Raw genomic sequence first — 56,311 nt, 5'->3', positions numbered from 1 at the left:
CCCGGGACCTGTCGGGCACCGTTGCAGTGCTGGCCGAGCGCCCGCTGCGGCAGCGCGACCGCGTGCTCCTGCGGGTCGGGACGCGCACCGTGCGAGCCCTCGTCGACGACGTGGTCGACCAGCTCGACATCGCCAGCATGGAGCACCGGGCGGCTCCGGACGGCCTGGCGCTCAACGCGATCGGGCGGGTCCGCATCCGCCTTGCCGAGGACGTCGCGATCGATGACTACCGCGTGCTCCGTCGCACGGGCGCCTTCCTGCTCATCGACGAGGCCGACGGCACGACCTTGGCGGCGGGGATGGCCGACGCGCCGGACCGCAGCGCCGGCGAGGGCATCTGATGGGCCAGCCCACCTACCCCCTGTTCCTCGACCTCTCGGGTCGCCGCGTCGTCGTCGTCGGTGGTGGCCCGGTCGCAGCGCGCAGGGCCCGCAGCCTCGTGGAGGCGGGCGCCCGCGTGGAGGTCGTCGCTCCGTGGCTCTGCGAGGACCTCGGCGAAGCCGTCCGTGACGGTGTGGTCTCCTGGCACGAGAGGGACTACGTCTCCGGAGACCTGCTCGAGCCCGAGCCCGCCTGGCTGGTGCACACCGCCACCGGCGACCCCGCGGTGGACGCCCAGGTGGCGCGCGAGGCCGAGGCTGCCCGGGTGTGGTGCGTCCGCGCCGACGACGCGTCGGCGTCACCGGCCTGGACACCCGCCGTGGCCAGGGGTGCCGCCGGCTCACCGAGCGAGGGGATCGCCGTGGCCGTCACGGCCGGCGCCGACCCGCGACGCGCAGCAGCCGTCCGAGACGCCGTGCTCGCCGCCCTCGACAGCGGGACGCTCCCGGTGCGCCGGCACCGGGCCACCGCCGATGCGACTGCCGATGCCACCGGTGGTGGCACCGCACCCGTGGGGCGCGTCGCCCTCGTCGGCGGGGGCCCTGGGGCCGACGACCTCATCACGGTGCGGGGCCGGGCGCTGCTGGCAGCGGCCGACGTCGTCGTCACCGACCGGCTCGGCCCGAGGGGCCTGCTCGCGACCCTCGGTCGCGACGTCGAGGTCGTCGACGTGGGCAAGACCCCCGGCAACCACCCCGTCAGCCAGGAGCGGATCAACGAGCTGCTGGTGCACCATGCCCGCCTCGGCCGGCGAGTGGTCCGCCTCAAGGGCGGAGACCCCTTCGTGCTCGGACGCGGCAGCGAGGAAGCCCTGCACTGCGTGGCGAACGGCGTGCCGGTCGAGGTCGTCCCGGGCGTGACGTCCGCGGTGTCCGTGCCGGCAGCAGCCGGTATCCCCGTCACCCACCGCGGGATCACGGCGTCGTTCGTCGTCGCCTCCGCCCACGAGGGCGCCGGGCACGTGCTGCAGGCAGCCGCGGACGCCGCCCCCGACGCCACGCTCGTCCTGCTCATGGGAGTCACGCGGCTGGCCGAGACCGCGGCGGGCCTCATCGCCGCAGGCCGGTCCGCGAGCACGCCCGTCGCCCTGGTCGAGCGAGGGTGGACCGCCGAGCAGCGCACCACCGTGACCACCCTGGACCGGGCGGCCGCCGATGCCGCAGCCGCCGGGGTCCGCGCCCCCGCCGTCATCGTGGTCGGCGACGTCGTGTCGGTGCGTGAGCAGCTCGGCGACCTCGCGGGCGAGTAGCGTCTGGCGGGTGGGCCCCGCACCTGACATCGTCCTGCTCGCGCACGGATCGCCCGACCCCCGGCACGCCCAGGGCGTCGAGCAGCTGGCCACGCACGTCCGTGACCGGGCGCCGGGGAGAGCCGTGCACACGGCATACCTCGACCACCACCCGCCCAGCCCGACCGAAGCCGCCAGCGGACTCGGTCCCCACGCGGTGGTGGTGCCGATCCTGCTGACGCCCGCCTACCACGCGGCCGTCGACGTGCCCGCGGCCGTCGAGACCATGAGCCGAGAGTCAGGCGCGACCGTCGACCTCGCGGCCCCCCTCGGTCCGCACCCGCTGCTGCTCGAGGCTGCTGTCGAGCTGCTCGCCGCCGAGGGGATCGTCCCCTCGCCCCGCACGGCGGTGATCCTCTTCGCGGCCGGCTCCAGCGACAGCGCCGCTGTCGCGACCGTGGCGGAGACCATCGCCGCGGCCCACCCGGAGGGCTGGGGGCCCTGGGCCGTCTGTGCCCTGGACGGCGGAGCGTCCCTGGAGCAGGCCCTCCGTGGGCTGCCCGACGACGTCGAGCGCACCGTCGGCGTGTCGTTCATGGTCGCCGAGGGGATCTTGCGCGACCGCATGGCCCAGCAGTGTGGACAGCACGGCGTCACCATGGTCGCGGGGGCCCTGGCGAGGACGGCTGCGGTGGCCGACCTGGTCGTGCACCGGGCCGATAACCTGCCGGCGTGACCCCGGACAGCACCCGCCCGCATCCCCACCTGCGCGTCGACCGCGAGGGCGCCGTCGTCACGGTGACCCTGGACAACGCCTCCAAGCGCAACGCCCAGACCCCCTCCCTCTGGGCCGCCCTGGCCCAGGTGGCATCGGGCCTCGACCCGCTCGTGCGCGTCGTGGTCCTCCGCGGCGAGGGTCAGTCGTTCTCGGCTGGTCTCGACCGAGGCATGCTGGCGCCCGGGGGAGTGCCCGGCGAGCCGGACCTGCTCGCCCTCGCGAACGGGGGGCCGGACTCCGCCGCGGAGGCGATCGAGGTGTTCCAGCGGGGGTTCTCGCTCTGGGCAGAGGTCCCGGCCGTCGTGGTCGCGGCGGTCCAGGGGCACGCCATCGGGGCCGGCTGCCAGCTGGCGCTGGCGGCAGACCTGCGGGTGGTCGCGGACGACGCCCAGCTCGCGATGCGCGAGACCTCGCTGGGACTGGTTCCCGACCTGGCCGGCACCGCGGCGCTGGTGGCCCTCGTGGGGCCGGCGCGCGCCCTGGAGATCTGCGCGACGGGCCGGTTCGTGGGCGCCACGGAGGCGGTCGACATCGGCCTGGCGAACGTCGCCGTGCCACGGGCCGACCTCGAGGCGACCACCGCCGACCTCGTCGCGGCGCTCCTCGCGACGCCGGACGCCGCCCTGCGTGAGCTGAAGCCACTCCTGCGCAGCGCTGCCACCGAGCCGCGCGAGACCCAGCTGCGCCGGGAGCGCGAGGCGCAGAGCCGCCTGCTGCACGGCCTGGGGCGTGCGCTCGGCTGAGGGCCAGGCTGGGGCGGGCTCCGACAAATGGTTGATCCGCCGGGCCCGTCGCCCTCCTACCGTCCTGAGCGTGACGGCCCTCGTGGGGTCACTGGATCGTGGATGCTCTGGAGGAAGGACGCCCGATGACCCTTGGCGGAGGACGTCCGTTCCAGAGAGGTCGCCGGCTCCTCGTCGGTGCGCTCACCTTCGGCGTGGTGGCGGCGTCAGCCGCGGTGGCCGTGGCTCCGGCAGCGACCGCCGCGTCCTTCGGCCTGGTCGCCGCCTACTCGTTCAACGAGGGCTCGGGCACTGCGGCGCTCGACGCCTCGGGGCAGGCCAACCACGGCACCACGGCATCGACGGCCTGGACCACGGCCGGCAAGTTCGGCGGGGCCCTCACCTTCAACGGGTCGTCGTCGCGGGTCACCGTCCCGGACGCCCTGTCGCTGCACCTGACCAGCGCGATGACGCTGGAGGCCTGGGTGCGACCGACCGCGGTCTCGTCGGCCTGGCGTGACGTGATCTTCAAGGGCAACGACAACTACTACCTCAACGCCACGTCGACGAACGGCTCGCGGCCCGCGGCGGGCGCGCTCTTCTCGGGAACCCACGGCGAGGTCTACGCGCCGTCCGCGCTGACCGTGAACACGTGGGCGCACCTGGCCTCGACCTACGACGGCAGCAGCCAGAAGCTCTACGTCGACGGGAACCTCGTGGCCAGCCGGGCCCAGAGCGGGCCGATCACGATCTCGAGCAACCCGCTCGAGATCGGCAGCGACCACATCTACGGCCTGTACTTCGCGGGGCAGATCGACGAGGTCCGGGTCTACGACACGGCCCTGAGCCAGGCCCAGGTACAGACCGACATGAACACCGCCATCGGCGGGAACTCGGGGGACACCGAGGCGCCGACGGTGGCGATCACGGCTCCCTCGGGTGGTGCCCAGGTCTCGGACATCACCACGGTCACCGCGTCGGCGTCCGACAACGTTGCAGTAACAGGGGTCCAGTTCTTCGTCGACGGGACGTCCGTGGGCACGGAGGACGCCGAGGCGCCGTACCAGCTGCAGTGGGACACCAGGACCGTGACGAACGGCTCGCACAGCCTCACGGCCCGCGCCCGTGACGGCGCCGGCAACATCAAGCTGTCCACCGCGGTCACCGTCGCCGTGGCCAACAGCAACGGTTTCCACAACGACATCCTCGCGACGGGCTTCACCCTGCCCACGACGATGGAGTTCATGCCGGACAATCGGCTCCTCGTGGCGGAGCTGGGCGGCACGATCAAGGTGCTGTCACCGCCATACACCCAGGCCTCGCCCACACCGTTCCTGACGCTCACGAACGTCGGCACGGCGGGGGTTCAGCAGGGGATCTACGACATCGCCCTCGACCCCGCCTTCGACACGAACCACTACTACTACGTCTTCTACACACTGGGCAGCCCGAACCGCGACCGACTGTCACGCTTCACCGCCAACGCAGCACTGACCGGCACAGTGACGGGCAGCGAGTTCGTGCTGTACCAGGACCCGCAGGACGCCGACACGGAGCACCACGGTGGCGCGATCATGTTCGACAACGCGGGCTTCCTCTACTACACGACCGGCGAGCACTTCATCCCCGAGCTGTCGCAGCAGCTGAACAACCCCCGCGGCAAGCTTCACCGGATCAACAAGGACGGGACGGTGCCGACGGACAACCCGTTCTACGACGGCGCCGGGCCCAACATCGACTCGATCTGGTCGTACGGGCTGCGCAACCCCTTCCGGGCCTTCCACGACGTGACGACCGACCGGATCTATCTCGGCGAGGTCGGCGGCAACGACGCCTCGACGGCCATCGAGGAGCTCAACCTCGCGGCTCGAGGGGCCAACTTCGGCTGGCCGAACAGCGAGGGTGCGTGCGCCGCGCCGTGCGTGAGCCCGGTCTACAGCTACGCCCACAACGGGCGGGACGCGTGCATCGTGGCCGGGTTCATCTACCGCGGCACGCAGTTCCCCCAGGCCTTCCGCGGGTCGCTGTTCATCGCCGACTACACGCAGAACTGGATCCGCAGCCTCACGCTCAACGCCGCCGGTGCAGCCACGGGCGTCACGAACTTCGAGCCGCCCGACGGCAGCGTCGACGGGCCCTACGGCGACATCGTCGACCTCAAGCAGGGTCCCGAGGGCTCGCTCTACTACATGGACCTCGGCTACTCCGACGAGGGCGGCACGTTCGGCGTGAGCAGGCTGCGCCGGATCAGCTACTCGAGCTCGAACCAGGCCCCGGTCGCGGTGGCCTCCGCGACGCCCACGTCGGGCACCGCCCCGCTCGCCGTGCAGTTCTCCAGCACCGGGTCGAACGACCCCGAGGGCGTTGCCCTGACGTACTCCTGGACCTTCGGCGACGGGACCACATCGACGGCGGCCAACCCGTCCCACACCTACTCCTCGGGCTCGTACACGGCTCGGCTGACCGTGTCCGACGGCACCAGCCAGACGACGTCCTCTCCCATCACGATCACCGTGGGCAGCCCGCCGACGGCGACCGTGACGGCGCCCACGGACGGTGCGACCTTCGCTGCCGGTGACGTCATCACGTACACCGGAACGGGCACCGACCCTGACGACGGGACCCTGCCCGCGAGCGCCTTCACGTGGAACATCGACTTCCTCCACGACGGGCACGTCCACCCGGGCACCCCGATCACGGGGGTCAAGAGCGGGACCTTCACGGTGCCGACGTCGGGCCACGACTTCAGCGGCAACACCAGGTACCGGATCACGTTGACGGTCAAGGACTCCAGCGGGTTGTCGTCGACCTCGCAGGTGACCGTCTTCCCGCGCAAGGTCAACCTGTCCTTCGCCACCGCGCCCGCCGGTCTCACGCTGTACCTCGACGGCATCGCCAAGGCGACCCCGTTCGTCTTCGACACGCTCGTGGGCTACCAGCACTCGGTGGAGGCCCGGACGCAGACGTCAGGTGGTACGACCTACACGTTCTCGTCGTGGTCGGACGGAGGGGCTGCGACGCACACCATCACCGTGCCGACGTCGAACGCCTCGTTCACCGCGACGTTCGCGGCACCGTCGCGGCCCCTGCCGGTGGCGGCCTACAGCTTCAACCAGGGCAGTGGCACCCAGGTCCCGGACTCGTCCGGACAGGCCAACCACGGCCAGCTCGGCACCGCGACGTGGAGCACCGCCGGAAAGAACGGCGGGGCGCTGGCCTTCAACGGGACGACGTCCCGCGTGACCGTCCCCGACTCGGCGTCCCTGCATCTGACCACCGGGATGACGCTCGAGGCGTGGGTCTTCCCCACGAACACGACCAGCACGTGGAAGGACATCGTCTACAAGGGTGACGACACGTTCTACATCACCTCGAGCTCGCCCAACTTCCGGCCCGCCGTGGGCGTCCGGACCACCGGTGCGCCGGTCGACACCTTCGGGACGGCGCAGCTGCCGGTGAACACGTGGTCCCACGTGGCCGCGACGTATGACGCGACGACGGTCCGCCTGTACGTCAACGGGGTCGAGGTGGCCACCCGCGCCAAGACGGGCAGCCTCATGGCCTCGACCCAGCCGCTCGAGATCGGCGGAGACCACATCTACGGTTCGTACTTCACCGGGCGCCTCGACGACGTCCGGGTCTACTCCTCGGCGCTCACCGCGGCACAGATCCAGCAGGACATGGCGGCGGCGGTGGGGTGAGTCCAGGGGTGTCGGTGCCCTCTGCCACGATCAGGCGGTGGGAATGCGTGATGACGCCCTGGACGTTCTCCCGCGTGACGCACCGAGGAGGACCACGTGAGCATGCACGGCTGGATGGCCATGCGGTCGTTGACCCAGGACGGCACGGTCAAGGACCGCAAGCTCGCCCCCGGCACTGCTCGCCGGGTGGCTGGCTACGCGCGCCCGTTCCGCCGCGAGATCGCCGTGTTCCTCGTCCTGGTGGTCATCGACGCGGCCATGGTCGTGGCGACGCCGCTGCTCCTCAAGGAGCTCATCGACCACGGCATCACGCCGCGCAACCGGGGCCTCGTGGTCAGGCTGTCCCTGCTGGTCGCGGGCATCGCGGTGGCCAACGCGCTGCTCGGTCTCGTCCAGCGGTGGTACTCCGCGCGCATCGGTGAGGGGCTCATCTACTCGTTGCGCGCCGAGGTGTTCTCGCACGTGCTGCGGCAGCCCATCGCCTTCTTCACCCGCGCCCAGACCGGCGCCCTCGTCAGCCGGCTCAACAGCGACGTCATCGGGGCCCAGCAGGCGTTCACGTCGGTCCTGTCGTCGGTGGTGAGCAACGTCGTCTCGCTCGCCCTCATCATCGGGACGATGGCGACCCTGTCGTGGCAGCTCACGCTCGCGTCGCTCGCCCTGGTCCCGTTCTTCCTGCTTCCTGCCCGGTGGATGGGCCGCCGCCTCGCCGGGCTGACGCACGCCCAGATGGGGCTCAACGCCGACCTCGGGTCGCGCATGACCGAGCGGTTCAACGTCGCCGGTGCGCTGCTCGTCAAGGTCTTCGGCGACCCCCGTCGTGAGGACGCCGAGTATGCCGAGCGGGCCGCCGGAGTGCGCGACATGGGCGTCCGCATCGCGATGAACCGCAGCATCTTCTTCGTGGCGCTCACGCTGGTCGCGTCCCTCGCCACCGCCATGGTCTACGGGTTCGGCGGCCTGATGGCCGTGGACGGCACCCTCACCGTCGGCACGTTGCTCGCCCTCACCGCCCTGCTGGCCCGGCTCTACGGGCCGCTCACCTCGCTGTCCAACGTGCGCGTCGACATCATGACGGCGCTGGTGTCCTTCGAGCGCGTCTTCGAGGTGCTCGACCTGCAGCCGCTGATCACCGAGCGCCCCGGTGCCCGGCCCCTGCCCGCCGGACCCATCTCCGTCCAGCTCGACGGGGTGGCCTTCCGCTACCCCTCGGCCGACGAGGTCTCCCTCGCCTCGCTCGAGAGCACTGCAGCCGGCGACCGCAAGGGCGGCGGCGTGGTGCTCCGCGACATCTCCTTCGAGGTCGAGCCCGGGCACCTCGTGGCGCTCGTCGGCCCCAGCGGCGCGGGCAAGACCACCATCACCAACCTCGTCGCCCGGCTCTACGACCCGTCCGCCGGGTCGGTGCGGGTCAACGGAGTCGACCTGCGCGACGCCACCCTCGCGTCAGTCCACGAGCGCGTGGGGGTCGTCACCCAGGAGGCCCACCTCTTCCACGACACGATCCGCGCCAACCTCGCCTATGCCGACCCTGACGCGTCCGAGCAGCAGATGGTCGAGGCGCTCAAGGCCGCCCAGGTCTGGCCGCTCATCCGGGCCCTGCCCGAGGGGCTCGACACGGTCGTCGGCGACCGCGGCCACCGGTTGTCCGGTGGTGAGAAGCAGCGGCTCGCCCTGGCCCGCCTGCTGCTCAAGGGTCCGGGTCTCGTCGTGCTGGACGAGGCGACGGCCCACCTGGACAGCGAGTCCGAGGCGGCCGTGCAGCGGGCCCTCGACGGGGCCCTCGAGGGCCGCACCGCGCTCGTCATCGCCCACCGGCTGTCCACCGTGCGCGGCGCTGACCAGATCCTCGTCGTCGACGACGGGCGGATCGTCGAGCGGGGCACCCACCGCCAGCTGATGGAGCTCGGCGGGTTGTACGCCGACCTCTACACGACGCAGTTCGCGGACCAGGAGAGCCAGGCCACCGACGTCCCCGCGTGAGCGGTCAGCCGTCCTCCTCGTCCCAGATCCGGACCTTGGCGGGTCTGCGGTCGCGCCCGGGGGAGCCGGCAGCGTCCTGCCCGTCGAGGTGCTCGCGGCGAGCACCGAAGAAGACCAGCACGAACCCGAGCACCATCGCGCCCCACCACTGGAAGGCGTACGCCTGGTGGGGGCCGAGTCCGGTGTCCGGCGCTTCGAGCGCTGCCGGCCGGGCCGGTGCCGTGCCGTCCGGCAGCCGCTCCACCTGCAGCACGACGTACCCGCCCACGAGGGGCTGGCCGACCTGGCGGGCGGCCTCGTCGGTGTTGACGCTGGCGAGCTGTCCCGCCGGCAGGTCCCGGCCGAGCGACGCCTCACTGCGTCGGGCCCACCCGGTCAGTGTCACCGGCTGGGGAGGCGCGGCAGGGAAGCGCGGCAGGGTCTCGGCAGTGGCGGCGTTCGGCACCCAGCCGCGATCCACCAGGACCGTCTGCCCCGTGTCGGTCGTGAAGGGTACGAGGACCTCGTAGCCGTACGTCCCGTCGAACGGCCGGTTCCGGACGAGGAGCGTCTCGTCCACGGCATACGACCCGTGGGCGGTGACCCGCGTCCAGTCCTCGGCGAGCGGCAGGGGGCCAGGGCCCATCACGTCCCCCAGCGGACGCGGGGTCGCGTCGTAGTGCGCGGTGATGCGGTCGGCCCGCTGGGACTTGGCCTCGTAGCGGTGCCACTGCCACTGGCCCAGGAAGAACGCGAGCACGGCGAACGCCGCTGCACCCGCGAGAGCGCCCAGCCATCGCCGCGATATGAGCACTCTGAGCACCGGATCACGGTACCCGGCTTAGGCTGGGTCCCATGACCGGCCTTCCCTTCCCCAGCGTGCGCGGCACCGCCCGCCCGCCCGAGGGCCTGCCCGGTATGCCGGACCAGCTCGGGCGGGTCGCCCGTGACCTGCGTGTTTCGGTGACCGACCGGTGCAACCTGCGGTGCCGCTACTGCATGCCGGCGGAAGGACTGCCGTGGCTGGCCAAGCCCGAGATGCTCAGTGACGACGAGCTGGTCCGGGTGATCGGGGTCTTCGTCGGGCTCGGGATCACCCAGATCAGGCTCACCGGCGGAGAGCCCCTGCTGCGCCGGTCGCTGGTCGACGTCGTGCGGCGCATCGCCGCCCTCGAGCCGCGGCCACGGATCGCCATGACCACCAACGGAATCGGCCTCGACCGGCTGGCCCAGCCGCTGGCCGACGCAGGACTCGACCGGGTCAACGTCAGCCTCGACACGATCGACCCGGCCGAGTTCGCCGACCTCACCCGCCGCGACCGCCTCCACGACGTCGAGGCCGGTCTCAAGGCGGCTGCCTCCTCGGGGTTGGCCCCCGTCAAGGTCAACGCCGTGGCGATGCGGGGGATCAACGACCACTCGGTCGCCGACCTGCTCCAGTGGTGTCTCGACCGGGGTTACGAGCTGCGCTTCATCGAGCAGATGCCGCTCGACGCACAGCACGGCTGGGACGCCTCGACGATGATCAGCGCCGCCGAGGTCCGCGACCGGCTGGGGGAGCGGTTCACCCTCACCCCGATGCCGGAGGGTGACCGGGGCAGCGCGCCCGCCGAGCGGTTCCAGGTCGACGGCGGCCCCCACACCGTGGGCATCATCGCCAGCGTCTCGGCCCCCTTCTGTGCGGCCTGTGACCGCACGCGGCTGACCGCCGACGGGCAGGTGCGCAACTGCCTGTTCTCGCAGCGTGAGACCGACCTGCGCGGACCGTTGCGGGCCGGTGCGAGCGACGCGGACCTCGCCGACCTGATCCGCGGGGAGATGTGGCGCAAGGCGCCCGGCCACGGCATCGGCACTGCCGACTTCGTCCAGCCGGACCGCCCGATGTCCGCCATCGGCGGCTGAGACCCCGCCTCGGCAGCGGGGCTCAGCGAGTCGGGGCTCAGCCAGCCGTCGGGGGGATGGCTTCCGCGGTGACGGTCTCCTTGAGGAAGCCGCGCACGGACAGGAAGCCGCCGAGTGACTCGCGGTGGTCGTCGCAGGCGAGCCAGACCTTGCGCCGATCAGCGGTGTGCAGCGACGGGTTGTTCCACAGGTGCGCCCATGTGGCGGCGCTGCGGCACCCCTTGGCGCTGCAGACCAGGTGCTCAGGCACCGGGCGGCCGGTCGATCTCGTGGGGAGGCTGCTGCTCCGGCGTCACCGGGGCGGCGACGCCCGAGGGGCGCGGGCGGACCGCGTTGGCCAGCACGACGGCGACGTAGGGCAGCACGATGGCGGCCAGGGCCAGCGACCCCCAGACCCACCACGGGGCGCCTTGGCTCGCGGCCACGACGGCGCCGATGAAGCTCACGGTGCGGATGCCCATCGTGACCAGGTAGCGCCGGATGCGAGCAGCCTGTTCGTCGGCCAGCGACTCGGGGGCCGAGGTCACCGACTGCACCGCGGGGGCCTGCTCGCGGTGGTGACGGTGGTGTCTCGGCATGTGTCCACGATAGGCCGCTGCGGATGCGGTGTACCCATGGGTAGTCGATAGGGTCCGGAACACGAGCTCCCGGGGATCCGACCGGGACCGACCGAGCACCCGACAAGGGACCCGACCGACCACGGAGGAGTGCATGGCAGGCCGCAACGTGCTGGTGACCGGAGGCAACCGGGGGATCGGCCTGAGCATCGCCAGGGCCCTCAGCGAGGCGGGGGACCACGTCGTGGTCACGCACCGCTCGGGTGAGCCGCCCGAGGGCTTGCGCGGGGTCAGGTGCGAGGTGACGGACTCCGCGTCCGTCGACCAGGCGTTCACCGAGGCCGAGGAGATCCTCGGTGGTCCGATCGAGGTCCTGGTGGCCAACGCCGGCGTCACCCGCGACACCCTGCTGATGCGGATGAGCGACGAGGACTTCGACACCGTCATCGACACCAACCTCGCGGGCGCGTTCCGGTGTGCCCGGCGGGCCGTCAAGGGCATGATCCGGCTCCGCAAGGGGCGGATCATCTTCATCTCCAGCGTCGTCGGCCTGTACGGCTCACCCGGCCAGACCAACTACTCGGCCAGCAAGGCGGGCCTGGTCGGCCTTGCCCGCTCGATCTCCCGCGAGCTCGGCGGCCGCGGCATCACGGCCAACGTCGTGGCACCGGGGTTCATCGAGACCGACATGACCGCCGAGCTGCCCGAGGACCGCAAGAAGGCCTACCAGGCCACGATCCCGGCCGGACGGTTCGCCCAGCCCGAGGAGGTCGCCGCAGCGGTGCGCTTCCTCGCCGGCGACGACGCCGCATACATCACCGGCGCGGTGATCCCCGTCGACGGCGGCCTCGGCATGGGGCACTGACCCCACCCCCTCCCTGCACCCGAGCGAAAGAGACACCCACCATGCTGCTTGAGGGCAAGAAGCTCCTGATCACCGGCGTCCTCATGGACTCCTCGATCGCATTCCACGTCGCCAAGATCGCCCAGGAGCAAGGCGCAGAGGTGGTGCTGACGAGCTTCGGGCGGACGTTCAAGATCACCCAGACGATCGCCAAGCGGCTGCCCACGACGCCGCCCGTGATCGAGCTCGACGTGACCAGCCAGGACGACCTCGACAGCCTTGCCGACCGGCTGGGAGAGCACGTCGACCGGCTCGACGGGGTGCTGCACTCGATCGGGTTCGCGCCACAGGGCGCCTTCAACTTCCTGGAGGGCACCTTCGAGGACGTGTCGACGGCGATGCACGCCTCGGCCTACTCGCTCAAGTCCCTCGGCGTCGCGGCGCTGCCTCTCATGCACCAGGGCGGGTCGATCGTCGGTCTCACCTTCGACGCGAAGTTCGCCTGGCCGGTCTACGACTGGATGGGCGTCGCCAAGGCAGCCTTCGAGTCGACCAACCGCTACCTGGCCCGCGACCTCGGCCCCAAGGGCATCCGCTGCAACCTCGTGGCGGCCGGCCCGATCCGCACCACGGCGGCCAAGTCCATCCCCGGCTTCCAGACCTTCGAGGACACCTGGAACGAGCGCGCGCCGCTCGGCTGGGACGTCAACAACGCGGTCCCGGCGGCGCAGGCCTGTGCGGCCCTGCTGTCGGACTGGTTCCCCGCCACGACGGGCGAGATCCTGCACGTCGACGGCGGCGTGCACGCGATGGGCCAGTAGGTCGGTTTCGGCGACGCTGCCCAGCCGCGGCTAGGCTCGCCGCATGACGTCCGAGACCGCCACCGACCCCGTCGTGTCGCCCGCAGTCACCGTCTCCGAGGTGCGTGTCCTCGAGGGCCCCAACCTCTACTTCGCCAAGCCGGCGATCAAGGTGAGCCTCGAGCTGCCCGGCTACCTGGACATCGACGAGGCCACCCTCACGTCCTTGGCCAAGAAGCTCGGGATGCGGTCGGCGCGGCCCGGGGCGCCGGGCACCGAGCAGCGACAGCGGTTCGTCATGCGGCTGGTCGAGCGGGCCGTCCGCGGGGTCGCCACCGCCAGCGGGACCACCCGGCTGGGCGTGCGGGTCCGGCCGGCCAGCGCCCCTGAGGGCGTCGTCGTCGCCTTCGTCTGGCGTCGCCGCACCAGGGCGCGGGCCCTCGGCCACGCGATCGGCCCGGTGCTCCAGTCCTGGCTCGACGGTGAGGACGCGACTGCCGAGCAGGGCGTCGTCGTGAGCCAGACCGAGCCGGGCGACAAGCCGTCCATCCTGCGACCGACGATCCCCGTCGCCTCCATCACGGGCACCAACGGCAAGACGACCACGACCCGGTTGCTCGGGCACATCGGCATGACGGCCGGGCTCAAGACCGCGTGGTCCTCGACCGACGGCGTCGTCGTCCAGGGCGAGATGGTCGAGCCGGGGGACTACTCCGGCCCGGCGGGGGCCCGGGCGGTGCTGACCACCCCGGGCGTCCAGCTCGGCATCCTTGAGACGGCCCGCGGCGGGATGCTCCTCAAGGGCATGGGCGTCACCCACAACGACGTCAGCGTCGTCACCAACGTCTCTGCCGACCACCTCGGGCTCCAGGGCATCGACACCGTCGACCAGCTCGCCGAGGTCAAGGCCATCGTCACCAAGGCCACCCGGCCCCGCGGCTGGGTAGTGCTCAACGGCGAGGACCCGCGCGTCTGGGCGATGCGCTCGGGCATCAAGGCCCGTCCGTGGGTCTTCGCGCTCCGGTCCGACGCTCCGGCGATCCGCGAGTCGCTCGACCAGGGTGGCCGGGCGATCACCGTCCTCGACGGGTTCGTCACCGTCCTCGAGAACGGCCAGGACCCTGACCGGCTGGTCAGCATCGACGACGTCCCGGCGACGCTCTCGGGGTTGAGCCAGCACAACATCGCCAACGCCCTGGCCGGCGCCGCCGCCGCGATCGGCCTCGGGCTGCCGCGGTCGGCCGTGGTCGAGGGCCTGAAGACGTTCGCGCCCGACGCGACCCAGAACCCGGGTCGGATGAACACCTACACGCTGCGCCGCGAGGACGGCTCCGCGATCACGGTGATCGTCGACCTCGCGCACAACGAGGCCGGCCTCGATGCCCTCATGGACGTCGCGCACGGGCTCAAGGCCCCGGGTGGCCAGGTGCACCTCGGCCTGGGGCTGGCCGGCGACCGTACCGACGACCTGCTCGAGGTGATCGGCGAGGTGGCCGGTCTCCGCGCGGACCGGGTCGTGGCGGCCCACAAGGAGCACTACCTGCGAGGCCGCACCATGGATGAGCTCGAGGGCCACCTGCGTGCCGGGCTGGCCCGCGTCGGCGTGGCGGACATCGAGTCCTACGAGACCGAGCTGGCCGGCCTGCAGGCACTCGTGCCCGGTGCCGTGGACGGTGACGTCGTGGCGCTCATGTGCCACGCCGAGCGGCGCCAGGTGGCGAGCTGGCTCGCCGAGCAGGGCGCCACCGCCGACACGGCCCAGGACATCCGCGCCAAGGTGGTCGCCGCCAGGGGCGAGCACGAGTTCGAGTCGCAGATCTCGGCCCTGTGGCTGCTCGAGGACGACGAGGCCCGGATCGCCGCGGCGACCAGCCTGCGCAGCCAGCGCCCGCAGGACCCGCGACTCACCTACGAGCTGGCGAGCACACTCGACGCCGCCGGCAAGGAGGCCGACGCGATCACGCTCTACCGAGACGCCCTCGCAGCAGGACTGCGGGAGCCGCACCGGCACCGTGCCCGCATCCAGCTCGCCTCCAGCCTGCGGGTCACGGGACAGGCCGACACGGCATACTCGCTGCTCACCGACCTGGCCACCGAACGTCCGGGCAGCGCGGCCGTGGCCGCGTTCCGCGCCCTCGCCGCGGTCGACAGCGGCCGGGCCGGCGAGGCCGTCGCCGACCTGGTCGACGCGCTGCTGCACCACTCCGGTGACGAGGACTCCCAGTCCTACCGCCGTGCGCTGCACGCGTATGCCGCGGAGCTGCGCGAGCGCTGAGTCGCCCCGTCAGGCGGGGGTGGGCTCCTCCGCGGGCGCCTCGACGACCTCGGCCACTTCGGCGGCCGCCTCGTCGCCGGACACCTGGGCCTCCGACTGCAGCTCGGTCGGGTCGAGGTCGGGGTCGCCGAGGCCCTCGCCGCTGTGTGACCCGGCCTGGGCCGAGTGGGTCATCTGCTCGAGCTCGGCGAGCACCTGGGCGTGGTTGTCGACGCAGAGCACGACGACGTCACCCGGGTTGGCCCGCGCCATGCAGTGACGGACCGCGTCGACCTCGTCGAGCACGAGCTCGATCTGACGGCAGCGGACGCCCTCCTTGCCGATCTCGCCCTGCGCGCCCTCGACGACGAGGGCCGCGGTCTCACCGGCCGGTCGGCCGCGCAGCCGCTGGTCCTCGCGGACCACGACGACGTCGAAGTGACGGGCTGCGATGGCCCCGAGCTCGCGCATGTCGTCGTCGCGCCGGTCGCCCGCCGTCGCGATCATGCCGATGCGCGAGATCTTGCCGAGCTCGGACTGGCCGGCCTTCTGGGCGGCGTAGCCGTCGACGAACTCGCCGAGCACCCGCATGCCGGGGGCGTTGTGGCAGTAGTCGACGAAGACGTCGACGTTGTGCACGTTGACGAGGTTCATGCGTCCGGGGGAGAGGTAGTAGCTGGTCGTGAAGGTGCGCAGGCCCTGGCGGATCTCGTGCAGGCCGGCCCCGGAGGCGAAGGCCGCGCCGGCTGCTGCCATGGCGTTGGCCACGTTGAACTTCGCGGTGCCGCCGAAGGTCGAGGGCAGCAGGTGGGTCCACGCGAGCTGCATCGAGCGGCGGCCGTGCTTGATGACGATCATGTCGCCGCGGTCGGTCGGCTCGAGGACCACGGCGCGACCGCCACGACGGCAGTGGTCCTCGACGAACTCGCGGACGCGCGAGCCGGGCGGCTGCAGGGAGAACCAGACGATGCCGCCGGAGCACCGTCGCCGCATCTTGCGGACGAGGTCGTCGTCGGCGTTGAGGACCGCAAAACCGTTGCGGGGCACGGCTTCCACGACGACAGCCTTGACGTCGGCGAGCTGTTCGAGGGTGTCGATGCCCTTCATGCCGAGGTGGTCCGGGGCGACGTTGGTGACGACGGCGACGTCGTTGCGGTCGTAGCCCAGGCCCTCGCGCAGGATGCCGCCACGGGCGACCTCCATCACCGCGAAGTCGACGCGCGGGTTCTGCAGGACCATCCGCGCTGAGCGCGGGCCGGAGGCGTCGGCCTTGTAGACGAGCCGCTCGTCGATGACGATGCCGTCGGTTGAGGTCATGCCGACCTTGCGGCCGATCCCCTTGAAGATGTGGGCGATCATGCGCGACGTCGTCGTCTTGCCGTTGGTGCCCGTGACCGCGACGATCGGCACGCGTGACGGCGAGCCCGGCGGGTACAGCAGGTCGACGACCGGCTTGGCGATGTACTGGGGCTCGCCGACCGTGGGATGCGTGTGCATGCGGAACCCGGGGGCGGCGTTGACCTCGCAGATCGCGCCGCCGGTCTCACGGACGGGCGAGGCAATGTCCGGGCAGATGAAGTCGATGCCGGCGACGTCGAGCCCGATCATCCGGGCGGCCTCCTCGGCGATCTCGATGTTGTCCGGGTGCGCGTCGAACGTGCGGTCGACCGAGATCCCGCCCGTCGACATGTTGCCCGTGAGCGCGAGCTTGACCATCTGGTCCTGCGGAGGAACCTGGTCCATCTCGTAACCCTGGTCGCGGACCAGCCCGATGGCGGTGTCGTCGACCTTGATGCGGGTGAGGACCTTCTCGTGGCCGACACCACGGCGCGGGTCGGAGTTCGTGATGTCCACCAGCTCGGCCACCGTGTGGGTGCCGTCGCCGACCACGTGGGCCGGGACGCGCTCGGCGATGGCCTGCATCTTGCCGCCGACGATCAGGCAGCGGTAGTCGCGCCCGGTCACGAACGACTCGACGATGACGTAGCCGCGGCGCGACTCACCCTCCGCGATGTGGAACGCGGCGCGCACGTCGTCGTCGGACTGCAGGTCGAGGCAGACGCCGCGACCGTGGTTGCCGTCGAGCGGCTTGACCACGACAGGGAAGCCGATCCGCCTCGCAGCGGCCGCGGCGCCGTCGGCGTTGCGCACGGTCTCCTGCTTGGGGACCGGGAGGCCGGCCGAGCCGAGCAGCCGGGTCGTCATGTCCTTGTCGCTGGCGATGTCGACCGCCAGGGCGCCGGTCTTGGACGTCATCGTGGCCCGGATGCGCTGGGCGTGGACGCCCTGGCCGAGCTGGACGAGCGAGGCGCCGTTGAGGCGGATGTAGGGGATGTCGCGCGAGACGGCCTCCTCGAGGATGGCCGCCGTCGACGGGCCGAAGGCGGCCCGCTGGGCCCGACGCAGGAACAGGTCGAGCTCCTCGGCGAAGTCGAAGCCCTCCTCGGCCCGGACGAGGTGGTTGACGAGCCGGACCGCCAGGGTGCCCGCCGCCATACCCACGGTCTCGTCGTTGTAGTCGTAGATGACGTTGTAGCGGCCGGGCTGACCCTTGACCGCACGGGTCTTGCCCCGCCGCAGGTCGTGGCCGGCCTCCTGCTGCAGCTGGAGGGCCACGTGCTCCGAGACGTGGCCCAGCCAGGTGCCCTCGTGCATCCGCTCGACGAAGCCGCCCTTCACGCCCCGTGAGCAGGTGTGGTTGGCGAGCCCGGGCAGCAGCTCGACGAGCTGGTCCGTGAAGCCGTCGAGGGTGTCCGTGGGATAGCCCTCGAGGACCCCGAGGTCCACGACGAGGTGGATCGCGGGGTTGTAGGACCAGATGTTGCCACCGCGGTAGATCCTCGACTCGACGATGCGCAGCTCCGGGGCTGCGGGTCCGGTCGGGGTGGGGCGCTCTGCCATGCGGATCTCCTCGCGGTGGGCCGTGCGGGGGTGTGGACCTGCCGACCGGGGGCCCGGGGGGCCGGTGGTGCCTTCGTGCCGGTCGTCGGTGTCGGGTCAGGCCTTGGCGGTGGCGAGGGCCACAGCCACGTCCGGGTGCTTCTCGACGAAGTCGACGAGTCGTACCTCGGAGAGATCGAACGTAGCGCCTGCGGGCAGCGAATGCACGACCGCTCCGGACACCATGAGCGGGGCACCTCGCCGCGCGTCGGGTGCGTCGGACGCTGCGGATCGGCAGTCGAGGACGAAGACGGCACCAGATCCGTGGACGGTGAACACGCGGCTGTCGCGCACCTCGATCGCGGTGTCCTCGTCGATGCCGATGCCGAGCAGGTTGGGGGACGCCGCCACCATCGACATGAGTCGCCCGTAGCGCGACCGCTGAGCGAAGTGCTGGTCGATGATGACGCCCTCGAGCAGCCCCAGGCCGGCACTCAGCTGGCTGTTCCGCTGGCGTGGGGTGATGCCCTCGTCGCCCATCGAGATCATGAACTGGCTCATGATCGACGCACCCGCGGACGTGCCGCCGATGACGGCTCCGCGGGCATGGGCCCGGTGCAGGGCGTCGCCGAGCGGGGTGCCCGGGAAGCGCTGGCTGAGCTTGAGCTGGCTGCCACCGCTCATGAAGATGCCGGTCGCACCGTCGAGCAGGGCCACCGACTGGTCGTCGTGGGCGTCGAGCCGGTTCTGCGGGTTGACCACCTCGGGCTCGGGCGCGCCGAGCCGGGTGAACACGTCCGTGTAAGCCGCCACCACCTCGTCCTGGAAGGACGACGCCGTAGGGATCAGGACGATCCGCGATCGCTTGCCGCCCGCCAACCTGACGAACCGGCGCAGGACCGTGGCCTTGCCGACTCGGTCCTCTGCCCCGCCGATGATGAGCAGGGTGGGCGTCCTGCGACGCGGGGAGGGTGCCATCTGTACAGCCTAGGAGTCAGGACGCGGGGATCGGCGGAGCGGGGGTCGGCGTGCCGTCGAGCTCGTCGGCCTCCTCGATCTCCTCACGGGTGATGCCGAGCAGGTAGAGGACGGCGTCGAGGTAGGGGACGTTGACCGCGGTGTCGGCCTGCTCGCGCACGACCGGCTTGGCGTTGAAGGCGACACCGAGCCCTGCGGCCTCGAGCATGTCGAGGTCGTTGGCGCCGTCGCCGATGGCGACCGTCCGCGACAGCGGCAGCCCTGCCTCGGCCGCGAACCTGCGCAGCGCGTCCGCCTTGCCCGCCCGGTCCACGACGTCCCCGACCAGCCGCCCGGTGAGTATGCCGTCGCGCACCTCGAGCCGGTTGGCGTGCGCGTGGTCGATGTCGAGCTCTCGGGCGAGCTCCTGGACGATCTCGATGAACCCGCCGGAGACGACGGCCACGGTGAAGCCGAGCCGCTTCAGGGTGCGGACCAGCGTGCGGGCGCCCGGCGTGAACTGCACGGCGGCCCGGACCTCGTCGAGCACCGATACGGGCAGTCCCTCGAGGGCGGCCACCCGGTGTCGCAGGCTCTCGGTGAAGTCGAGCTCACCGCGCATCGCCGCCTCGGTGACCGCGGCGACCTCGGCCTCACGCCCCGCGTGCCGCGCCAGCAGCTCGATCACCTCGTCCTGGATGAGCGTGGAGTCGACGTCCATGACGACCAGCCGTCGGCCACGCCGAGCCAGCCCACCGGCGGCTACAGAGATGTCGAGGCCGTGGATGCTGGACTCGATGGCCATCTCGCGCCGCAGCCGCTCGAGGTCTGCGCCCGAGAGGTCGAACTCGACCGTCGTCACGGGGTAGCGGGAGAGCCTGCGGATGCGGTCGATGTTGGCGCCGTGAGCGGCGATCCGCGCGGTGATCGCCGCGACGCCGCTGGCGCGCAAGGGGGAGCCCAGCACGACGACGGCGGCCCGGCCGCCACGTCGGCGGCGGCTGTCGCCCGTGCCGCCCTTGACCTTCACCTTGAGGTCGAGACCCTTGCCGACGGTCGAGACGACCTCGCGCAGGCGCTCGTCCGCATCGCCCGGGGCGAGCAGCATCGCCAGGGTGAGCTGGCCGCGCACGACGACCTGCTCGAGGTCGAGCACCTCGGCGCCGACGTCGGCGATGGCGTCGAAGAAGGCGCTGGTCACACCCGGTCGGTCCTCGCCGCTGATCGTGACCAGCAGCGTGCGCGGGTCGGTGACGCTCAGTTCGGGCACGGCGTCACGATATCGGCGCCACCGGCCCGACCCGCGCCAGTCTCGCCATCCGACCAACAGACCGCCAAGCGAGACGGCGCCGCCCACGGGGGCACGTCCGGGCTCGCTGGCGAGTAAAGACTGTGTATAGATCTAGCCAGTCACAAACAGTCACTCGCCTAGGTATTGGCTGGTTCCTATGGTGTTCGCTTGGCGCTCGCGCGTCGGCGCCCTGACGCAGGGTCGGGACGCATCAGGGGAGGGACACCATGACACGAAAGAAGCTCATCCACGTGCTCACAGGGGGAGTGGCCGCGCTGGCGATGGCGACCACGGTCGCCACGCCCAGCGCCTGGGCAGCAGGAACGGAGGCCCGAGCCGCGGTTCAGTAAAACGTCGCGAGCGACGACGCCGCCGAGCGAGCGGACCCCGCGCTCAGCCCTGGTGGGCGTCTCGCCAGGCGACGAGGTCGCGGATAGGGCCCAGGTCGTAGCTGGGCCCACCGATGCCCACGGTGAACAGGCGGGTGCCCACGTCATACAGGGACTGGGCGCCGGCGGCGTAGTCCTTGACGTCCTCGGGGAGGCGACCGGGTTTGGGGGACACCCCTGCCGAGCGCTCGATCGAGGCGGGGTCGCGCCCGACCTTCGCGCACCACTCGTCGAGGACCGCGTGCTTGTGCGCGATGGTCTCGGCCCTGCCGAAGCCGTGCCAGATGTCTGCGTGCTCCGCGACGATCTTGAGCGTCTTGCGCTCCCCTCCGCCGCCGATCAGCACCGGGATGGCGCGCGTCGGTGGGGGATTCAGCTTTTCCCACCGCGACTTGATGAGGGGCAGGTCATGGGCCAGGTTGTTGAGGCGGCCCCCAGCGGTGCCGAACTCGTAGCCGTACTCGTCGTAGTCGTGCTCGAACCAGCCGGACCCGATCCCCAGGATCAGTCGCCCGTCGCTGATGTGGTCGACGGTGCGGGCCATGTCGGCGAGCAGCTGCGGGTTGCGATAGCTGTTGCACGTGACGAGCGCGCCGATCTCGACGCGCGAGGTCGCCTCGGCCCAGGCGCCCAGCATCGTCCAGCACTCGAAGTGAGCCCCGTCCGGGGCACCGTACAGGGGGAAGAAGTGGTCCCAGTTGAACACCACGTCGACCCCGATCTCCTCGGCCTCCGCGGCGGCGCGACGGATCGCCGAGTACTCCGCGTGCTGGGGCTGGAGCTGGACGCCGATCCGGATCGGGCGGTCGACTGCCGTCACGCGGTGACTTCCTGGAACTTGGCGATCACCGTGAGCCCGGACTCGGTGACCATGAAGCCGCGCTCCTTGTCCTTGACGGGATCGACGCCGATGGTGGTGTCCTCGGGCACGATGACGCCCTTGTCGATGATGGCCCGCTTGATGACGCAGCCTCGGCCGACCTCGACGCCGTCGAGCAGGACGCTGTCGTCGATCGTGGTGCCGCTGTGGATGTGGCAGCGCGGCGACAGCACCGAGTTGGTCACGGTGGCGCCGGAAATGACCACACCGGGGGAGACCGCCGAGTTGTGCGCCTCGCCGAACTTGCCGCCCGCGCCCTGGACCAGCTTTGCCGGGGCGAGCGGGCCGTAGTCGGTGTAGATCGGCCAGTCGTAGTTGTAGAGGTTGAAGACCGGGTGGATCGAGACGAGGTCCATGTGGGCCTCCCAGTAGGAGTCCATCGACCCGACGTCGCGCCAGTAGGCCTGGTCGCGCTCGGTGGCGCCAGGGATCACGTTGTCCTTGAAGTCGTAGACGTAACCCTCGCCCTTGTCGACGAAGTCCGGGACGATGTCGCCGCCCATGTCGTGCTTGCTGCCCTCGCGGTCGTTGTCGCGGGTGACCGCATCGACGAGGACGTCGGCGTCGAAGACGTAGTTGCCCATCGACGCCAGCACCTCGTCGGGAGAGTCCGGCAGTCCCTTGGCGTCCTTGGGCTTCTCCTTGAACGCCGCGATCTTGCGCCGGTCGCCGTCGTCGACCTCGATGACGCCGAACTGGTCGGCGAGCGAGATGGGCTGGCGGATGGCAGCCACCGTGACGCCGGCACCGGTCTCGACGTGCTGGGCGACCATCTGCGAGAAGTCCATCCGGTACACGTGGTCGGCCCCGACGACCACGACGATGTCGGGCTTCTCGTCGGTGATGAGGTTGAGGCTCTGGAAGATCGCGTTGGCCGAGCCGAGGTACCAGTTCTTGTCGACCCGCTGCTGGGCGGGCACCGGGGCGACGTAGTTGCCGAGCATCGTGGACATGCGCCACGTCTTGGTGACGTGGCGGTCCAGGCTGTGCGACTTGTACTGCGTCAGCACGACGATCTTGAGGTAGCCGCTGTTGACGACGTTGCTCAGCGCGAAGTCGATGAGCCGGTAGATGCCCCCGAACGGCACCGCTGGTTTGGCCCGGTCGGCGGTGAGGGGCATCAGTCGCTTGCCCTCACCCCCGGCGAGGACGATGGCCAGGACCTTGGGAACCCCGCGTCGGTACGGCATGGTCCGACCCTAGGCAATGCGCGCCCTCGCGGCGACCCCAGTCCGGGACTAATCTCGCGAGCGTGAGAGTCGACATCCTGACCAAGGAGTACCCGCCCAACATCTATGGCGGCGCGGGGGTGCACGTCGCCGAGCTGGTGCGTGCCCTGAGGTCGCGTGGCGACATCGACGCCCGGGTGCGCGCGTTCGGTGAGCCCCTGGCCGAGGAGGGCACGAGCGGGTATGCCGACCTGCCGGACCTCGGTGGCGCGAACGCGGCCGTGAGGACGATGGGCGTCGACCTGTCCATGGCGGGGGACTGCGTCGGCGCGGACCTGGTCCACTCCCACACGTGGTACGCCAACTTCGGCGGGCACGTCGCCTCCTTGCTTGGCGGGATGCCGCACGTGGTCACGGCACACAGCCTCGAGCCGATGCGGCCCTGGAAGGCCGAGCAGCTCGGCGGTGGCTACGCGCTGTCGTCCTTCATGGAGCGCACCGCCTACGAGGGCGCCGATGCCGTCGTGGCCGTCAGCGAGGGGATGCGCCAGGACGTCCTGCGCAGCTATCCCGACATCGACCCCGAGCGGGTCAAGGTGGTGCACAACGGCATCGACTCCCAGCTGTGGCAGCGTCACCGCGACCCCGACACGGTCCGTCGCCACGGCGTCGACCCGGACGGCAAGTCGGTCATCTTCGTCGGCCGGATCACGCGCCAGAAGGGTCTGCCGTACCTCCTGCGCGCCGCGGCGCAGCTGCCGCCCGACGTCCAGCTCGTGCTGTGCGCCGGCTCCCCTGACACCCCCGAGATCATGGCCGAGGTCGAGGGCCTCATGCAGGACCTGCGGGCCACCCGCGAAGGCGTCGTCTGGATCCCGGAGATGCTGCCTCGGGGTGAGGTCATCGCGCTGCTGTCGGCCGCCACGGTCTTCGCGTGCCCGTCGATCTACGAACCCCTGGGCATCGTCAACCTCGAGGCGATGGCCTGCGAGCTCCCCGTCGTCGCCACCGCCACGGGCGGCATCCCCGAGGTGGTCGTCCACGGAGAGACCGGCTGGCTCGTGCCCATCGACCAGAAGCAGGACGGCAGCGGCATCCCTCTCGACCCGGACCGGTTCGTCGCGGACCTCGCGGCGGCGCTCACGGACGCCGTCAGCGACACGGCTCGGGCGGACCGCATGGGGCTGGCGGGCCGCAAGCGCGCCGTCGACGCCTTCTCGTGGTCCTCGATCGGCGAGCAGACGAACCAGGTCTACCTGGACGTCCTGCGCCGCCGCCTGCTCACGAAGATGTCCTGACCCGCACCGGGCGAAGGGGCCGCGGCTAGGCCGGTCGCCAGCCGGCCAGCACGGCACAGGCGGCATTCGTCGCGTCGGCCAGGGCGTGGTCGGCATCGCGCTGCAGGCGGCGCAGGATCGTCTGGCGCCGGGCGGACTCCAGGGCCGTCAGCGCACCGTCACCGGCCTCCAGGGCGACGTCGACCACCCGTGCGACGGTGCCCGCCATGGTGATCACCCTCGTGGCTCGCCCGGGCAGCCCGTCGGGCAGGCCCCACGTCCCGCCCAGCGCGGCATCGGCGAGGTCTCGAGCCGCCGCGGCCCCGAACGGCTGGCCCCCGAGGGCGTCGAGCTGCGCCGTGGCCGCTCGGAGCTGGTCGCGCAGGTGCCGTTCGAGCTGGCTGCCGTCGAGTGCCTCCACCCGGTGCCGGGGCACCGGGTCCGCCGGGTACGCCGTCCAGTCCACCCGGGTGCCCACGTCCGGTCCCACCCTGTCGCTGTCGCCTGACCCGAACCAGGACACGGTCGGCACGAGCAGGCCCCCCAGTCCCGGCACGTACACGCACTCTCCAGCAGCGGCAGCCGCGGCGTGCGCCTCGGGCGACGCACCCGGCATACGGCTCAGGTCGCCGGGGGACGGGAGGGCCACGAGCACGGCCTGCTCGCCGAGGTCGCGCCACAGGCCCAGCTGGCCCAGCTCACCGGCGACGTGGTCGATGTCGGGCATCGCCAGCCGGACGGCCTTCTCCAGGGACGCTCCAGTGGCCCACGCCCTGGTGACCCAGAGCGAAAGGCGCACGGACGCAGGCAGTTCGGCCATCCGTTCATGCTAAGCCGATAGGGTCCGGTGCCATGAGTGACGTCCTGGAGTTCGCGGGGGTGAGCGTGGTCCGCGGGGCCAACACGCTCCTCGATGACATCACCTGGGAGGTCGAGGAGGGCCAACGCTGGGTGGTGCTCGGACCCAACGGCGCAGGCAAGACCACCCTGCTCCAGCTCGCCTCGGGACGGATGCACCCCACCAGTGGGGTCGCCGGCGTGCTCAGCGAGGTCCTGGGTGCCGTCGACGTGTTCGAGCTGCGGCCGCGCATCGGCCTCGCGTCGGCGTCGCTCGCTGAGCGCATCCCGGGCGACGAGGTCGTGCACAACGTGGTGGTCACGGCGTCGTACGGCGTGGTGGGCCGCTGGCGCGAGAGCTATGAGACGTTCGACCACGCGCGGGCTGCCGAGCTGCTCAAGGCGCTCGGCGCCGACCACCTCGCCGACCGCACGTACGGCACCCTCTCCGAGGGCGAGCGCAAGCGCGTCCAGATCGCCCGTGCGCTGATGACCGACCCCGAGCTCATGTTGCTCGACGAGCCCGCAGCCGGTCTCGACCTCGGGGGGCGAGAGGACCTCGTCCGGCGGCTCGGCGAGCTCGCGGCCGACGTCGACGCCCCGGCGCTGGTGCTCGTCACGCACCACGTCGAGGAGATCCCGCCGTCGTTCACCGACGTCCTGCTCCTGCGCGAGGGCCGGGTCGTGGCCCAGGGCCCGCTCGAGATCACGCTCACCGAGGAGAACCTCTCCGCGACCTTCGGCATGCCCCTGGAGCTCGAGCAACGAGGCGACCGGTGGACAGCGCGGGCCAGGCGCGAGCCGGGAACGTTGCCGGTCATCCCGTCGTCCTAGAGTTACCTGACCGACGAGAGGGGATGGCGAGGTGGACTGGTTCGGGGACAACCCGTGGCTGGCCTGGTTGGGGGTCGCGTTGATCCTGTTGGCCGTCGAGGTGGCCACCGTGGACTTCGTCTTCCTGATGGTCGCCGGCGGCGCCCTGGCCGCTGCCGTCGCGTCCGCGCTGGGGGCGAGCGTGCCCGTGCAGGTCGTCGTGGCCGTGGTCGTCGCGGGGCTGCTGTTGCTGCTCGTGCGGCCGCTGGTCAAGCGCCACTTCATGGTGGCCGACGTCAGCCACACCATCGGGGCGCCCAGCCTCGTGGGACGGTCGGCGCGGGTGCTCCAGACGGTGACCGAGAACGACGGCCGCATCAAGCTGGCCGGTGAGACGTGGTCGGCGCGCACCGGGGCCGGTGCCGCGCAGTGTGAGCCCGGACAGGAAGTCCGGGTCGTATCCATCGAGGGGGCCACCGTGATCGTCTCTGGCGACACGGCGGGTCGGGAAACGGAGTAGTCGTGGACATTGGTGCAGGTGCAGTCGTCCTGCTGATCCTGGTGGCCTTTGCGCTCATCGTGCTCTTTCGCACGGTGCGCATCGTGCCCCAGCAGACAGCGCTGATCATCGAACGGCTCGGCCGGTACTCACGCACGCTCGAGGGTGGCATCCACTTCCTCGTCCCGTTCGTCGACAAGGTGCGTGCCAACATCGACCTGCGCGAGCAGGTGGTGTCGTTCCCGCCGCAGCCCGTCATCACCAGCGACAACCTCGTCGTCAACATCGACACGGTCATCTACTACTCGGTGATCGACGCCAAGTCGGCCGTCTACGAGATCGCCAACTTCATCCAGGGCATCGAGCAGCTCACGGTGACCACGCTGCGCAACGTCATCGGCTCGCTCGACCTCGAGCAGACGCTGACCAGCCGCGACCAGATCAACGCCCAGCTGCGAGGTGTCCTCGACGAGGCGACCGGCAAGTGGGGCATCCGCGTCAACCGCGTCGAGCTCAAGGCGATCGACCCGCCGCACTCCGTCCAGGAGTCGATGGAGAAGCAGATGAAGGCCGAGCGCGAGCGGCGCGCCCAGATCCTCTATGCCGAGGGCACCAAGCAGTCCGCGATCCTGACCGCCGAGGGCGAGAAGCAGAGCCAGATCCTGCGCGCCGAGGGTTCGGCGCAGGCGAGGATCCTCGAGGCGCAGGGCCAGGCCCGCGCGATCCAGCAGGTGTTCGACGCCATCCACCGCGGCAAGCCCACCCAGAAGCTGCTGGCCTACCAGTACCTCCAGGTGCTGCCGCAGATCGCCCGGGGTGACTCCAACAAGATGTGGATCATTCCCAGCGAGCTGACCGACGCCCTCCGCGGCATCGGCGGCGCCCTCGGTGCCACCGACAAGGGCAACGGCCCCGACGGCGACGACGACGAGGCGTGGGTCGACCCCGGCCAGCTCCAGGACGCCTTCGACGAGACCGTGCTCGAGGACCCGATGCAGGCCCTCGCCGAGGCCCGGGGCATGGCCGGCCGGGCCAGCCAGGAGGCGGTCGAGCACGCCGCACCGGCAAAGCGGGTCCCGCCTCCCATCGCCCCGCCGGCCGACGCAGTCCCGGCCTACGAGCCGCCCGCGCCTCCTGCGTCGGCCCCGCCGGCCTCGGAGCCGCCCGCCGCGCCGCCGGCCGAGGGCACCGAAGGCACCGAGGGCACCCAGCCCCCGCGTCCCTGACCCACCCCGCACCACCCGGTATGCCGCCCGCTCACCTCGAGCGGGCGGCATACCCGCGTCGGGGGGCGGGGCGGGCGTGGCTAGGGTGACGTGGTGTCCGTTCTCGAAGCCGTCGCGATCCTGCTCGCGGGGATGGCGGCCGGCACGATCAACACGGTCGTCGGCTCCGGCACCCTGATCACCTTCCCGACGCTGCTGTTCCTGGGCTACCCGCCGGTCGTCGCCAACGTGTCCAACACCGTGGGCCTCGTCGCGGGCGGCGTCACCGCGGTGCACGGGTACCGCGCCGAGCTCGAAGGGGCCCGGCGGACGCTGACCCGCCTCGCACCCGCGTCGCTGGTCGGCGGCGTGATCGGCGCACTGCTGCTGCTCGTGCTGCCTCCTGAGGCGTTCCAGGCAATCGTGCCGGTGCTCATCGCGATCGGGCTGCTGCTCGTGCTCCTGGGTCCGCGGCTGCAGCGCCGGGCCGCCCAGCGGCACGAGGCCGGCATCCCGGCCGCCCCGTGGCACGCCGCGGCACTGTTGGTGGGCGTCCTGGTGGCGGGTATCTACGGCGGCTACTTCGGAGCGGCGCAGGGTGTCATCCTCATGGGCGTCATGAGTGCCCTGTCGAGCGAGCCGATCCAGCGGCTCAACGGCTACAAGAACGTCCTGGCCACCATCGTCAACGCCGTGGCCGCGCTGACCTTCATGCTGGTCGCGTGGGGTGAGATCGACTGGCTCGTCGCGCTGCTCATCGGCATCGGCGCCCTGGTCGGCGGGGTCATCGGCTCCCGCGTGGGGCGGCGGCTGCCGCCCGCGGTGCTGCGCGGCGTGATCATCGCGGTGGGTCTCGTGGGGATCGTCAAGATCGTCTGGTTCAGCTGAGTGGACTGGACCACCGTCCTGCTGCTGGGGTTCGCGCTGATGGCGGGTGCCTTCGTGCAGTCGTCGATCAGCTTCGGGATGGCCGTGGTCGCGGCACCCTTCATCATCGTCGCGGCCCCCGACCTGATGCCGGGTTCGCTGCTGGTCACGAGCTTCTCGCTGCCCGTGGTCCAGCTGGTGCACGGTGCGAGGGACATCGCCTGGCGACCGCTGTCGTGGGCGCTGGCGGCGCGGCTCCTGGTGATGCCACTGGGGGTGGCCGCCGTGGCGCTGTTGTCGGTTCGCGCGATCTCGGTGGTCGTGGGGGTGCTCATCCTGCTGACGGTGGCCGCGTCCCTGAGCACGCTGGACCTGCGCCCGACCCCTCGCAACTCGGCGGGGGCCGGGGCGATCGCCGGGTTCTCGGGGACCGCGGCCTCGATCGGTGGTCCGTTCCTCGCCCTCGTCCTGCAGCACGAGAGGCCGCAGCGACTGCGCGCCACGATGGCCCTGTTCTTCCTCGTGGGCGCGACGATGGCGGTTGCTGGGCTGCTGGTGGCTGGCGAGTTCACTCTCGACCAGCTGTGGGCCGGACTGGCCTGGATCCCCTTCATGGCTGCGGGGTATGCCGTGGCCGCGCCATTGCGCGCGCGCCTGGACCCGCTGCGGCTGAGGCGAGCCGTCCTCGCCTTCTGCGTGGTCGCCGGGATCAGCGTCATCGTGCGGGCCTTGGTGTTCTGAGCGGTCAGTGTCCTAGCCTGYTCGCCGTGCCCATCGCCATCACCGACCCGTCTGCCCCCGAGCTGTCGGACTTCGTCGCCCTCACCGACGTGGCGCTGCGCCGGCGCACCGAGCCCGAACGCGGGCTCTACATCGCGGAGTCCGAGAAAGTCATCCGTCGTGCGCTCGCCGCGGGTCACGAGCCGCGTAGCTACCTCATGGCCGAGCGATGGCTGACCGACCTCGCGGACGTGGTCGCGGACGCCGAGGCGCACGACGTGCCGGTGTTCGTGGGGGAGCACGCCGTGATCGAGCAGCTGACCGGGTTCCACCTGCACCGGGGTGCGCTGGCTGCGATGCAGCGACCCGACCTGCCCTCCGTGGCCGACCTCGTCGCGGGCGCGCGCCGGGTGCTGGTGCTGGAGGACATCGTCGACCACACCAACGTCGGTGCTGTCTTCCGGTCGGCCGCGGCCCTGGGCATCGACGCCGTGCTGGTCACCCCGCGGTGCGCCGACCCGTTGTACCGCAGGTCGATCCGGGTCTCCATGGGCACGGTGTTCCAGGTCCCGTGGACGCGCATCGACCCGTGGCCGGGGGGCATCGCCGACCTCAAGGCCGCAGGTTTCACCGTCGCCACGCTGGCCCTGGCCGACGACGCGGTGTCGCTCGACGACCTCGCGGCGTCACCGCCTGACCGGCTCGCCCTGGTACTCGGCACCGAAGGGGACGGGTTGTCACACCACACCCTCGCGGCAGCAGACCTGACGGTCACGATCCCCATGGGCGGGGGAGTGGACTCGCTCAATGTGGCGGCGGCCGGAGCCGTGGCCGCCTGGGCCCTGCGACCCAAGCTCAGCTGACCAGCCGCTCCAGCAGGGTGCGCAACTCGGCGGCCGGGTCGTCGGTCAGGCCTCCGTGCACCGGACCCGGCTGCACGACCGTGCTCCGGGGCGCACTGATCCAGCCGAAGCGGCGTCCCAGCCCGCCGAGGGTCGGCAACCCCCCACCGGTGACCCCACGGCATACCTGGCACACGGTCTCGAGCGCGGCGGAGACGTCGGCGACGTCGGCGTCGGGTGCGAACGCGCGCAGCCGCTCCTCGTCGACGCGATAGGCCGCCTCGAGGAAGTCGGCGCCCTGCGAGTAGAGCACCACGCCGACGTTGAGGAACTCCTCGCGCTCGACACGGGGGACGCAGCGCAGGACGACGTACTGGTAGCCGTGGCGGGTCATCGCGCCATCTCCGGGAGCCAGGCCTGGGGCTGTGCCACCCGGGCCAGCAGGTGCTCGACGTATGCGGTCCGCACGGTCTCGGGGGAGTCGAGCCCGGGTGCCGGCTCCAGCCAGTCGTCGGGGATGTGGCCCACGACGGTCTGCAGGGTGTCCTCGGTGAGCATCGGTGCGAGTCGTTCGTGGCTCGCAGGCACGTCTCCCGCGACGTCCCGCAGCACGTGCGTGCTGGCGTCGAAGGGCTGCGCGGCGAACCGTTCAGGGTGGAGCCCACGGCTCGGCCAGGAGTGGTGGAAGTACAGCGAGGCGCCGTGGTCGATGAGCCACGGGTCGCGGTGCCAGACGAGCAGGTTGGGGTTGCTCCACGTGCGGTCGACGTTGGCGGTGAGGGCGTCGAGCCACACGATGTCGGCCGCGGTCTCCGGTGCGGGGGGCCGCGAGCCGTCGTAGCCGAACGAGCCGGGCAGGAAGTCCATGCCGAGGTTGCTGCCCAGGGACGCCGTGAGGAGGTCCTGGACCTCCTCGTCCGCCTCGTACTTGGCGATGGGGGCCTGGAGGTCGACGACGGCCATGCGGGGGACGTTGAGCCCGAGCACGCGCGCCAGCTCGCCCACCACCACCTCGGCCACGAGGACCTTCAGCCCCTGGCCGGCTCCGCGGAACTTGAGGACGTAGGTGCCGAGGTCGTCGGCCTCGACGATGCCGGGCAGCGAGCCACCTTCCTTGAGGGGAGTGACGTACCGGGTCGCGGTGATCTGCTCGAGCACGCCGCCCAGCCTAGAGGTCGGCCACCACGCGCAGCGGCGCGCCGGTGTTGGCGACCCGCGCTCGGCCTGCCTCGACCGGCACCTGCTCACCACTGACTTCGACATGCGCCGGGGTGGTGCCGTGGAAGACGAGCTCGAAGGCCGTGCGGCGGAACTCCGGGTAGCCGTCGCCCTCCACGGACGTCGACAGCTCGAGCTGAGAACCGTTGCGCGACAACGTGATGGTGGTGAGATAGCGCGCTCCGTCGCGAGCTGCGAACGTGATGCCGTCGTCCTCGGCGAGGGTCGAGTCGATCTCGCCGTCCTGGGCCGGGACGTAGACGTGGAGCTCGACCACCTCGGGCTGGTAGCCGTCGGTCGTCTGTGGCGCCTCAGGCCACATCGGGATCACGGCGCCTGCGCGCGCGTAGAGCGGAATGCGGTCCATCGGGGTCGTGGCGATGACGTGCGCGCCGCCGGCCAGCAGCTCTTCGGTGTGCAGGTCGTACCAGTGACCCTCCGGGAGGTAGACCTGCCGTGCGGTGCAGCCGGACTCGACCACCGGCGCCACGAGCAGGTCGCGCCCGAGGAGGAACTGGTCGTCGGCGTCGCGGGCCACCGGGTCGTCCTGGTGGTCGAAGACCAAGGGCCGCTGGACCGGGGCGCCGGTCCGGCCGGACTCGAGGAACGTGGAGTAGAGGTAGGGCATCAACCGGTAGCGCTGTTCGATGGCGGCCCGGGCGAGGTCGAGCACGTGGGTGCCGAACGCCCAGGCGTACTGGTCGATGTTGCCGGCCATGGAGTGGTTGCGGCAGAACGGCGTGAGCGTGCCGAGCTGCATCCAGCGGACGAACAGCTCGGCGTTCGAGTCGCCGGCGAAGCCGCCGATGTCTGCGCCGACGAAGGGCTGGCCCGAGACGCCGAAGCCCGATCCCATGGTGATCGCGGACCGCAGGTGGTCCCATCGGGCGAGGTTGTCTCCCATCCAGTTGGCGGCGACCCGCTGGATGCCGGCGAAGCCCGCCCGCGAGAGCACGAAGGTGCGCAGGTTCGGCATGGCCTCCAGCAGCCCCGCCGTGGTGCCCATCGCCATGAGCAGGGCGTACTGGTTGTGGTAGCGCTCGTGCGAGCTGCGACCTCGGTCGAAGAGCATCCGCAGCGGCGAGATGTCGCCAGTCGCGGGCTCGTTCATGTCGTTCCAGATGCCGGCCAGGCCGTAGCGCACGTGGGCGGCGTTGAGCTGGCCCCACCAGTCCCGTGCCTCCGCGGTCGCGAAGTCGGGGAAGACGGTGTTGCCGGGCCACACCTGGCCCACGTAGGTGTCACCGCCCTCGGTGAGGCAGAAGACCCCTCGCTCGAGGCCGTCCTCGTAGACGGGGTAGCCGGGGTCGTGCTTGACGCCAGGGTCGACGATGGTGATGACCCGCAGACCCTGCTCGCGAAGACGCCCGAGCATGGCCTTCGGGTCGGGGAACTGCTCGCCGTCCCACGTGAAGACGCGGTAGCCGTCCATGTAGTCGATGTCGAGCCAGAGCGCATCGCACGGCACCCGCTCCTCGCGGTGCCGTCTGCCGAGGGCCTCGACGGCTTCCTGGGAGTAGTTGAACCAGCGGCACTGGTGGTAGCCGAGTGCCCAGATCGGCGGTGGCATCATCCGGCCCGTGAGCCACGTGTAGTCGCGCAGGATGTCGGGCATCCGCGGTCCGGCGAAGACGTACTCGGTGTACTGGCCGCCCAGGAACGTGAAGCGGTAGTCGGACCCCGACGAGAACTCGTACTCCGCGCGGTAGCCGTTGTCGACGAACGACCCTGCCATCGCGCCGCCCAGGAACGACTGGTGGTAGAAGAACGGGATCGACACGTAGAACGGGTCGAACTCAGGGTCTTCGTGGTCGCTGCGCGGGTCGTCGGGCGCGCGTCCGCGGGTGAACTCGCCGGAAGCCGTGGGGTTGAGCACGTCGGTGTTCCACAGGGTGTAGTCCCGGCCCTTGCGGTTGGACGGTCCGCCCTTCTCGCCGAGGCCGAAGAAGCCGTCCTCGCCGCGGCACACGCGACGCACGGTGAAGCCGTCATTGAGGGTGGCATAGGCCCAGTAGCGGCCCTGGTCGTCGGCAGCGGTCTCGAGGACCGTGGTGCCGTCGGCCCGGTGCACGTCGAGGCGGAACGGGTCGAGCCAGACCGAGACGGTCAGGGCTGCCGTGACCAGACGGACCCGGTCGCTGTCCCGCTCGACCTCGAAGGGGACGTCGTCGGCCAGCGGGTCGACGCAGACCGCGAACGTCGGCTCCTCGTCGAAGCGCCCGCCCCGGCTGATCTTGAGCCGAACCACGTCGGGCCGCACGACGTCGACGCGCAGCTGCTCACCGTGGAGGTCGGCCAGGAGCCCGCGCGAGGTCTGGGTCACCTCGTCGACCCGTTCGAAACGGATGAAGTGGTCAGTCTGCAGCACAGCGGCCTCCGAGACCGGGCACGAGGCCCGTGGTCGATGGGGTGGACATGCCACCACGCTAGGGGTGCAGTGCCCTGACCGCCTCGATGGTGTCGGCTTCGTCGGCGGTCTTGTCGTCGCGGTAGCGCAGTACCCGGGCGAACCGCAGCGCCATGCCCCCGGGGTAGCGCGACGAGGTCTGGATGCCATCGAAGGCGATCTCGACAACCTGCTCGGGGCGCACCGGCACGACGTACCCCTCGGTGCCCTCGGTGGCCAGCTCGGTGAAGCGCGCTGTCTGCCAGGCGAGCATCTCGTCTGTCATGCCCTTGAACGTCTTGCCGAGCATCACGAAACCACCCGACTCGGGGTCGCGGGCGCCGAGGTGGATGTTGGACAGCCAGCCCCGCCGCCGGCCGCTGCCCCACTCGACCGCCAGCACGACCAGGTCGAGCGTGTGCCGCGGCTTCACCTTGACCCAGCCGGCGCCGCGACGGCCTGCCGCGTAGGGGCTCGAGGGTGCCTTGACGACCACGCCCTCGTGGCCGTCGGCGACGAGCCGGTCGAAGAAGGCCTGGGCCTGCGCTGCGGAGCTCACCCGCTCGCGCGGGACCAGGGCGCTCTCGGGCACGAGGGCGGCGAGCCGTTCGAAGCGCTCGGACGTGGGTGCGTCGAGCAGGTCGACGCCGTCGAGGTGGAGCAGGTCGAAGAAGTAGGGAGTCACCGGCACCTGGGCGCGCAGGGCGTCGACGCCGCTGCTGCTCATCGTGCGGGAGGCGGTCTCCTGGAAGGGACGCGGCCGGCCGGACGGGTCGAGGGCGATCGCCTCGCCGTCGACGACCAGCTCTCGGGCAGGCAGGGCCAGCACCGCCTCGACGACCTCGGGCAGCCGGTCGGTGATGTCGTCGAGGGAGCGCGTGAACAGCCGCACGTCGGTGCCGTCGCGGTGGGCCTGCAGCCGGATGCCGTCGAGCTTGCCGTCGACGTAGGCCCCGCCGTCGCCGCCGACCTGCTCCCAGGCGCTGGTGACGTCCGGCGCGGAGGCCGCGAGCATCGGGCGGAGCGGGCGACCGACCTCGAGCCCGATCTGCGCGAGCGCCTGCTCGCCGCCGCGCAACGCGGCCTCGGCGACGGGCCCGGCATACCCCGCGAGCATGACGGCACGCCGCACGGCGGGCTCGGGCACCTCGGCAGCCGAGGCGATGGCCGCGAGCATCACCCCGTCGAGGGCGCCCTGGCGCACCTGACCCGTGATGAGGTTGCGCAGGTAGTCCTGCTCGTCAGCCGTCAGCTGGGCGAACAGGTCTGCCACCGCCTGCTGCCGGACCGCGGTGGATCCGCTGCCGCCCACGGCCGCGAGTGCCGTCAGCGCGTCGTCGACCTCGGCGACCGTGGCGGTCGCGGAGGGGGCGGGGTGGGGGAGCGAGGTGAGCCCGCGCCAGCTCACGCCGACCCGGCGCTGCGGGAGCACCCCCGAGAGGTATGCCGCGACCGTCGCCGCCTGCTCCGGGCCCGCCGCCCGCAGGGCGCCGGCGACAGCAGCGGTCTTGGCGAGACGGGAACGGGTTGCAGTCGCCGCCCGGGAGGCGGCCACGACGTCGGCGAGGAGCACGACCCCACGCTAGCCGGGCGCGCTGACAGTGCAGCGCGTCGATCCGGTCGGCCGGGACCGAACCTTCGGGTCCGGCGGCAGGGTTCGGTCCCAAGGCGGCCGTCAGCCGGCGAGCACCGTCGCGACGTCGACGGACTCGAACCCGTGCGCCTCGGCGACCGGCGCGTAGGTGACGTGGCCGTCGTGGGTGTTGAGCCCCAGGCTGAGCGGCTTCGACCCGGCGAGGGCACCACGCCAGCCCTGGTCGGCGAGGGCAACGGCATACGGCAGGGTGACGTTGGTCAGGGCATAGGTGCTGGTGTGCGGCACCGCGCCGGGCATGTTCGCGACGCAGTAGAAGACCGAGTTGTGGACCTGGTACGTCGGGTCGGCATGGGTCGTGGGACGCGAGTCCTCGAAGCAGCCACCCTGGTCGATGGAGATGTCGACGAGCACCGAGCCCGGCCGCATCCTCGAGACCTGCTCGTTCGTCACCAGCTTGGGGGCCTTGGCGCCCGGGACGAGGACTGCTCCGATGACCAGGTCGGCGTCCTCGATCGCCCGCTCGATCTCGTAGGTGTTGGACGCAACGGTCTGGCAGTGGCCCTGGTAGATGGCGTCCGCGTGCCGCAGCTTGGCGATGTCGCGGTCGAGCAGGAGCACCTCGGCCTGCATGCCCAGCGCGATCGCCGCTGCGTTCATGCCGGAGACGCCTGCCCCGATGACGACGACCTTGGCGGCGTAGACCCCGCTCACCCCGCCCATGAGCACGCCGCGACCGCCCTGCGCGCGCATCAGCGTCTGGGCGCCGACCTGGGGCGCGAGCCGGCCGGCGACCTCGGACATCGGGGCCAGCAGGGGCAGGGAACGGTCGGGCAGCTCGACCGTCTCGTAGGCGATGCCCGTGACCTTGCGCTTCACGAGCTCCTCGGTGAGCGGCTTGTCGGCCGCCAGGTGCAGGTAGGTGAAGAGCGTCTGGCCCTCGCGCATGCGGTGGTACTCCGGCTCGATGGGCTCCTTCACCTTGAGGATGAGGTCGCCGGTGCCCCAGACGTCGTCGGCGGTGTCCAGGATGGTGGCGCCGGCCGCCGTGTAGTCCTCGTCGAGGATCGAGGAGCCGACTCCGGCGTCCTTCTCGACGAACACCTCGTGGCCGTGGACGACGAGCTCGTGAACGCCGGACGGGGTGATGGCCACCCGGTACTCGTGGTTCTTGACCTCGCGCGGGATGCCGACCTTCATCAATGCCTCCAGGGTTCAGTGGTCCTCGAACAATGTCGGACTTGGTGCCACCTGCCAACCACCCGTTTCGAGGAATCTGCCTCGAAGCAGGAGATTTTGGCCCGAAGCGCGGTGCCCGGGCGTAACGTTGCTGGCGTCCGGGGCGGCTGTACCCCGGCTGGGTGTTTCCGGAGACCGTGTGCGATGACCACCACCAGCCCTTCCACGAGGTCGGTCGAGCGCGCCCCCGAGCACTACCGCCACGACGTCATGTTGTGGTCGGACGTCGACGACTTCGTCGAGCGGACGGTCCAGTTCGTCCGCGACGGCCTGGACAGTGGCCAGCCGGTCATGGTGGCCGTGCCGAAGGCCCGGCTGGCCCGGGTCGCGCAGGCGCTGGGTCCCGACGCGGACGCGGTCGTCCTGGCGGACATGGAGGCGGTGGGGTCGAACCCCGCACGCATCATCGCCGCGTGGGCCGAGTTCCTGAACGCCGCCGCTGGTCGCCCAGCCCGCGGCGTCGGGGAACCGCTGTGGGCCGGCCGCCGCGACGCCGAGGTGGAGGAGTGCCAGCTCCACGAGTCGCTGCTCAACGCGGCGGTACCGGCCGACACGCCCTTCTGGCTTCGCTGCCCGTACGAGGTCGGCGCGCTGCCGGCGGCCGTCATCGAGGAGTCCATCCGCACCCACCCGTGGGTCGCGGACGACCACGGGTCGTCGGAGGCGAACCCGGCCTTCGTCGACGAGGGCGCGGGTCACGCCTTCGCCGCGCTCCTGTCCGAGCCGCCCGGGTCCCACGTCGTTCGGACGATCACCAGCGCCTCGCTCCGGTCGGTCCGCGACCTCGCCCTCCACGTCGCCCGCGTGTGCGGCGTCGACGAGAGCCGCGCCGTCGACCTCGGGCTGGCCCTGCACGAGCTGGGGGTCAACACCCTCGTGCACGGCGGCGGGGGTGGCACGCTGCGGCTGTGGCGCACCACCGACGCGCTGGTCTGCGAGGTGGTCGACGAAGGCGTCGTCACCGACCCGCTCACCGGGCGCTTCGCACCGGACATGGAGGAGTCCGACGGCCGCGGCCTGTGGATGGTCAACCAGCTGTGCGACCTCGTGCAGTTGCGGTCCTCGGAGACGGGGACGACCGTCCGCGTGCACACCTGGCTGTAGCCGAAGCGCCTCACGCCGCGGCGCCCGCGGTCCGGTGGGTCGCGGGCGGGGCAGGGGGTGTCAGGGGGCGATGGTTCCCGAGTGCAGCAGCGCGCCGATCAGGGCCATGCGCCACGGCAGCGGAGGCTGCGCGGGGGTCCGGCACGAGGCGCCGCCGCACTGGCACACCCAGATCCAGCCACGCGCCCCGCGCAGGACGCGGGGGTGGTGGCTGGTGGTGTGGTGGTATGCCGTGGCTGTGCTCACGAGTCGAAGGTAGGTCCGCATGGTGGACAGCCGCCGGGAGACGCGCCGGGGGTCGTCCGACCTCGGGTCGGGTTTGGCCCGAACGGGTGACCCCTCGCTCAGGAGGACGACCCGCGGACGGGACCAAGGACCCCGCGACGAACGCCGGCATCGGGAGGACGCTGGGGGGGTGAGGTCGCGCCGCAGGTGACGCCCCGGCCGCGCGCAGGCGTCCAGGGTCGCTGGGAGCGGCTGGCTCCCGGTTGGTTCGTGCTGCGCCGCTACCAGCGTGGTTGGCTGCGCGGGGACGTGGTCGCGGGGGTCACCGTCACGGCCTACCTCGTCCCGCAGGTCATGGCGTATGCCGAGGTGGCGAGGCTCCCGGCCGTCGTCGGCCTCTGGGCCTGCGTCGGCGCGCTGCTCGTCTACTCCGTCCTCGGGTCCTCGCCGCAGCTGTCGGTGGGGCCGGAGTCCACCACCGCCCTCATGACGGCCACCGCACTGGGGGGCATCGCGTCGACGCAGCCCGAGCGCCACGCGACGCTGGCCGCGGTCCTCGCGGGAGTGGTCGGTCTGGTGTGCCTGGTCGGGTGGCTCGTCAGGCTCGGCTTCCTCGCGGAGCTGCTGTCCCGACCGGTCCTGGTGGGCTACATGAGTGGCGTGGCGCTCCTCATGGTGGTGAGCCAGCTCGGGAAGCTCACCGGCCTGTCCGTCGAGGGCGAGACGTCTGTGGACGATGTCGTCTTCGTGGCACGGCACCTGGGGGAGCTTGAGCCGGCCACGGTGGTCGTCGGCATGACCGTCCTGACCTTCCTGCTCGTCGCCAGCAGGTTCTACCCCCGGGCGCCCGTGCCGCTCCTGGGCATGCTGCTCGCGGCGGCCGCAGTCGCCCTGCTGGACCTGCAGCGCCGCGGCGTGACGGTCGTGGGGCCCATCCCGCGCGAGCTCCCGCCGCTGCAGTTCGCGGGCGTTTCGCCCTCGGACCTGCGCGAGCTCCTCCCGGCAGCCCTGGGCATCGCCATCGTCGCCTTCTCCGACAACGTGCTCACGGCGCGCGCCTTCGAGGCCAGGCACACCAGCGTGCTGGACAACAACCAGGAGCTGCTGGCACTGGGCGTGGCCAACCTCGCGTCCGGTGCGGTGCACGGCTTCCCCGTGAGCAGCAGTGGGAGCCGGACGGCCATCGGCGATGCCATGGGCAGCCGCACCCAGTTGTACTCGCTCGTCGCGCTGGGCACCGTGGTCGTCTCGATCCTGTTCCTCGGACCCGTGCTCGCGGCGTTCCCCAGTGCTGCCCTCGGCGCCGTCGTCGTGTATGCCGCCCTCCGGCTCATCGACGTCCCCGAGCTCAGGCGGATCGGCGCCTTCCGGCGCACCGAGCTGGCCCTGGCGCTGGGCACGACCGTGGCCGTCCTCGCCCTGGGTGCCCTCCAGGGCGTCCTCATCGCCGTGGCCCTGTCGGTGCTGGACCTGCTCCACCGGGTCACCCGACCACACGACGGCATCCTCGGGTACGTCCACGGGCTGGCGGGCATGCACGACGTGGACGACTACCCGCAGGCCGAGCAGGTCCCGGGGCTGGTGGTCTACCGGTACGACTCACCGTTGTTCTTCGCCAACTCCGAGGACTTCATCCAGCGCGCCCTCGGGGCCATCGACTCGTCACCGACGCCCGCGAAGTGGTTCCTGCTCAACGCCGAGGCGAACGTCGGGGTCGACCTCACGGCCGCCGACACCCTCGAGTCACTGCGGCAGGAGGTGGAGCGGCGCGGCATCGTCTTCGCGATGGCTCGGGTCAAGCAGGACCTGCGGGACGACCTCCAGCGCGTGGGGTTCGTGGAACAGGTGGGGGAGTCACGCATCTTCATGACGTTGCCGACCGCGGTGGAGGCCTTCCGTGCCTGGACCGCCCAGGATGGATGACCGTCGCGGGCCCACGGCTGAGCCTTGCGGAACCAGTCCTGGTCACGGGTAGGACCACGATGAGCGGGAGCAGGACGCTCAATCAGGTAGCCGACGGCTTCAGTCCGTCAGCTCGCTCGGCAGGACCACTGCGTCGACCAGTGCTCCGTTGCGGATGACCGTCACCTCCATCCGCTGGCCGATCGCCTCGGAGAACAGCCGCTTCTGCAGCGACTGCGCGTCACCGAGTGGGGCGCCGTCGATCGCCAGCACCAGGTCGCCGGCCAGCAAGCCGCCTTGGGCGGCCGGGCTCCGCTCGACGACCTCGACCACCCGCAACGCTCCGCGTTGGCCGTACCGGTCGGCCTGGGCCGGCGTCAGTCGTGCCGGGGTGCTCACGAGACCGAGGTACGCCCGCCGCACCCGCCCGTCGTGCATCAGCGCGTAGATGATCCGGTGGGTCGTCGCGTTGATGGGGACCGCCAGCCCCAGGCCCACCCCTGCGACCGCCGTGTTGATCCCGACGACGCGACCGCGGCTGTCGGCCAGGGCGCCGCCGGAGTTGCCCGGGTTGAGCGCCGCGTCCGTCTGGATCACGTCCTCGATGAGGCGCGCCGTCGTCCTGGTGCGAACCGGCATGCTGCGTCCGAGCGCGCTCACGACGCCGGCCGTCACCGTGCCCGAGAGGCCCAGCGGGTTGCCGACGGCCACCACGAGCGACCCGACGAGCAGCGAGCTGGCGTCGCCGTATTCGGGCGGCGCCGGGACCTGGCCGTGGGCGCGGATGACGGCGATGTCGGACAACGGATCACGGCCGACGACGTCGAAACGGGCGACGGTGCCGTCGGCGAACTCCGCGGTGCCACCGTCCGCACTGCCGACGACGTGGGCATTGGTGACGAGGTGCGACTCACCGGTCAGGACCACCGCCGACCCCGTGGACTCGCCGCGGCGCGACCTGGTCCGAAGCGCGGCGACCTTCGGCGTCAGGTGTGCCGCGACGGACGTGACTATGGCCGAATAGGCATCCAGGGCGGCCCGCTCGGCTGCCGGGTCAGTGCTCACGGTGGTGTCAACGAGTGGTGGGCACGGTCGGATTCCGGGGTTCACCGTGGGCGCAACGACACGGACACGAGAAGGACCCTCCGACCAACCTGGAGGGTCCTTCTTCGCGTGGTGTCCGGAGGGGGACTTGAACCCCCACGCCCGATAAAGGGCACTAGCACCTCAAGCTAGCGCGTCTGCCATTCCGCCACCCGGACAAGGTGTGTCGCAGGCCCTCTGGGAAGCGCCTGCTGCGACCCGGAACGATAGCACGCAGGGTGGCTCAACTCCCAAACGGCCCAGCCCCCAACGGAACCCGCCAGCGGGCGAGCCACACGGCATACGGGGGCGCGCCTAGTCTGGGGAACATGACCTCCGCCACGCCCGCCCCAACCACCCCCGCCGACGAGGTCGTCCGGATCTGCCAGGAGCTGATCCGGATCGACTCGACGAACTTCGGTGACGGCAGCGGGCCGGGGGAGCGCGCTGCGGCCGACTACGTCGTCGCCCAGCTGCGCGAGGTGGGCCTCGAGCCCACCGTCGTGGAGTCCGACCCGGGTCGGACCAGCGTCGTCGTCAGGGTCGAGGGGGAGGACCGCGACCGTCCGGCCCTGTGCATCCACGGACACCTCGACGTCGTGCCGGCGAACGCCGCCGACTGGCAGGTGGACCCGTTCTCCGGCCTCGAGCAGGACGGCTGCATCTGGGGTCGCGGGGCCGTGGACATGAAGGACATGGACGCGATGATCCTGGCCTGCGTCCGCGACCTCGCCCGCACGGGCACCAAGCCCCCTCGCGACGTCGTGTTCGCCTTCTTCGCGGACGAGGAGGCCGGAGGCGTCAAGGGGAGCCACTACGTCGTCGACCACCACCCGGAGCTGTTCGAGGGGGTCACCGAGGCGGTCAGCGAGGTCGGAGGCTACTCCGTCACCGTCCCCACCAAGGAGGGCGGCCAGACCCGCGCCTACCTCGTCCAGACCGCCGAGAAGGGGATCCTCTGGCTGCGGCTGGTGGCCACCGGCCGGGCCGGTCACGGCTCGGTGCCCAACGACGAGAACGCACTGGTGCGACTGGCGGAGGCGATCAGCCGGATCGACGCCCACAAGTGGCCGCGGGAGTACCTCGCCTCGGTTCGCGAGCTCCTTGACGGGTTGAGCGACCTCACGGGCACGAGCTGGTCGGACGAGGACCTCGAGGACCTGCTGGACCACCTCGGTGGGGCCCAGGGGTTCGTGCGCGGCACCCTGCAGGACACCGCCAACTTCACGATGGCCGAGGCGGGCTACAAGCACAACGTGATCCCGCAGACCGCCTGTGCCTCCCTCGACGCCCGCTTCCTGCCGGGCCACGACGAGGACTTGCTGGCCACCATCCGGGAGCTGGCCGGTGAGCACGTCCGCGTCGAGGTCGTCCACCAGGACATCGCCCTCGACGCGCCCTTCGAGGGCCCTCTGGTGGACGCGATGAAGGCCGCGCTGCTCGCCGAGGACCCCGACGCCGAGGTGCTGCCGTACTGCCTGTCCGGCGGGACCGACAACAAGGCGCTGAGCCGACTCGGCATCACGGGATACGGCTTCGCACCGCTGAAGCTGCCGGCCGACCTCGACTTCGCGCCGATGTTCCACGGCATCGACGAGCGCGTGCCGGTGTCGTCGCTGCGCTTCGGCGCCACGGTGCTGGCCCGGTTCATCGCCACCTGCTGAGGCCGGCGACAACCCAGCCGTAGCCCCGTGGGGTCGCGCCTCGTTGTCAGGGGGAAGTGGTCGACGTGGTCACCACCCTGCGCCGAGGAGACATCGATGTCCGCTCTTTCCACCCACCCCACAGCCAGGGTCGCGGCCCGCGCGGCGGCGGTCATCCTGATCGGGATGGGAGTCGTGGTCGCCGCAGGCGCCCAGTCCGACGCCCTGGGCCTGCCGGACCCCGGAACGCCCCTGGTGGGGGTGACGACCCCGGTCACCGACACGCTGGACGCGGTCACCCGGCCCCTCACCGGCAGTCCAGCGCCAGCTCCAGCGCCCGTTCCTGCGCCGGCGCCCGCTCAGGCCCCCAACTCGTCGTCGCGAGGGAACGCCGCTCCCGCCCGCTCGGGTCCGGCGCCGACGGGCAGCCCCGCCGCTGAGCAGCAGTCGCCCTCGGCTCGGGCGAGCGCAGGGGGCGACGACCTGGTCGCCGCCGACGCCGACATCGACGGGCTCCTCGGCCTGTGCGTCCGCCTGCCGAGCGACGGCACGCGCCCCAAGGCGGACCTGGTCGTCCTCGACCGCGACGTCCTCGCAGCCCTCGCGATGGCCGGTGTCCCCGTTCGCGAGGCCGTCGAGCCGTGCCCGGCCGGTCTGGGTTCACCGAGCGGGACGAACCCCGGTGCCACCGGCGCGTCGTCGACGACCCAGGCCGCCCGTGCTGCAGCCCCGAACGCAGACCCGGGCGCGGACACCTTCAACGGCCGGCTGGCGTTCACCGGCGCCGAGGTGGTGCAGACGTCGGTCCTGGCCGCCGGGTTGCTGTGGCTCGGTGGGGTGCTGATGCTCACGTCACGCCGCCTGGCCCTGGTCGAGCGCGCGCTCTGAGCTGCCGTCAGCTGGCCCGTGGGACCCGGATGATCTTGCGCCGCAACCAGGTCCGTTGGCTGCCCCCGAGGTAGATCCGGGTGCGGTGCAGCTCCCAGTGTCCGTACTCGGCATGATCAGCCAGCGTCCGGCGGATGTCCGAACGCGAAACGTCTCGCGCGAAGCTCAGCACGCGGTACTCGTACTCAACCATCCACGCCATTTTGACGCAGAACCCGCTACGGTCGGCACATGACCGCTGACCCGCGTGGCGCGCTGGCCAACCTCATGAGCGCGTTCGAGCGCCACCTGGAGGCTTCGTCGTCCAAGCGTGGGGAGGACGACCCGACCGTGATCGCGGCCTATGACGACCTCGCTGACGCGTTCGCCGAGTACGACGACGCCCTCCTGCAGGCCTACGGCGAGATGACCCCGCTGGACATCTACGACGGCGAGGGTGACGAGGACGACGACGAGGACGACGACGAGCTCGACGACCACTCCGACGAGGACCGCGACGGCAGTGGCGTCTACTCGGGCCTGGACGACGACTACGAAGAGGACGACGACGACACCTGAGCGGGCCGCACCCCCGGCACCCCCGAGGGGTCGGGCAGTCCGGTCAGGCAGAGACCTCGTCGAGGGCCGCGACCAGCTCGTCAGGCAGCTCCAGCGACTCGCTGGCGAGTGAGGTGCGCAGCTGAGCGGTCGTGCGGGCCCCCACCACGGGCGCGACGACGCCGGGCCGGTCGCGCACCCAGGCCAGCGCCACCTCGGACGGCGTGACGTCCAGGCCCTTGGCCGCGATGGCGAGCGCCTCGACGATGTTGGTGCTGCGGTCGTCGAGGTAGCGAGCCGTGAACCGCGGGAAGTCGCGGGAGGCGGCCCGGGAGTCCGCGGGCACGCCGTGGCGGTACTTCCCCGTCAGGACACCCCGGCCCAGCGGCGACCACGGGAGCAACCCGAAGCCGAGCGCCTGGGCGGCCGCGAGCAGGTCAGGTTCAGCGGTCCGGTTGACCAGCGAGTACTCGATCTCGTTGGCCACCAACGGAACTCGCGCCTGCTCGAGCAGCGAGAGGGCCCGGGTCGTCTGCCAGCCGCTGAAGTTCGAGACGCCGACGTAGCGCGCCCTCCCCGTGGCGACGGCCCACTCCAGGGCCGACAGCGTCTCGGTGAGCGGCGCCTCGTCGGACCACGTGTGCACCAGCCACAGGTCGACGTGATCGGACCCGAGGCGCTCGAGCGAGGTGTCGAGCTGGCTGAGCAGGCTGTGCCGGGAGGTGTCCACCACTCGCTGTCCCGAACGCCGCGAGATCCCCGACTTCGTGCAGATCACGATGTCCTCGCGCGACACCTCCGAGTCGATGAGCCGGCCGATGATCTCCTCGGCGGCACCGTCGGAGTAGCCGTGTGCCGTGTCGACGAGGGTGCCGCCGGCGTCGACGAAGGTGCGCAGCTGCTCGCGCGCGCCCTCCTCGTCGGTGCTGCGACCCCAGGTCATCGTGCCAAGGGCGAGTCGGGAGACGGACAGCCCTGAGGTCCCCATTCTTCTGCGGCGCATGCCTCCGTACCGTAGTCGTCCCGCCCGGGTCCACGTGGGCGGGATAGCCTGCGGCGCATGGAACTGGGCGTGAACCTCGGCTACTTCGGCATGGGCGTCGACCGTGACAACGTCGCGGTGGCGCAGGAGGCAGACCGCCTGGGGTATGCGGTGGCGTGGGCGGCGGAGGCCTACGGCTCGGACGTGCCGACGGTGCTGTCGTGGATCGGCGCGCTGACCGAGCGGATCGGGCTGGGAGCCGCGGTCATGCAGATCCCGGGTCGCACGCCCGCGATGACCGCCATGACTGCGGCAACGCTCGACACCCTTTCTGGCGGGCGGTTCCGTCTCGGCCTCGGGGTGAGTGGCCCCCAGGTGAGCGAGGGGTGGCACGGGGTGCGGTTCGCGTCGCCCCTGGGCCGCACCCGCGAGTACGTCGACATCGTCCGGATGGCGATGCACCGGGAGACCGTGGCGTATGCCGGCAAGCACTTCACGCTGCCCCTCCCGGACGGTCCGGGCAAGGCCCTCAAGCTCACCGTCCACCCGCCGCGCCAGGACGTCCCGATCTACCTTGCAGCCGTGGGCCCGAAGAACCTCGAGCTGGCCGGCGAGATCGCCGACGGCTGGCACGCGATCTTCTTCAGCCCGGAGCACTCGACAGGGTTGGTCGAGTCGGTCGTTGCAGGACGCCGCCGCGGCGGCCACGGGACGCCCGACGACCCGCTGGCGGGTTTCGACATCGCACCGTCCGTGCCGGTCGTCATCGCCGACGACGTCGAGGCCGCGGCCGACCTGATCCGTCCCTACGCCGCCCTCTACATCGGTGGCATGGGGTCGCGCGAGCAGAACTTCTACAACCAGCTCGCGATCCGCATGGGGTTCGAGGAGGCCGCCGCCGAGGTGCAGGACCTCTTCCTCGCCAGGAAGCACCGTGACGCCGCCGCGGCCGTGCCGTTCCAGTTCATCGACGACACCGCGCTGATCGGTCCGCGGGACCGGATCCGCGACCGCCTGCAGCGCTATGCCGAGGCGGGGGTCGGCACGCTGTCCGTCGCGCCCTTCGCGGGCGGCCTCGAGGACCGCCTGCAGGTCGTGCGCACGATGGCGGAGGTCATGGGGGAGACTGGCCCCTGACCCGGACCGCCCGCACCGCATCCTCCCTCCCGAACCGAAAGCGCCCCTCGCCTTGAGCCTGAGCTACCTCGACGCACTGATCCTCGGCATCGTGGAGGGACTCACCGAGTTCCTGCCCGTGTCCTCCACCGGTCACCTGACCATCACGGAGAAGATGCTCGGCCTCAAGGTCGACGACCCCGGCGTCACGGCCTACACGGCCGTCATCCAGCTGGGGGCCATCCTGGCCACGCTGATCTACTTCCGGTCCGACATCCTGCGGCTGCTCAAGGCCTGGTTCGCCGGTCTCGCCAGCGCCGAGCAGCGCGGCCACCACGACTACCAGCTGGCGTGGGCGGTCATCGTCGGCTCCCTCCCGGTGGGAGTCGTCGGCTTCGCGGCCCGTGACCTGATCAGCGGGCCGCTGCGCAGCCTGTGGGTCGTGGCGGGCGCGCTCGTGCTGTGGAGCGTCGTGATGTGGCTCGCCGAGAGCCGGCACTCCGCACTGGCCGCCCGCGGCGAGGAGCGCGGCGAGGGTCAGGTCACGCTGCGCGACGGCCTCGTCATCGGCCTCGTGCAGTGCCTCAGCCTCGTGCCCGGTGTCTCCCGGTCCGGAGCCACCATCTCGGCCGGGCTCTTCCGCGGCATCGACCGCGTCACCGCGACGAGGCTCAGCTTCTTCATGGCGATCCCCGCCCTCACCGCAGCCGGCTTCTTCGAGATGGCCAGCGAGTCCAGCCACCTCGAGCTGCTCGGGGTGGGTCCGATCATCGTCGGTGTCATCGTCTCGTTCGTCGTGGCCTACGCCTCGATCGCGTGGTTGCTGAAGTTCGTCAGCAGCAACAAGATCACGGCCTTCGTCTGGTACCGGGTCGCACTGGGCCTGGTGCTCTTCGGCCTGCTGGGCGCAGGGGTCATGACGGCCACCTGACGCCGACACCGTCACCGTGCGGGCAGCTCAGTCGTCGCGGTCTCCGAGGAGCTGCTGCGTGGCAGTCGACAGAACCCACTCGTGGTACCGCCGCTGGCTCCAGCGACGCATCCGCCGCATCGTGCGGAAGACGCCCGGGGACGTGAGGGTGTACATGATGTCGGCCGCGTCCGCGACGGTCATGCCCGTTCGCAGCTCACCCCGCTCGTGGAAGCGTTGTGCCAGCCTGACGTTCAGCTCGTAGGCAGCCTGGTTGCCCCGGGTGACCATGCGCTCCAGGCCGGGGTCGACACCGGGCACCGAGTCGCCCATGAGGATCAGGTCACCGGCCCGGTTCATGAGGTCGGTGGCCCCCTTGAGGTGCGCGGCCAGCGCCTCCCGAGGGTCGGCCAGCTCACGAGCGGCTACCGCCTCGGGGCGGTCCGCGGCGCGCACCCGGGACTCGTCGCCCATCGTGAGCATCGCGATCGTGTGCCGCAGCAGGCCGAGCTTGCTGCCGAAGCTGTCGTAGAGGGTCCGCTCGCCGACCCCTGCGAGGTCGGCCACGTCCTTGAGGGTCGTGCCCTGGAACCCACGCTGGACGAAGAGCTCGAGCGCTGCCGCCCGGATGCGCGCCCGCGTCTCGTCGGCCGCCGCCGTGCGGGCGGGCGAGCGATATTGCCTCTTGACACGTTCCTCCACGAGGGTCACTCTAGCGGTAATTGATCGCAGTGCAACTGCGGTGAAATGGAGAAGGACCCATGAGGGACGCAGTGATCCGGGCATTCAGCCCGGGAGGACACCGCAGGATCGGTGTCGAGCTCGAGATGCACGTCGCGGGGACGCCCCGCCTGGGGAGCGAGCTCTGCGAGCGGGGGCACCCGACATACGAGCCGGGCGGGCAGCTCGAGCTGAGCCTGCCGCCGCAGGCGTCGGTCCGGGCCCTGCTCCGCGAGGTGGACTGGTGTCTCGCCGCCGTCGCCGAGACCAGCTCGCTCGCCCTGACCGGCGTCGACCCCTGGCGTTCCCTGGCGCAGGTGCCTCTCGCCCTCGCGACGCCGCGCTACCTGGCGATGCAGGAGCTCTTCGACCGGGACGGCGACTCCGGGCGGCGGATGATGCGCCTCACCGCGTCGTTGCAGGTCTGCGTCGACCTCCTGCCCGGCCGCGCAGGGCGCGAGCAGTGGCTGGTCGCGAACCTGGCGGGACCTCCCCTGGTCGCGGCCTTCGGGGGCTCCCGGGAGCGCACCCGCATCTGGCAGGGGATCGACCCGGCCAGGACCGGCTACGACGGCCGCCACCTCGACGTGCAGGACCCCATCGGTGCGTATGCCGCATTCGCCGGCGCCGCGGAGCGGCTTGCGATCCCGGAGGCGCAGGACGACCGGTACCACCTCGGCACGATCTTCCCGCCGGTCCGGCCGCGAGGTGGCTACCTCGAGCTGCGCTACCTGGACTCCCAGCGGCCGACGGCCGAGCTGCTGGGCAGCATCTGGGCACTGCTGTACGACGAGCGGCTGCGACGCGCCGCCCTCGAGCTGCTGCTGCCCACCCTCCCGACGTACGGGGACCAGTGGCAGTCCGCGGACCCGGCCGCACTGCTGGGACTGCTCGACGCCCGGGAGGTGGCGGCATGAGGACCGTCTTCGTCGTCGACCCCCTCGACGGGCTGGACGCATCCCTGGACACCAGCATCGGGCTCATGCACGCGGCGCAGGACCTCGGAGCCGAGGTGTGGGCCACGGAGGCGAGGAACCTCGAGATCGTCGGTGGTCGAGCAGTCGCGCGGGCGCGGGCCCTGAAGCTGGCGCCCTCCACGCCGGCGGCGGGGTGCCGTTGGACGGTGCCGGACCCTTGGTACGACGCGGGACCCGAGGAGCAGCTGCGGCTGGAGGACGTCGACGCGGTCTTCATGCGCCTCGAGCCCCCTGTCGACCTGGACTTCCTGGCGGCGACGTACGTGCTCGACCACGTCGACGCCAGTGGGACGGCGATGGTCAACGCGCCCGGTGGGCTGCGGGCCTGCAGCGAGCACCTGCTCGGGCTGTCGTTCCCCGACCTGGTGCCGGCGACCGTGGTGACGGCCCACGCCGAGACGCTCTGCTCGTTCCTGGCCGAGCACGAGCGGGTCGTCGTCAAGCCGGTGGACGGCTTCAGCGGACGAGGCGTCCTCATCCTGACCCAGGGTGACCCCAACCTCGCCTCGATCATCGAGATGTCGACCGTCGGCGGCACCCGGACGGTGGTCGCCCAGCCCTACCTCCCGCAGGTGGAGGCCGGCAACAAGCGGATCTACGTGCTGGACGGCGTCGCCGTCGGCGCGAGCATCCGGCACCCGGTGCCGGGGGACTTCCGCATCGTCAGCCCTGACGGGCCCGCCGACCTCACGGACCGTGACCTGCAGATCGTCGACCGGCTCGCTCCCACCCTGCGCGCCCACGGCTTGCGGTGCGTCGGGCTCGACGTCATCGGCGACCGCCTCATCGAGGTCAACGTGACCTCGCCCGGGGCGCTGCGCAAGGCCGACGCCCTGTTGGGCACGACCTACTGCGCCGACCTGGTCTCGCACGTCCTCACCCACACCACCTGGAAGGCACCGACATGACCACAGCCATCGTCTGCTCCAGCATCCTGGCCGCGTCGATCTTCGTCCTCGGCTTCAACGTCTCGCTCAACCGCGGTTACGCGGCCAAGCGGGGCGGGAGCCAGATGCCCACGGACCCCGCGGATCCGCTCCTCATCGCGCAACGCGCACACGGCAACGCGACGGAGTACGTACCCACCCTCATTGCCCTGTTCCTCCTCGTCGGGTGGCTGGCGCCGGGACCCTGGACCGCTGGGCTGGTCGTCGCCGCGACGGCGTCCCGCCTGCTGCATGCCGCCTCGATGCTCCGGTCCACGACGCTCGCCGCGGAGTCCTCGCCGCGGATGACCGGCGCCATGGGGACCTACGCGTTCGGGCTCGCACTGGCCGTGACGGCGGGGGTGGCGGCGTTCTAGCGGAGGTCCGCCGGCAGCTCGGCTGATCCGCCGGATTGGGGAGGTCGTGGTCGGCCACGGGGGGCATGCTGACCGCATGGGACCGATCACCAGCGTGTCCGTCTGATGCGCACTGTCGACGCCGACTACCTCGTGGTGGGTGCGGGGGCGATGGGCATGGCGTTCACCGACGCGCTCACCGACCACGCCGACGTCCGGGTGGCCCTCGTGGACCGACGCCACGGCGTCAGCGGTCACTGGCTCGAGGCCTACCCCTTCGTTCGCCTGCACCAGGCGTCCGCGTTCTACGGGGTGGCCTCGACGCTGCTCGGGGGCGGTCAGCTGCAACAGCGGGGGCCGGAGCAGGGCCTGCAGGAGAGGGCCACGCAGTCGGAGGTCTGTGCCTACTACGCCCGGGTCCTCGACCGGATGGTGGAGTCGGGCAAGGGCGAGTTCTTCCCCAACAGTGAGTACCTCGGCGACCGGACCGTCGTCTCGCGCATCTCGGGAGAGCGGTTCGAGGTGCCCGAGAGGTGCCGCATCGTCGACGCGCACTACCTGGCCCCCAGCATCCCTGCCGAGAAGCCGCCCCCCTTCGACGTCTCCGACGACGCCACGGTGCTGCCCGTCAACGCCCTGGCCCGCCTCGACCAGGCGCCGAGCCAGTACGTCGTCGTCGGGGCTGGGAAGACCGCGACCGATGCCTGCATCTGGCTGCTCTCGCGCGGTGTCGACCCGGGTGCGATCTGCTGGGTCAGGGCCCGCGACCCGTGGATGATCAACCGCGCGGTGGTGCAACCGAACCCCGCGGTCTTCCTGGGCATGGCAGCCGACACGATGAAGGCAGCGCAGGACGCCACCTCCGTCGAGGACCTGTTCCTGCGTCTCGAGGAGCTCGGCATCATGCTGCGCGTCGACCGCACCGTCATGCCGACGATGGCCAAGGCGCCCACCCTGGCCACGTGGGAGCTCGAGCAGCTCCGCACCCTGGAGAACGTCGTCCGACGGGGACACATCGAGTCAGTGAGCCGGGGAAAGCTCACGTTCGAGGACGGGTCGGTCGCCGTGGCGGACGATGCGGTGGTCGTGCACTGCGCGGCGGATGGCCTGAAGTACCCGCCGCTGGTCCCCGTGTGGCGTCCGGAGGCGATCACCCTGCAGGCGATCAGGGCGGGGTTCCCGTGCTTCGGGGCGGCGCTGGTCGGTTACGTCGAGGCAACCCGCGACGACGACGAGTACAAGAACCGGCTCTGCCCGCCGTCGAACTACGGCAACTCGATGGCGCAGTGGGCGGGGATGAACGTCCTTGGCACCCGGGCCGCCATGTCGTTCATGTCCGAGAGCGACATCAGGGACTGGTCCAGCCAGGTGGCCCTCAACCCGGCGCGGATCCCGCCCGGGCACCCCGAGTCCGCGGCACTGGACGACGCCCGCCAACGGCTGGCAACCCACACCGGCCCCGGGGTCGCGGCGCTGGCCCGGCTCGCCGGCATGGGGTGAGGGGACGCCCACTCCCGCTGCCGGTCTCACCCCAAAGACGGATGCTCGACGGTCAGCCGGACAGCTAGGTTCGCGTGAGCGGGCGTCGTCGCCTGGGCAGGGGCACCTCTCCTTCCTCAGGAGGTTGTCTTGAAGTCCGTTTCTCGCAAGGCACTCGCGGCATCGGCAGGCGTGGCCGTCGGTGTCGCCATCGGGCTCGGCGGCCTGGTCCCCGCCACCGCCGGAGCCACCGGGTCGGCCACCACCTATCTCGTCCTCGCTCCCGAGGGTTCGACCGCCAAGGCGGAGGCCAGGGTTGCCGCGGCGGGTGGGAACGTCGTCGCGAGCTACAGGCAGATCGGCGTGCTGGTCGTCCGATCGAACAGCGCCGGGTTCGCGACGTCGGTCCGGGGCAGCGGCGTCCAGGCCGTGGCGCCGACCACCGGGCTCGGCACGGCGCTGGACGACGACGCGACCATCGCGACCGTGAGCTCTGCCGCCCAGGATGCGACGGGCAACCCGGCAGGCGAGCCACTGTGGGGCCTGCAGTGGGACATGCCACAGATCGCCCTCGCCCAGGCGCAGGCCGTCACCACGGGCAGCCCTGACGTCGTGGTGGGCGTGCTCGACAGCGGCATCTCCAGCACCCACCCGGACCTGGCGACCCAGATCGACCAGACCAGGAGCGCCTCCTGTCTGGGTGGTGTCCCGGACACCAGCGTGGCCGCGTGGAATCCCACCACGTCCGACCACGGCACCCACGTCGCCGGCACGATCGCCGCCGCCCTCAACGGCATCGGCGTGGCGGGCGTCGCGCCGGGAGTGAAGGTCGCCTCGGTCAAGGTCGTCGACGACGCGGGGTTCATCTACCCGGAGGCCGCGATCTGCGGCTACCTCTGGGCTGCCGACCACGGTCTGCGGATCACCAACAACAGCTACTTCATCGACCCGTGGGAGTTCAACTGCCGCAACGACGCCCGGCAGCGTCCGATCTGGCAGGCCGTCCAACGGGCACTGCGCTACTCGCAGAGCAAGGGCGTCCTCACCGTCGCCTCCGCTGGCAACTCCAACGTCGACCTGCAGCACACGTTCATCGATGCCACCAGTCCCGACGACGGCAGCCTGCCGGTGGAGACCCGTGAGATCAACGGGGCCTGCCTCGACCTGCCCACAGAGGCGCCTGGTGTCGTGACGGTGTCCGCGGTGGGCACGCAGCGGCTGAAGAGCTACTACTCGTCATACGGCGCTGGAGTCGTGGACGTCAGCGCTCCCGGTGGTGACACCCGGCAACCGAACCCGGCCGTCTCGACGATCGCCAACGCGATCCTGTCGACGACGTACAACACCGGCACCGGCACCAACGGCTGGGGCTACAAGCAGGGCACGTCGATGGCCAGCCCGCACGCGGCGGGTGTGGCGGCGCTGATCCTGTCGCAGCACCCGGGCATGTCCCCGGGCGCCTTGGCAGCCGCACTGCAGAACACCTCCGTGCCCCTCGCCTGTCCGCCGGGGATCTACGACCCGCGTCCCGGTCTGGACCAGTACAAGGCGACCTGTACCGGTGGCGCGCGCAACGGGTTCTATGGTGCAGGGGAGGTGAACGCCCTCAACGCGGTCAACAACTGAGTCGGTCCCGCCAGGTGGCTCCGCCTCGTGGGCCACCTGGCAGCTCAGAACTGGAAGCGGGTCAGGCCGCCGGGCTCCGTGGTCATGACCACGGTGGCCGACCGGGGGACGATCCGATAGACGCCCCAGGGCGGCGGTCCCAGCGACGGTGCGTTGAACGGGGCCGTGATCCCCGTGCCCTGCTCGTCAGGCTCGGCCGGCCACCCGCTGTCGGCCCACGCCTTCGCGATGCGTGCCACCACGTCGCGGTCGGTCACCCGGGTGGCCTCACCTTCGACCACCACGTCCGCGTCGCGGATCGACACGGCCACCGAACACCGCGGATCCCGCGCCACGTTGCGGCACTTGCGCGTGCCTGCGCCGGTCTGGAACCAGAACGTGCCGTCCACCCAGATGGCCCCGACGGCGGTCACGTGGGGGCTGCCGTCCTCGTTGACGGTGCACAACCACGTGGACCGCGTGTTCGCGGCGTCGGGGGCCGGCCCCGTACCCGCGTCGAGCGTCGCCACCACGGCGGACCAGTCCACCGGCGGCAACCCATCCGCTTCCCCGAGGTTGATCGTCCGCATCCACCCAACGTACCTGTCCTGCCTGCCTCGGCAACCCCCTCGCGGGTGGGGGAGTCGGGCTGGGTGGACGCTGTCTAGGCGCCAGCCAGCCGGGCCACCACAGGGCCCAGCACCTCGGCGAAGTCGGCGCCGAAGACGAAGTACGAGTACCCGATCTCCTCGCGCCGTCGCTGGATCTCCTCGATGGCCGCCGCCGGGTCGTCGGGGAGGATGGCGAGCGAGTCCAGCTCCCGCAGCGCGGCCGGATCGGTGTCGCGCGCGGATGCCATGAACGGGGCGACCCGGTCGCCCACGACGGGGACGTGAAGGGCGAGCTCGACGTCGCGCCTCGCGAGGAGCTCGCGAGCCATCCCGGTCACTCGGCTGCGGGTGTCACCCGCGAACGCCGCGAAGGTGACGGTGTCGGCGACGTCGACGGCCAGCGCCTGGGCCTTCGGCCCCCGCACCGCCATCACCACCGGCGTGTGCAGGTCGGGGCCGTCCAGTTCCCTGAGCGCGGCGACGGTCTCACGGACCTCGGCCAGCCGCTCTTCCCGTGGGACGACCGGTAGCCCGAGGGCGCGGACATCGTCCTCGATCCCGGGCCGCCCGGTGCCGATGCCCATCTCGAAGCGGCCTTCGGTGAGCACCGACAGGGAGTGCGCCTCCCACGCAGTGCTCCGCGCGGGCCGCAGTGGGGAGGCGTACACCCAGGTGCCGACCCGCAGGTCCGTGTCGGACGCCGCCAGCGCGAGGGTCGGCGCGGGCGCCGGCTGCCACAGCGGTACGTCGGGCATCAGCAGCGTCGAGTAGCCGAGGTCTGCGATACGGCGCACCCTGTCCCGCCACGTGGGCAGGTCAGTCATCACCGGGGCCACGACCCCGAACCGAAACGGTCTGGTCATCTCTGCTCCATCTCCCGCGCTGTCGCCCCTTTCCATCCCAGTCTGACGCGCCATCCACGGCAACACCGTGAAGGCATCCCACGAGGCACAAGCCTGAGGAGGCGTTCGCACTAGTACGTTTGCTGCTGTTTGGATCGACTCCCACGCGCTGTGCTTGGCGGAAGGTGCGATCGTCGTCGCGGGGGCCCGACGGAGGGGAGCGGTCATGAACGAGAAGGACCAGGCGCGGATCACCGGGATCACGCACCGGTACGTCCGGTGGCTGATGATCCTGCTGCCGCTGCTGCTGCTCGTCGTGTCGGTGGGAACGGGACTCAGGAAGGGCGAGTTCGAGACCTCGATCAGCGCCTACTACGGCGGTCCGGTGCGCGACATCCTGGTCGGCACGCTCGTCGGGACGGCGGCCTGCCTCGTTGCCTACCAGGGGGTGGGACTGCTCGAGGACTACGCGCTGAACGGGGCAGGCTTCTATGCGGTCTTCGTCGCCCTTCTTCCCAACAACTTCGCCGGGATCATGGCCGACCTGCGGGCCAAGCCCACGCCGGACGGGGTGAGCGCAGAGGACTACGGCGACTTCCTGCGAATCGCCTTGCCCGCAGTCGTGTTGCTGTGCGTCGTGCTCTTCCTCCGGGAGCTGGGCACGGGCAACCTCACGCAGCTCTTCGGCGCCGAGGGGATCGGGACCGCGTCCAAGGTCCTCACGCGGGTTCTCGTGGTCGTGACGGCCCTGTTCCTCGCGGGCTTCCTGACGCTGGCGATGGTGCAGCTCTGGCGTGGGCCGGCCGACCAGATCACGATGGAGGGCATCACCGTGGGCGGCGTGCACGCCACGGTCCACTTCCTTGCCGCGGTCTTGCTGATCGCCTCACTGGGCGTGGCCGTCCTGACGAACACCTGGCCGTTCTTCGGGCTGAACAGCGCGCTCTGGAAGTCGGGTCGCGGCTACTACCTGGTGATCCTCCTGCTGATGACGGTGGGCCTGCTGGTGCCATGGCTGATCTCGAAGGCCGTCGCGCCCGACCACCTCGTGCTCCTGGTGGAGTGGTGGGAGATCGGGCTGTTCACCGCCTTCTGGATCCTGGAGACCCGACGGATCGACCACGCGACCACGCTGGAACCAGCCCAGCCCGGGCCGCTCAACGAGCCCCAGCGCGTCCCCGAACCTGCTGCCGATCCAGTCCCGGAGCAGGTGGCCGTCGCGCCCCAGTGACCCATCTTCGGCTCAGTGCCGCAGGAAGTGGAGCATGGCAGCGCAGCCGCGCGGTTCTGCGAACGCCGGACAAACTCTGCTGGCGTCATCATCATGGGAGGCAGCGGGGTTCCCTGCGGGTTCGGCTGAGGGGGAGAGCATGGTCGCGGTCGGTCGAGCGAGCTGGAGGCGTATCGGGAAGGCGTCGACGCTGATCCTGCTTCTCCTCATGGTGATCGGCGCTGCTGCCGCTCTCGGGCGGATCGACGTCGCGTTGTCGGGCGCGAACCGACCGTCGTCTGAGGTCGATGTGGTGGTCGCCACGGGCGGCATCGGTGACATCGCGTCGCCCGCACGACTGTGGGATCCGGCACGGTCTGGGGAAGTGGTCGCCGGATGGGTGGCATTCGACGACGTCGCGAAGGCTGTTCCCGGTCTCGTGCAGACTTCCCAGCTGCGGTGGACCTACCTCGTCCTCGACCTCGTCCTCATGTTCTGTCTAGCGGCACTTCTCGCCGGTACTCGCTTCGCCCTGCTTGGAGCCGTGGGCGAGTCGCCCTCCACCGGCCCTGGTGGAGCGGAGACACGCCTGGCCGTCGTGACCAGCTCCACGTTAGCCATCGGGATCTACCTCGGTGCGGACCTCCTGGAAACCCTACTGGCCACCCTCGTGGTCCCTGAGCATTCCGCATCCCACGGCTTGAGCCGCACGGTGGGATTCCTCGCCCTCACCAAGTTCCTCGCGCTGGGGATCGCGGTGGTGGCACTCCTGACGGGGGTTCGTCGTGACAGGCCTGTCACCGCCGCAGCATCGTCCGGTGTGTCCTGGTTGTCCGCGCTGCGTGGTCAGCTCCTGATCACTGCCCTGCTCCTGGGCCTGCTGGTTGGCCTCTCCGGGGACCTGGGGAGGCAGATCGACGATGTCCTGGTCGTCGCGGGGGACAGGGTCCTACCCGCCGTGGTTGCCAGCGCACTGATGGTGACGACGTGCTTGGCGGTGCAC

The 56,311-nt window shown here is 71.2% G+C and carries 53 protein-coding genes and 1 tRNA gene (2 of these 54 only partly in view); 32 read left to right on the top strand and 22 right to left on the bottom strand.

The features are described from left to right. From AC1DV7_RS02895 to AC1DV7_RS02870, 6 genes are all read left to right on the top strand, one after another. Nucleotides 1–341: the final stretch of a sulfate adenylyltransferase subunit 1 gene (locus AC1DV7_RS02895; RefSeq protein ID WP_477594399.1), read on the top strand. 1,003 nt of this gene lie to the left of the window's left edge; only the last 341 of its 1,344 coding nucleotides appear in the window; its start codon lies beyond the left edge, outside the window; its stop codon occupies nt 339–341. Then, nucleotides 341–1,630: a uroporphyrinogen-III C-methyltransferase gene (gene cobA / locus AC1DV7_RS02890; RefSeq protein WP_477594397.1), complete on the top strand. Its 1,290-nt coding sequence runs from the start codon at nt 341–343 to the stop codon at nt 1,628–1,630. The genes AC1DV7_RS02895 and cobA overlap by 1 nt, the downstream gene beginning before the upstream one ends. A 10-nt stretch (nt 1,631–1,640) precedes the next feature. Continuing rightward, nucleotides 1,641–2,345, top strand: coding sequence for a sirohydrochlorin chelatase (locus tag AC1DV7_RS02885; protein WP_477594395.1), 705 nt, complete (start codon nt 1,641–1,643; stop codon nt 2,343–2,345). Then, nucleotides 2,342–3,130: an enoyl-CoA hydratase/isomerase family protein gene (locus AC1DV7_RS02880; RefSeq protein WP_477594393.1), complete on the top strand. Its 789-nt coding sequence runs from the start codon at nt 2,342–2,344 to the stop codon at nt 3,128–3,130. The genes AC1DV7_RS02885 and AC1DV7_RS02880 overlap by 4 nt, the downstream gene beginning before the upstream one ends. 125 nt (nt 3,131–3,255) lie before the next feature. Continuing rightward, nucleotides 3,256–6,810: a LamG-like jellyroll fold domain-containing protein gene (locus tag AC1DV7_RS02875; RefSeq protein WP_477594391.1), complete on the top strand. Its 3,555-nt coding sequence runs from the start codon at nt 3,256–3,258 to the stop codon at nt 6,808–6,810. Between the two features lie 102 nt (nt 6,811–6,912). Further along, complete coding sequence (locus AC1DV7_RS02870; protein WP_477594514.1) at nt 6,913–8,793, top strand: ABC transporter ATP-binding protein; 1,881 nt, start codon at nt 6,913–6,915, stop codon at nt 8,791–8,793. Between the two features lie 4 nt (nt 8,794–8,797). Here the strand turns inward: AC1DV7_RS02870 and AC1DV7_RS02865 are convergent, their stop codons facing one another. After that, the gene (locus tag AC1DV7_RS02865; protein WP_477594389.1) at nt 8,798–9,595 is read right to left on the bottom strand and encodes an SURF1 family cytochrome oxidase biogenesis protein; all 798 of its coding nucleotides are present in this window, start codon (nt 9,593–9,595) and stop codon (nt 8,798–8,800) included. 32 nt (nt 9,596–9,627) lie between these two features. Here AC1DV7_RS02865 and moaA point away from each other — a divergent pair, with 32 nt between their 5' ends. Next, nucleotides 9,628–10,674, top strand: coding sequence for a GTP 3',8-cyclase MoaA (gene moaA / locus AC1DV7_RS02860; RefSeq protein ID WP_477594387.1), 1,047 nt, complete (start codon nt 9,628–9,630; stop codon nt 10,672–10,674). Nucleotides 10,675–10,711: 37 nt separating this feature from the next. Here the strand turns inward: moaA and AC1DV7_RS02855 are convergent, their stop codons facing one another. Together AC1DV7_RS02855 and AC1DV7_RS02850 are read right to left on the bottom strand one after the other, a co-directional pair. After that, a complete protein-coding gene (locus AC1DV7_RS02855; protein ID WP_477594385.1) occupies nt 10,712–10,924 on the bottom strand; it encodes a hypothetical protein in 213 nt (70 codons plus the stop codon). Further along, on the bottom strand, nt 10,917–11,252 hold the full coding sequence (locus tag AC1DV7_RS02850) for a DUF3099 domain-containing protein (RefSeq protein ID WP_477594383.1): 336 nt from the start codon (nt 11,250–11,252) through the stop codon (nt 10,917–10,919). The genes AC1DV7_RS02855 and AC1DV7_RS02850 overlap by 8 nt, the downstream gene beginning before the upstream one ends. Nucleotides 11,253–11,385: 133 nt before the next feature. On the opposite strand from AC1DV7_RS02850, the gene fabG reads away from it, so the two are divergent. The 3 genes from fabG to AC1DV7_RS02835 are packed head-to-tail and all read left to right on the top strand — an operon-like array spanning nt 11,386 to nt 15,150. After that, on the top strand, nt 11,386–12,096 hold the full coding sequence (fabG, locus tag AC1DV7_RS02845) for a 3-oxoacyl-ACP reductase FabG (RefSeq protein ID WP_477594381.1): 711 nt from the start codon (nt 11,386–11,388) through the stop codon (nt 12,094–12,096). 41 nt (nt 12,097–12,137) lie between these two features. Continuing rightward, nucleotides 12,138–12,896 (top strand): enoyl-ACP reductase FabI, encoded by a 759-nt coding sequence (gene fabI / locus AC1DV7_RS02840; RefSeq protein WP_477594379.1) that lies wholly within the window; start codon nt 12,138–12,140, stop codon nt 12,894–12,896. A gap of 43 nt (nt 12,897–12,939) precedes the next feature. Then, nucleotides 12,940–15,150 (top strand): tetratricopeptide repeat protein, encoded by a 2,211-nt coding sequence (locus tag AC1DV7_RS02835; protein ID WP_477594377.1) that lies wholly within the window; start codon nt 12,940–12,942, stop codon nt 15,148–15,150. A gap of 9 nt (nt 15,151–15,159) precedes the next feature. On the opposite strand, the gene cphA is transcribed toward AC1DV7_RS02835, so the two are convergent. The 3 genes from cphA to serB all read right to left on the bottom strand — a co-directional run bounded on the left by cphA (nt 15,160) and on the right by serB (nt 20,227). After that, entirely contained in the window at nt 15,160–18,030 is a 2,871-nt protein-coding gene (gene cphA / locus AC1DV7_RS02830) for a cyanophycin synthetase (RefSeq protein ID WP_477594375.1), read from the bottom strand. Between the two features lie 96 nt (nt 18,031–18,126). Beyond that, nucleotides 18,127–18,987 (bottom strand): cyanophycinase, encoded by an 861-nt coding sequence (locus tag AC1DV7_RS02825; protein ID WP_477594373.1) that lies wholly within the window; start codon nt 18,985–18,987, stop codon nt 18,127–18,129. A 16-nt stretch (nt 18,988–19,003) separates the two neighbouring features. Further along, the gene (gene serB, locus AC1DV7_RS02820) at nt 19,004–20,227 is read right to left on the bottom strand and encodes a phosphoserine phosphatase SerB (RefSeq protein WP_477594512.1); all 1,224 of its coding nucleotides are present in this window, start codon (nt 20,225–20,227) and stop codon (nt 19,004–19,006) included. Between the two features lie 257 nt (nt 20,228–20,484). Here serB and AC1DV7_RS02815 point away from each other — a divergent pair, with 257 nt between their 5' ends. Beyond that, nucleotides 20,485–20,607, top strand: coding sequence for a hypothetical protein (locus AC1DV7_RS02815; RefSeq protein WP_477594371.1), 123 nt, complete (start codon nt 20,485–20,487; stop codon nt 20,605–20,607). 43 nt (nt 20,608–20,650) lie between these two features. Here the strand turns inward: AC1DV7_RS02815 and AC1DV7_RS02810 are convergent, their stop codons facing one another. After that, a complete protein-coding gene (locus AC1DV7_RS02810) occupies nt 20,651–21,466 on the bottom strand; it encodes an LLM class F420-dependent oxidoreductase (protein ID WP_477594369.1) in 816 nt (271 codons plus the stop codon). Beyond that, nucleotides 21,463–22,716 carry a glucose-1-phosphate adenylyltransferase gene (gene glgC, locus AC1DV7_RS02805; protein WP_477594367.1) on the bottom strand — a complete coding sequence of 418 codons (1,254 nt, stop codon included), beginning with the start codon at nt 22,714–22,716 and terminating at the stop codon, nt 21,463–21,465. The genes AC1DV7_RS02810 and glgC overlap by 4 nt, the downstream gene beginning before the upstream one ends. Before the next feature lie 62 nt (nt 22,717–22,778). Between glgC and glgA the strand changes: the two genes are divergently transcribed. Continuing rightward, nucleotides 22,779–23,993 carry a glycogen synthase gene (glgA, locus tag AC1DV7_RS02800; protein WP_477594365.1) on the top strand — a complete coding sequence of 405 codons (1,215 nt, stop codon included), beginning with the start codon at nt 22,779–22,781 and terminating at the stop codon, nt 23,991–23,993. A 25-nt stretch (nt 23,994–24,018) separates the two neighbouring features. On the opposite strand, the gene AC1DV7_RS02795 is transcribed toward glgA, so the two are convergent. Further along, nucleotides 24,019–24,792 (bottom strand): hypothetical protein, encoded by a 774-nt coding sequence (locus AC1DV7_RS02795; protein ID WP_477594363.1) that lies wholly within the window; start codon nt 24,790–24,792, stop codon nt 24,019–24,021. A gap of 32 nt (nt 24,793–24,824) precedes the next feature. Between AC1DV7_RS02795 and AC1DV7_RS02790 the strand changes: the two genes are divergently transcribed. The 6 genes from AC1DV7_RS02790 to AC1DV7_RS02765 all read left to right on the top strand — a co-directional run bounded on the left by AC1DV7_RS02790 (nt 24,825) and on the right by AC1DV7_RS02765 (nt 29,776). After that, nucleotides 24,825–25,643: an ABC transporter ATP-binding protein gene (locus tag AC1DV7_RS02790; RefSeq protein ID WP_477594361.1), complete on the top strand. Its 819-nt coding sequence runs from the start codon at nt 24,825–24,827 to the stop codon at nt 25,641–25,643. 31 nt (nt 25,644–25,674) lie between these two features. Next, nucleotides 25,675–26,142, top strand: coding sequence for an NfeD family protein (locus tag AC1DV7_RS02785; RefSeq protein WP_477594360.1), 468 nt, complete (start codon nt 25,675–25,677; stop codon nt 26,140–26,142). 8 nt (nt 26,143–26,150) lie between these two features. After that, the gene (locus AC1DV7_RS02780; RefSeq protein WP_477594510.1) at nt 26,151–27,347 is read left to right on the top strand and encodes an SPFH domain-containing protein; all 1,197 of its coding nucleotides are present in this window, start codon (nt 26,151–26,153) and stop codon (nt 27,345–27,347) included. A gap of 93 nt (nt 27,348–27,440) precedes the next feature. Next, entirely contained in the window at nt 27,441–28,214 is a 774-nt protein-coding gene (locus tag AC1DV7_RS02775; protein ID WP_477594358.1) for a sulfite exporter TauE/SafE family protein, read from the top strand. Next, complete coding sequence (locus AC1DV7_RS02770) at nt 28,215–28,934, top strand: TSUP family transporter (RefSeq protein WP_477594356.1); 720 nt, start codon at nt 28,215–28,217, stop codon at nt 28,932–28,934. A 26-nt stretch (nt 28,935–28,960) separates the two neighbouring features. Then, complete coding sequence (locus AC1DV7_RS02765; RefSeq protein ID WP_477594354.1) at nt 28,961–29,776, top strand: TrmH family RNA methyltransferase; 816 nt, start codon at nt 28,961–28,963, stop codon at nt 29,774–29,776. Here AC1DV7_RS02765 and AC1DV7_RS02760 read toward each other — a convergent pair. The 5 genes from AC1DV7_RS02760 to ald form a co-directional block, all read right to left on the bottom strand. After that, a complete protein-coding gene (locus tag AC1DV7_RS02760; RefSeq protein WP_477594352.1) occupies nt 29,769–30,149 on the bottom strand; it encodes a DUF3037 domain-containing protein in 381 nt (126 codons plus the stop codon). The genes AC1DV7_RS02765 and AC1DV7_RS02760 overlap by 8 nt on opposite strands. Next, nucleotides 30,146–30,913 carry a HipA family kinase gene (locus tag AC1DV7_RS02755; RefSeq protein ID WP_477594351.1) on the bottom strand — a complete coding sequence of 256 codons (768 nt, stop codon included), beginning with the start codon at nt 30,911–30,913 and terminating at the stop codon, nt 30,146–30,148. Before AC1DV7_RS02755 ends, AC1DV7_RS02760 begins: the two co-directional genes overlap by 4 nt. A gap of 10 nt (nt 30,914–30,923) precedes the next feature. Further along, nucleotides 30,924–33,341 (bottom strand): glycoside hydrolase family 31 protein, encoded by a 2,418-nt coding sequence (locus tag AC1DV7_RS02750; protein ID WP_477594349.1) that lies wholly within the window; start codon nt 33,339–33,341, stop codon nt 30,924–30,926. Between the two features lie 58 nt (nt 33,342–33,399). After that, a complete protein-coding gene (locus tag AC1DV7_RS02745) occupies nt 33,400–34,932 on the bottom strand; it encodes an ATP-dependent DNA ligase (protein ID WP_477594347.1) in 1,533 nt (510 codons plus the stop codon). A gap of 102 nt (nt 34,933–35,034) precedes the next feature. After that, the gene (ald, locus tag AC1DV7_RS02740) at nt 35,035–36,153 is read right to left on the bottom strand and encodes an alanine dehydrogenase (protein ID WP_477594345.1); all 1,119 of its coding nucleotides are present in this window, start codon (nt 36,151–36,153) and stop codon (nt 35,035–35,037) included. Nucleotides 36,154–36,336: 183 nt separating this feature from the next. Here ald and AC1DV7_RS02735 point away from each other — a divergent pair, with 183 nt between their 5' ends. Beyond that, nucleotides 36,337–37,296, top strand: a complete 960-nt coding sequence (locus tag AC1DV7_RS02735) for an anti-sigma factor RsbA family regulatory protein (RefSeq protein WP_477594343.1) — start codon at nt 36,337–36,339, stop codon at nt 37,294–37,296. Between the two features lie 60 nt (nt 37,297–37,356). Here the strand turns inward: AC1DV7_RS02735 and AC1DV7_RS02730 are convergent, their stop codons facing one another. Beyond that, on the bottom strand, nt 37,357–37,542 hold the full coding sequence (locus tag AC1DV7_RS02730) for a hypothetical protein (RefSeq protein WP_477594341.1): 186 nt from the start codon (nt 37,540–37,542) through the stop codon (nt 37,357–37,359). 186 nt (nt 37,543–37,728) lie between these two features. Here AC1DV7_RS02730 and AC1DV7_RS02725 point away from each other — a divergent pair, with 186 nt between their 5' ends. Continuing rightward, a complete protein-coding gene (locus AC1DV7_RS02725) occupies nt 37,729–39,444 on the top strand; it encodes a SulP family inorganic anion transporter (protein WP_477594340.1) in 1,716 nt (571 codons plus the stop codon). A 99-nt stretch (nt 39,445–39,543) separates the two neighbouring features. On the opposite strand, the gene AC1DV7_RS02720 is transcribed toward AC1DV7_RS02725, so the two are convergent. Together AC1DV7_RS02720 and AC1DV7_RS02715 are read right to left on the bottom strand one after the other, a co-directional pair. Further along, nucleotides 39,544–40,488, bottom strand: a complete 945-nt coding sequence (locus AC1DV7_RS02720; protein WP_477594338.1) for a S1C family serine protease — start codon at nt 40,486–40,488, stop codon at nt 39,544–39,546. A gap of 109 nt (nt 40,489–40,597) precedes the next feature. Continuing rightward, a tRNA-Leu gene (locus tag AC1DV7_RS02715) sits at nt 40,598–40,685 on the bottom strand. A 150-nt stretch (nt 40,686–40,835) separates the two neighbouring features. Between AC1DV7_RS02715 and AC1DV7_RS02710 the strand changes: the two genes are divergently transcribed. Both AC1DV7_RS02710 and AC1DV7_RS02705 read left to right on the top strand, forming a co-directional pair. After that, complete coding sequence (locus AC1DV7_RS02710; RefSeq protein WP_477594336.1) at nt 40,836–42,170, top strand: M20/M25/M40 family metallo-hydrolase; 1,335 nt, start codon at nt 40,836–40,838, stop codon at nt 42,168–42,170. A gap of 96 nt (nt 42,171–42,266) precedes the next feature. After that, nucleotides 42,267–43,037 (top strand): hypothetical protein, encoded by a 771-nt coding sequence (locus AC1DV7_RS02705; RefSeq protein WP_477594334.1) that lies wholly within the window; start codon nt 42,267–42,269, stop codon nt 43,035–43,037. 7 nt (nt 43,038–43,044) lie between these two features. Here the strand turns inward: AC1DV7_RS02705 and AC1DV7_RS02700 are convergent, their stop codons facing one another. Next, nucleotides 43,045–43,230 (bottom strand): DUF5703 family protein, encoded by a 186-nt coding sequence (locus AC1DV7_RS02700; RefSeq protein ID WP_477594332.1) that lies wholly within the window; start codon nt 43,228–43,230, stop codon nt 43,045–43,047. Nucleotides 43,231–43,268: 38 nt separating this feature from the next. On the opposite strand from AC1DV7_RS02700, the gene AC1DV7_RS02695 reads away from it, so the two are divergent. Next, nucleotides 43,269–43,595, top strand: a complete 327-nt coding sequence (locus AC1DV7_RS02695) for a hypothetical protein (RefSeq protein ID WP_477594330.1) — start codon at nt 43,269–43,271, stop codon at nt 43,593–43,595. A gap of 43 nt (nt 43,596–43,638) precedes the next feature. Here the strand turns inward: AC1DV7_RS02695 and AC1DV7_RS02690 are convergent, their stop codons facing one another. Further along, nucleotides 43,639–44,577 carry an aldo/keto reductase gene (locus tag AC1DV7_RS02690; RefSeq protein ID WP_477594328.1) on the bottom strand — a complete coding sequence of 313 codons (939 nt, stop codon included), beginning with the start codon at nt 44,575–44,577 and terminating at the stop codon, nt 43,639–43,641. Between the two features lie 57 nt (nt 44,578–44,634). Here AC1DV7_RS02690 and AC1DV7_RS02685 point away from each other — a divergent pair, with 57 nt between their 5' ends. Together AC1DV7_RS02685 and AC1DV7_RS02680 are read left to right on the top strand one after the other, a co-directional pair. After that, entirely contained in the window at nt 44,635–45,693 is a 1,059-nt protein-coding gene (locus tag AC1DV7_RS02685) for an LLM class F420-dependent oxidoreductase (protein WP_477594326.1), read from the top strand. Nucleotides 45,694–45,745: 52 nt separating this feature from the next. Continuing rightward, a complete protein-coding gene (locus AC1DV7_RS02680; protein ID WP_477594324.1) occupies nt 45,746–46,603 on the top strand; it encodes an undecaprenyl-diphosphate phosphatase in 858 nt (285 codons plus the stop codon). A gap of 27 nt (nt 46,604–46,630) precedes the next feature. Here the strand turns inward: AC1DV7_RS02680 and AC1DV7_RS02675 are convergent, their stop codons facing one another. Continuing rightward, the gene (locus AC1DV7_RS02675) at nt 46,631–47,284 is read right to left on the bottom strand and encodes a TetR/AcrR family transcriptional regulator (protein WP_477594322.1); all 654 of its coding nucleotides are present in this window, start codon (nt 47,282–47,284) and stop codon (nt 46,631–46,633) included. A gap of 59 nt (nt 47,285–47,343) precedes the next feature. Here AC1DV7_RS02675 and AC1DV7_RS02670 point away from each other — a divergent pair, with 59 nt between their 5' ends. From AC1DV7_RS02670 to AC1DV7_RS02650, 5 genes are all read left to right on the top strand, one after another. Beyond that, a complete protein-coding gene (locus tag AC1DV7_RS02670) occupies nt 47,344–48,219 on the top strand; it encodes a glutamate-cysteine ligase family protein (RefSeq protein ID WP_477594320.1) in 876 nt (291 codons plus the stop codon). Further along, on the top strand, nt 48,216–49,187 hold the full coding sequence (gene gshB, locus AC1DV7_RS02665; protein WP_477594318.1) for a glutathione synthase: 972 nt from the start codon (nt 48,216–48,218) through the stop codon (nt 49,185–49,187). The genes AC1DV7_RS02670 and gshB overlap by 4 nt, the downstream gene beginning before the upstream one ends. Beyond that, complete coding sequence (locus AC1DV7_RS02660) at nt 49,184–49,582, top strand: MAPEG family protein (protein ID WP_477594316.1); 399 nt, start codon at nt 49,184–49,186, stop codon at nt 49,580–49,582. Before gshB ends, AC1DV7_RS02660 begins: the two co-directional genes overlap by 4 nt. A 105-nt stretch (nt 49,583–49,687) precedes the next feature. Next, nucleotides 49,688–51,061 (top strand): NAD(P)-binding protein, encoded by a 1,374-nt coding sequence (locus tag AC1DV7_RS02655; RefSeq protein WP_477594314.1) that lies wholly within the window; start codon nt 49,688–49,690, stop codon nt 51,059–51,061. Nucleotides 51,062–51,190: 129 nt separating this feature from the next. Next, nucleotides 51,191–52,666, top strand: a complete 1,476-nt coding sequence (locus AC1DV7_RS02650; RefSeq protein ID WP_477594312.1) for a S8 family peptidase — start codon at nt 51,191–51,193, stop codon at nt 52,664–52,666. A 44-nt stretch (nt 52,667–52,710) separates the two neighbouring features. Here AC1DV7_RS02650 and AC1DV7_RS02645 read toward each other — a convergent pair whose 3' ends face one another. After that, nucleotides 52,711–53,235 carry a pyridoxamine 5'-phosphate oxidase family protein gene (locus AC1DV7_RS02645; protein WP_477594310.1) on the bottom strand — a complete coding sequence of 175 codons (525 nt, stop codon included), beginning with the start codon at nt 53,233–53,235 and terminating at the stop codon, nt 52,711–52,713. A 74-nt stretch (nt 53,236–53,309) separates the two neighbouring features. Next, a complete protein-coding gene (locus AC1DV7_RS02640; protein WP_477594308.1) occupies nt 53,310–54,119 on the bottom strand; it encodes an LLM class flavin-dependent oxidoreductase in 810 nt (269 codons plus the stop codon). Between the two features lie 205 nt (nt 54,120–54,324). Between AC1DV7_RS02640 and AC1DV7_RS02635 the strand changes: the two genes are divergently transcribed. Together AC1DV7_RS02635 and AC1DV7_RS02630 are read left to right on the top strand one after the other, a co-directional pair. After that, nucleotides 54,325–55,329 (top strand): hypothetical protein, encoded by a 1,005-nt coding sequence (locus AC1DV7_RS02635; RefSeq protein ID WP_477594306.1) that lies wholly within the window; start codon nt 54,325–54,327, stop codon nt 55,327–55,329. A 139-nt stretch (nt 55,330–55,468) separates the two neighbouring features. After that, on the top strand, nt 55,469–56,311 hold the beginning of the coding sequence (locus AC1DV7_RS02630) for a hypothetical protein (protein WP_477594304.1). 2,103 nt of this gene lie beyond the right edge of the window; the window shows 843 of its 2,946 coding nt (coding positions 1–843); it begins with the start codon at nt 55,469–55,471; the stop codon falls past the right edge of the window.

The sequence above is a fragment of the Pedococcus sp. P2_E4 genome (genome assembly GCF_056403935.1).
The sequence above is the reverse complement of the archived record's forward strand: the minus strand, read 5'-3'. Positions and strand labels throughout refer to the sequence as shown.

Excerpts from the sequence above, each read along its gene's own strand:
- AC1DV7_RS02870 (WP_477594514.1), top strand. The coding sequence starts at position 6,913 with ATGCACGGCTGGATGGCCATGCGGTCGTTGACCCAGGACGGCACGGTC.
- AC1DV7_RS02645 (WP_477594310.1), bottom strand. The coding sequence starts at position 53,235 with ATGCGGACGATCAACCTCGGGGAAGCGGATGGGTTGCCGCCGGTGGAC.
- AC1DV7_RS02875 (WP_477594391.1), top strand. The coding sequence starts at position 3,256 with ATGACCCTTGGCGGAGGACGTCCGTTCCAGAGAGGTCGCCGGCTCCTC.
- AC1DV7_RS02690 (WP_477594328.1), bottom strand. The coding sequence starts at position 44,577 with ATGCGCCGCAGAAGAATGGGGACCTCAGGGCTGTCCGTCTCCCGACTC.
- AC1DV7_RS02825 (WP_477594373.1), bottom strand. The coding sequence starts at position 18,987 with ATGGCACCCTCCCCGCGTCGCAGGACGCCCACCCTGCTCATCATCGGC.
- AC1DV7_RS02760 (WP_477594352.1), bottom strand. The coding sequence starts at position 30,149 with ATGACCCGCCACGGCTACCAGTACGTCGTCCTGCGCTGCGTCCCCCGT.
- AC1DV7_RS02790 (WP_477594361.1), top strand. The coding sequence starts at position 24,825 with ATGAGTGACGTCCTGGAGTTCGCGGGGGTGAGCGTGGTCCGCGGGGCC.
- glgC (WP_477594367.1), bottom strand. The coding sequence starts at position 22,716 with ATGCCGTACCGACGCGGGGTTCCCAAGGTCCTGGCCATCGTCCTCGCC.
- cobA (WP_477594397.1), top strand. The coding sequence starts at position 341 with ATGGGCCAGCCCACCTACCCCCTGTTCCTCGACCTCTCGGGTCGCCGC.
- AC1DV7_RS02735 (WP_477594343.1), top strand. The coding sequence starts at position 36,337 with ATGACCACCACCAGCCCTTCCACGAGGTCGGTCGAGCGCGCCCCCGAG.
- AC1DV7_RS02670 (WP_477594320.1), top strand. The coding sequence starts at position 47,344 with ATGAGGGACGCAGTGATCCGGGCATTCAGCCCGGGAGGACACCGCAGG.
- fabG (WP_477594381.1), top strand. The coding sequence starts at position 11,386 with ATGGCAGGCCGCAACGTGCTGGTGACCGGAGGCAACCGGGGGATCGGC.
- moaA (WP_477594387.1), top strand. The coding sequence starts at position 9,628 with ATGACCGGCCTTCCCTTCCCCAGCGTGCGCGGCACCGCCCGCCCGCCC.
- AC1DV7_RS02815 (WP_477594371.1), top strand. The coding sequence starts at position 20,485 with ATGACACGAAAGAAGCTCATCCACGTGCTCACAGGGGGAGTGGCCGCG.
- AC1DV7_RS02850 (WP_477594383.1), bottom strand. The coding sequence starts at position 11,252 with ATGCCGAGACACCACCGTCACCACCGCGAGCAGGCCCCCGCGGTGCAG.
- AC1DV7_RS02655 (WP_477594314.1), top strand. The coding sequence starts at position 49,688 with ATGCGCACTGTCGACGCCGACTACCTCGTGGTGGGTGCGGGGGCGATG.
- ald (WP_477594345.1), bottom strand. The coding sequence starts at position 36,153 with ATGAAGGTCGGCATCCCGCGCGAGGTCAAGAACCACGAGTACCGGGTG.
- AC1DV7_RS02705 (WP_477594334.1), top strand. The coding sequence starts at position 42,267 with ATGTCCGCTCTTTCCACCCACCCCACAGCCAGGGTCGCGGCCCGCGCG.
- cphA (WP_477594375.1), bottom strand. The coding sequence starts at position 18,030 with ATGGCAGAGCGCCCCACCCCGACCGGACCCGCAGCCCCGGAGCTGCGC.
- AC1DV7_RS02835 (WP_477594377.1), top strand. The coding sequence starts at position 12,940 with ATGACGTCCGAGACCGCCACCGACCCCGTCGTGTCGCCCGCAGTCACC.
- AC1DV7_RS02795 (WP_477594363.1), bottom strand. The coding sequence starts at position 24,792 with ATGGCCGAACTGCCTGCGTCCGTGCGCCTTTCGCTCTGGGTCACCAGG.
- gshB (WP_477594318.1), top strand. The coding sequence starts at position 48,216 with ATGAGGACCGTCTTCGTCGTCGACCCCCTCGACGGGCTGGACGCATCC.
- AC1DV7_RS02635 (WP_477594306.1), top strand. The coding sequence starts at position 54,325 with ATGAACGAGAAGGACCAGGCGCGGATCACCGGGATCACGCACCGGTAC.
- AC1DV7_RS02695 (WP_477594330.1), top strand. The coding sequence starts at position 43,269 with ATGACCGCTGACCCGCGTGGCGCGCTGGCCAACCTCATGAGCGCGTTC.
- AC1DV7_RS02660 (WP_477594316.1), top strand. The coding sequence starts at position 49,184 with ATGACCACAGCCATCGTCTGCTCCAGCATCCTGGCCGCGTCGATCTTC.
- AC1DV7_RS02685 (WP_477594326.1), top strand. The coding sequence starts at position 44,635 with ATGGAACTGGGCGTGAACCTCGGCTACTTCGGCATGGGCGTCGACCGT.
- AC1DV7_RS02640 (WP_477594308.1), bottom strand. The coding sequence starts at position 54,119 with ATGACCAGACCGTTTCGGTTCGGGGTCGTGGCCCCGGTGATGACTGAC.
- AC1DV7_RS02700 (WP_477594332.1), bottom strand. The coding sequence starts at position 43,230 with ATGGTTGAGTACGAGTACCGCGTGCTGAGCTTCGCGCGAGACGTTTCG.
- fabI (WP_477594379.1), top strand. The coding sequence starts at position 12,138 with ATGCTGCTTGAGGGCAAGAAGCTCCTGATCACCGGCGTCCTCATGGAC.
- AC1DV7_RS02710 (WP_477594336.1), top strand. The coding sequence starts at position 40,836 with ATGACCTCCGCCACGCCCGCCCCAACCACCCCCGCCGACGAGGTCGTC.